The organism is Vreelandella maris (assembly GCF_013371085.1).
In the GTDB taxonomy this organism is placed as follows: domain Bacteria; phylum Pseudomonadota; class Gammaproteobacteria; order Pseudomonadales; family Halomonadaceae; genus Vreelandella; species Vreelandella maris.
Window position 1 is genome coordinate 1 of sequence record NZ_JABWCV010000026.1, and the last position, 53213, is coordinate 53213.

At 58.5% G+C, this 53213-nt stretch carries 71 protein-coding genes, 3 tRNA genes and 1 other RNA gene (1 of these 75 running past the window's edge); 61 read left to right on the top strand and 14 right to left on the bottom strand.

The annotated features are described in order from the left end of the window. Positions 1-152: 152 nt before the first annotated feature. From HUO07_RS17515 to HUO07_RS17535, 5 genes are all read left to right on the top strand, one after another. A complete protein-coding gene (locus tag HUO07_RS17515; RefSeq protein WP_246286771.1) occupies positions 153-767 on the top strand; it encodes a transporter substrate-binding domain-containing protein in 615 nt (204 codons plus the stop codon). Then, complete coding sequence (locus HUO07_RS17520) at positions 764-1708, top strand: cation efflux transmembrane domain-containing protein (protein WP_176304629.1); 945 nt, start codon at positions 764-766, stop codon at positions 1706-1708. Before HUO07_RS17515 ends, HUO07_RS17520 begins: the two co-directional genes overlap by 4 nt. Before the next feature lie 75 nt (positions 1709-1783). Continuing rightward, positions 1784-2818 (top strand): sodium:calcium antiporter, encoded by a 1035-nt coding sequence (locus HUO07_RS17525; protein ID WP_176304630.1) that lies wholly within the window; start codon positions 1784-1786, stop codon positions 2816-2818. Positions 2819-2878: 60 nt separating this feature from the next. Continuing rightward, positions 2879-3904: an ion channel gene (locus HUO07_RS17530; RefSeq protein WP_176304631.1), complete on the top strand. Its 1026-nt coding sequence runs from the start codon at positions 2879-2881 to the stop codon at positions 3902-3904. Between the two features lie 111 nt (positions 3905-4015). Then, a complete protein-coding gene (locus HUO07_RS17535) occupies positions 4016-4474 on the top strand; it encodes an META domain-containing protein (RefSeq protein ID WP_176304632.1) in 459 nt (152 codons plus the stop codon). Positions 4475-4763: 289 nt separating this feature from the next. Here HUO07_RS17535 and HUO07_RS17540 read toward each other — a convergent pair whose 3' ends face one another. Next, a complete protein-coding gene (locus HUO07_RS17540; RefSeq protein ID WP_176304633.1) occupies positions 4764-5012 on the bottom strand; it encodes a hypothetical protein in 249 nt (82 codons plus the stop codon). A 10-nt stretch (positions 5013-5022) separates the two neighbouring features. Further along, a complete protein-coding gene (locus HUO07_RS17545) occupies positions 5023-5697 on the bottom strand; it encodes a LexA family transcriptional regulator (protein WP_176304634.1) in 675 nt (224 codons plus the stop codon). A 210-nt stretch (positions 5698-5907) separates the two neighbouring features. Here HUO07_RS17545 and HUO07_RS17550 point away from each other — a divergent pair, with 210 nt between their 5' ends. From HUO07_RS17550 to HUO07_RS17745, 40 genes are all read left to right on the top strand, one after another. Then, positions 5908-6264 carry a helix-turn-helix domain-containing protein gene (locus tag HUO07_RS17550; protein WP_176304635.1) on the top strand — a complete coding sequence of 119 codons (357 nt, stop codon included), beginning with the start codon at positions 5908-5910 and terminating at the stop codon, positions 6262-6264. Positions 6265-6266: 2 nt separating this feature from the next. After that, positions 6267-6704, top strand: a complete 438-nt coding sequence (locus tag HUO07_RS17555; protein WP_176304636.1) for a hypothetical protein — start codon at positions 6267-6269, stop codon at positions 6702-6704. Next, the gene (locus tag HUO07_RS17560) at positions 6701-8749 is read left to right on the top strand and encodes a DNA-binding protein (RefSeq protein WP_176304637.1); all 2049 of its coding nucleotides are present in this window, start codon (positions 6701-6703) and stop codon (positions 8747-8749) included. Before HUO07_RS17555 ends, HUO07_RS17560 begins: the two co-directional genes overlap by 4 nt. A gap of 38 nt (positions 8750-8787) precedes the next feature. Continuing rightward, the gene (locus HUO07_RS17565) at positions 8788-9507 is read left to right on the top strand and encodes an AAA family ATPase (RefSeq protein ID WP_176304638.1); all 720 of its coding nucleotides are present in this window, start codon (positions 8788-8790) and stop codon (positions 9505-9507) included. A 3-nt stretch (positions 9508-9510) separates the two neighbouring features. Further along, entirely contained in the window at positions 9511-10140 is a 630-nt protein-coding gene (locus tag HUO07_RS17570) for a hypothetical protein (RefSeq protein WP_176304639.1), read from the top strand. Further along, complete coding sequence (locus HUO07_RS17575; protein ID WP_176304640.1) at positions 10137-10523, top strand: hypothetical protein; 387 nt, start codon at positions 10137-10139, stop codon at positions 10521-10523. The genes HUO07_RS17570 and HUO07_RS17575 overlap by 4 nt, the downstream gene beginning before the upstream one ends. Next, on the top strand, positions 10520-11161 hold the full coding sequence (locus HUO07_RS17580) for a hypothetical protein (RefSeq protein ID WP_176304641.1): 642 nt from the start codon (positions 10520-10522) through the stop codon (positions 11159-11161). The genes HUO07_RS17575 and HUO07_RS17580 overlap by 4 nt, the downstream gene beginning before the upstream one ends. Beyond that, positions 11158-11565: a hypothetical protein gene (locus tag HUO07_RS17585; RefSeq protein WP_176304642.1), complete on the top strand. Its 408-nt coding sequence runs from the start codon at positions 11158-11160 to the stop codon at positions 11563-11565. Before HUO07_RS17580 ends, HUO07_RS17585 begins: the two co-directional genes overlap by 4 nt. Further along, entirely contained in the window at positions 11565-11906 is a 342-nt protein-coding gene (locus HUO07_RS17590) for a hypothetical protein (protein WP_176304643.1), read from the top strand. Before HUO07_RS17585 ends, HUO07_RS17590 begins: the two co-directional genes overlap by 1 nt. Continuing rightward, complete coding sequence (locus HUO07_RS17595) at positions 11903-12535, top strand: DUF3164 family protein (protein ID WP_176304644.1); 633 nt, start codon at positions 11903-11905, stop codon at positions 12533-12535. Before HUO07_RS17590 ends, HUO07_RS17595 begins: the two co-directional genes overlap by 4 nt. Before the next feature lies 1 nt (position 12536). Beyond that, the gene (locus HUO07_RS17600) at positions 12537-12779 is read left to right on the top strand and encodes a hypothetical protein (protein WP_176304645.1); all 243 of its coding nucleotides are present in this window, start codon (positions 12537-12539) and stop codon (positions 12777-12779) included. Then, positions 12776-13012: a hypothetical protein gene (locus tag HUO07_RS17605; protein ID WP_176304646.1), complete on the top strand. Its 237-nt coding sequence runs from the start codon at positions 12776-12778 to the stop codon at positions 13010-13012. Before HUO07_RS17600 ends, HUO07_RS17605 begins: the two co-directional genes overlap by 4 nt. Further along, positions 13009-13248, top strand: coding sequence for a hypothetical protein (locus tag HUO07_RS17610; protein WP_176304647.1), 240 nt, complete (start codon positions 13009-13011; stop codon positions 13246-13248). The genes HUO07_RS17605 and HUO07_RS17610 overlap by 4 nt, the downstream gene beginning before the upstream one ends. Before the next feature lie 5 nt (positions 13249-13253). Continuing rightward, an RNA gene (locus HUO07_RS17615) (hammerhead ribozyme type II) lies at positions 13254-13323 on the top strand. Positions 13324-13331: 8 nt separating this feature from the next. Beyond that, positions 13332-14030: a DUF2786 domain-containing protein gene (locus HUO07_RS17620; protein WP_176304648.1), complete on the top strand. Its 699-nt coding sequence runs from the start codon at positions 13332-13334 to the stop codon at positions 14028-14030. Beyond that, a complete protein-coding gene (locus HUO07_RS17625; protein ID WP_176304649.1) occupies positions 14027-14434 on the top strand; it encodes a hypothetical protein in 408 nt (135 codons plus the stop codon). Before HUO07_RS17620 ends, HUO07_RS17625 begins: the two co-directional genes overlap by 4 nt. Then, entirely contained in the window at positions 14431-14853 is a 423-nt protein-coding gene (locus HUO07_RS17630; protein ID WP_176304650.1) for a gp16 family protein, read from the top strand. Before HUO07_RS17625 ends, HUO07_RS17630 begins: the two co-directional genes overlap by 4 nt. Beyond that, positions 14840-15271 (top strand): Mor transcription activator family protein, encoded by a 432-nt coding sequence (locus tag HUO07_RS17635; protein WP_176304651.1) that lies wholly within the window; start codon positions 14840-14842, stop codon positions 15269-15271. The genes HUO07_RS17630 and HUO07_RS17635 overlap by 14 nt, the downstream gene beginning before the upstream one ends. 34 nt (positions 15272-15305) lie before the next feature. Then, positions 15306-15773 (top strand): hypothetical protein, encoded by a 468-nt coding sequence (locus tag HUO07_RS17640; protein ID WP_176304652.1) that lies wholly within the window; start codon positions 15306-15308, stop codon positions 15771-15773. 109 nt (positions 15774-15882) lie between these two features. Then, positions 15883-16245, top strand: a complete 363-nt coding sequence (locus HUO07_RS17645) for a D-Ala-D-Ala carboxypeptidase family metallohydrolase (protein ID WP_092829161.1) — start codon at positions 15883-15885, stop codon at positions 16243-16245. Positions 16246-16248: 3 nt separating this feature from the next. Continuing rightward, positions 16249-16842, top strand: coding sequence for a 3TM-type holin (locus tag HUO07_RS17650; RefSeq protein WP_176304653.1), 594 nt, complete (start codon positions 16249-16251; stop codon positions 16840-16842). A gap of 18 nt (positions 16843-16860) precedes the next feature. Beyond that, positions 16861-17202 carry a DUF2730 family protein gene (locus HUO07_RS17655; protein WP_092828295.1) on the top strand — a complete coding sequence of 114 codons (342 nt, stop codon included), beginning with the start codon at positions 16861-16863 and terminating at the stop codon, positions 17200-17202. Further along, positions 17203-17502: a VpaChn25_0724 family phage protein gene (locus tag HUO07_RS17660; RefSeq protein WP_092829167.1), complete on the top strand. Its 300-nt coding sequence runs from the start codon at positions 17203-17205 to the stop codon at positions 17500-17502. Between the two features lie 2 nt (positions 17503-17504). Then, the gene (locus HUO07_RS17665; RefSeq protein ID WP_176304654.1) at positions 17505-18053 is read left to right on the top strand and encodes a DUF3486 family protein; all 549 of its coding nucleotides are present in this window, start codon (positions 17505-17507) and stop codon (positions 18051-18053) included. A 97-nt stretch (positions 18054-18150) separates the two neighbouring features. Beyond that, the gene (locus tag HUO07_RS17670; RefSeq protein ID WP_176304655.1) at positions 18151-19689 is read left to right on the top strand and encodes a terminase large subunit domain-containing protein; all 1539 of its coding nucleotides are present in this window, start codon (positions 18151-18153) and stop codon (positions 19687-19689) included. Beyond that, the gene (locus HUO07_RS17675) at positions 19683-21266 is read left to right on the top strand and encodes a DUF935 domain-containing protein (protein ID WP_176304656.1); all 1584 of its coding nucleotides are present in this window, start codon (positions 19683-19685) and stop codon (positions 21264-21266) included. The genes HUO07_RS17670 and HUO07_RS17675 overlap by 7 nt, the downstream gene beginning before the upstream one ends. After that, the gene (locus HUO07_RS17680; RefSeq protein ID WP_176304657.1) at positions 21266-22495 is read left to right on the top strand and encodes a PBECR2 nuclease fold domain-containing protein; all 1230 of its coding nucleotides are present in this window, start codon (positions 21266-21268) and stop codon (positions 22493-22495) included. Before HUO07_RS17675 ends, HUO07_RS17680 begins: the two co-directional genes overlap by 1 nt. Further along, positions 22495-22941 (top strand): phage virion morphogenesis protein, encoded by a 447-nt coding sequence (locus HUO07_RS17685; protein ID WP_176304658.1) that lies wholly within the window; start codon positions 22495-22497, stop codon positions 22939-22941. The genes HUO07_RS17680 and HUO07_RS17685 overlap by 1 nt, the downstream gene beginning before the upstream one ends. Before the next feature lie 175 nt (positions 22942-23116). Then, the gene (locus HUO07_RS17690; protein WP_176304659.1) at positions 23117-24145 is read left to right on the top strand and encodes a hypothetical protein; all 1029 of its coding nucleotides are present in this window, start codon (positions 23117-23119) and stop codon (positions 24143-24145) included. Between the two features lie 73 nt (positions 24146-24218). Beyond that, the gene (locus HUO07_RS17695; protein WP_176304660.1) at positions 24219-25334 is read left to right on the top strand and encodes a phage protease; all 1116 of its coding nucleotides are present in this window, start codon (positions 24219-24221) and stop codon (positions 25332-25334) included. Positions 25335-25374: 40 nt separating this feature from the next. Further along, entirely contained in the window at positions 25375-25812 is a 438-nt protein-coding gene (locus HUO07_RS17700) for a hypothetical protein (protein WP_092826003.1), read from the top strand. A gap of 14 nt (positions 25813-25826) precedes the next feature. Continuing rightward, entirely contained in the window at positions 25827-26729 is a 903-nt protein-coding gene (locus tag HUO07_RS17705) for a Mu-like prophage major head subunit gpT family protein (RefSeq protein ID WP_092826005.1), read from the top strand. A 64-nt stretch (positions 26730-26793) separates the two neighbouring features. Continuing rightward, positions 26794-27351 carry a hypothetical protein gene (locus HUO07_RS17710; RefSeq protein WP_176304661.1) on the top strand — a complete coding sequence of 186 codons (558 nt, stop codon included), beginning with the start codon at positions 26794-26796 and terminating at the stop codon, positions 27349-27351. 3 nt (positions 27352-27354) lie between these two features. Beyond that, on the top strand, positions 27355-27768 hold the full coding sequence (locus HUO07_RS17715; protein ID WP_176304662.1) for a gp436 family protein: 414 nt from the start codon (positions 27355-27357) through the stop codon (positions 27766-27768). Continuing rightward, on the top strand, positions 27768-28331 hold the full coding sequence (locus HUO07_RS17720) for a phage protein Gp37 (RefSeq protein ID WP_176304663.1): 564 nt from the start codon (positions 27768-27770) through the stop codon (positions 28329-28331). The genes HUO07_RS17715 and HUO07_RS17720 overlap by 1 nt, the downstream gene beginning before the upstream one ends. Positions 28332-28333: 2 nt before the next feature. Next, positions 28334-28588 carry a DUF2635 domain-containing protein gene (locus HUO07_RS17725; protein WP_176304664.1) on the top strand — a complete coding sequence of 85 codons (255 nt, stop codon included), beginning with the start codon at positions 28334-28336 and terminating at the stop codon, positions 28586-28588. Positions 28589-28591: 3 nt separating this feature from the next. Continuing rightward, entirely contained in the window at positions 28592-30076 is a 1485-nt protein-coding gene (locus HUO07_RS17730) for a phage tail sheath subtilisin-like domain-containing protein (protein WP_176304665.1), read from the top strand. Between the two features lie 39 nt (positions 30077-30115). Further along, a complete protein-coding gene (locus HUO07_RS17735) occupies positions 30116-30463 on the top strand; it encodes a phage tail tube protein (RefSeq protein WP_176304666.1) in 348 nt (115 codons plus the stop codon). Beyond that, a complete protein-coding gene (locus HUO07_RS17740) occupies positions 30463-30903 on the top strand; it encodes a phage tail assembly protein (protein WP_176304667.1) in 441 nt (146 codons plus the stop codon). The genes HUO07_RS17735 and HUO07_RS17740 overlap by 1 nt, the downstream gene beginning before the upstream one ends. A 65-nt stretch (positions 30904-30968) precedes the next feature. Next, positions 30969-32834: a phage tail tape measure protein gene (locus tag HUO07_RS17745; RefSeq protein WP_176304668.1), complete on the top strand. Its 1866-nt coding sequence runs from the start codon at positions 30969-30971 to the stop codon at positions 32832-32834. Between the two features lie 2 nt (positions 32835-32836). Here HUO07_RS17745 and HUO07_RS17750 read toward each other — a convergent pair whose 3' ends face one another. Beyond that, entirely contained in the window at positions 32837-33307 is a 471-nt protein-coding gene (locus HUO07_RS17750) for a hypothetical protein (RefSeq protein ID WP_176304669.1), read from the bottom strand. A gap of 35 nt (positions 33308-33342) precedes the next feature. On the opposite strand from HUO07_RS17750, the gene HUO07_RS17755 reads away from it, so the two are divergent. From HUO07_RS17755 to HUO07_RS17805, 11 genes are all read left to right on the top strand, one after another. Further along, positions 33343-34506, top strand: a complete 1164-nt coding sequence (locus HUO07_RS17755) for a DNA circularization protein (RefSeq protein WP_176304670.1) — start codon at positions 33343-33345, stop codon at positions 34504-34506. Continuing rightward, positions 34499-35551: a phage baseplate assembly protein gene (locus HUO07_RS17760; protein WP_176304671.1), complete on the top strand. Its 1053-nt coding sequence runs from the start codon at positions 34499-34501 to the stop codon at positions 35549-35551. Before HUO07_RS17755 ends, HUO07_RS17760 begins: the two co-directional genes overlap by 8 nt. Continuing rightward, entirely contained in the window at positions 35545-36135 is a 591-nt protein-coding gene (locus HUO07_RS17765; RefSeq protein ID WP_176304672.1) for a phage baseplate assembly protein V, read from the top strand. The genes HUO07_RS17760 and HUO07_RS17765 overlap by 7 nt, the downstream gene beginning before the upstream one ends. Further along, positions 36135-36572, top strand: coding sequence for a phage GP46 family protein (locus HUO07_RS17770; RefSeq protein WP_176304673.1), 438 nt, complete (start codon positions 36135-36137; stop codon positions 36570-36572). Before HUO07_RS17765 ends, HUO07_RS17770 begins: the two co-directional genes overlap by 1 nt. Before the next feature lies 1 nt (position 36573). Further along, positions 36574-37632, top strand: coding sequence for a baseplate J/gp47 family protein (locus tag HUO07_RS17775; RefSeq protein WP_176304674.1), 1059 nt, complete (start codon positions 36574-36576; stop codon positions 37630-37632). Then, on the top strand, positions 37623-38216 hold the full coding sequence (locus HUO07_RS17780) for a YmfQ family protein (RefSeq protein WP_176304675.1): 594 nt from the start codon (positions 37623-37625) through the stop codon (positions 38214-38216). The genes HUO07_RS17775 and HUO07_RS17780 overlap by 10 nt, the downstream gene beginning before the upstream one ends. Then, positions 38210-39070 carry a tail fiber protein gene (locus HUO07_RS17785; RefSeq protein WP_176304676.1) on the top strand — a complete coding sequence of 287 codons (861 nt, stop codon included), beginning with the start codon at positions 38210-38212 and terminating at the stop codon, positions 39068-39070. Before HUO07_RS17780 ends, HUO07_RS17785 begins: the two co-directional genes overlap by 7 nt. 9 nt (positions 39071-39079) lie before the next feature. Next, on the top strand, positions 39080-39742 hold the full coding sequence (locus HUO07_RS17790) for a DUF4376 domain-containing protein (protein WP_176304677.1): 663 nt from the start codon (positions 39080-39082) through the stop codon (positions 39740-39742). A gap of 151 nt (positions 39743-39893) precedes the next feature. Continuing rightward, the gene (locus HUO07_RS22285; protein ID WP_176304678.1) at positions 39894-40046 is read left to right on the top strand and encodes a Com family DNA-binding transcriptional regulator; all 153 of its coding nucleotides are present in this window, start codon (positions 39894-39896) and stop codon (positions 40044-40046) included. Then, complete coding sequence (locus HUO07_RS17800; RefSeq protein ID WP_176304679.1) at positions 40039-40830, top strand: DNA adenine methylase; 792 nt, start codon at positions 40039-40041, stop codon at positions 40828-40830. The genes HUO07_RS22285 and HUO07_RS17800 overlap by 8 nt, the downstream gene beginning before the upstream one ends. Positions 40831-40846: 16 nt before the next feature. Then, positions 40847-41311 carry a hypothetical protein gene (locus HUO07_RS17805; protein WP_176304680.1) on the top strand — a complete coding sequence of 155 codons (465 nt, stop codon included), beginning with the start codon at positions 40847-40849 and terminating at the stop codon, positions 41309-41311. Positions 41312-41590: 279 nt separating this feature from the next. On the opposite strand, the gene HUO07_RS17810 is transcribed toward HUO07_RS17805, so the two are convergent. The 7 genes from HUO07_RS17810 to HUO07_RS17840 form a co-directional block, all read right to left on the bottom strand. After that, positions 41591-41666 (bottom strand) — tRNA-Thr (locus HUO07_RS17810). A gap of 72 nt (positions 41667-41738) precedes the next feature. Further along, positions 41739-41813, bottom strand: a tRNA-Gln gene (locus HUO07_RS17815). Positions 41814-41819: 6 nt separating this feature from the next. Next, a tRNA-Phe gene (locus HUO07_RS17820) sits at positions 41820-41895 on the bottom strand. Between the two features lie 216 nt (positions 41896-42111). After that, positions 42112-42387, bottom strand: coding sequence for an oxidative damage protection protein (locus HUO07_RS17825; protein WP_008957624.1), 276 nt, complete (start codon positions 42385-42387; stop codon positions 42112-42114). Positions 42388-42435: 48 nt separating this feature from the next. Then, positions 42436-43530: an A/G-specific adenine glycosylase gene (gene mutY / locus HUO07_RS17830; RefSeq protein WP_176304681.1), complete on the bottom strand. Its 1095-nt coding sequence runs from the start codon at positions 43528-43530 to the stop codon at positions 42436-42438. A gap of 95 nt (positions 43531-43625) precedes the next feature. Next, positions 43626-45965: an AsmA family protein gene (locus HUO07_RS17835; protein WP_176304682.1), complete on the bottom strand. Its 2340-nt coding sequence runs from the start codon at positions 45963-45965 to the stop codon at positions 43626-43628. Beyond that, positions 45966-46448 (bottom strand): GNAT family N-acetyltransferase, encoded by a 483-nt coding sequence (locus HUO07_RS17840; protein WP_008957627.1) that lies wholly within the window; start codon positions 46446-46448, stop codon positions 45966-45968. Between the two features lie 229 nt (positions 46449-46677). Here HUO07_RS17840 and hisB point away from each other — a divergent pair, with 229 nt between their 5' ends. The 4 genes from hisB (at position 46678) to hisF (ending at position 49505) form a co-directional block, all read left to right on the top strand. Beyond that, complete coding sequence (gene hisB / locus HUO07_RS17845) at positions 46678-47271, top strand: imidazoleglycerol-phosphate dehydratase HisB (protein ID WP_176304683.1); 594 nt, start codon at positions 46678-46680, stop codon at positions 47269-47271. Positions 47272-47335: 64 nt separating this feature from the next. Beyond that, positions 47336-47977, top strand: coding sequence for an imidazole glycerol phosphate synthase subunit HisH (gene hisH / locus HUO07_RS17850; RefSeq protein WP_176304684.1), 642 nt, complete (start codon positions 47336-47338; stop codon positions 47975-47977). Between the two features lie 11 nt (positions 47978-47988). Continuing rightward, a complete protein-coding gene (hisA, locus tag HUO07_RS17855; protein WP_176304685.1) occupies positions 47989-48735 on the top strand; it encodes a 1-(5-phosphoribosyl)-5-[(5-phosphoribosylamino)methylideneamino]imidazole-4-carboxamide isomerase in 747 nt (248 codons plus the stop codon). Beyond that, positions 48732-49505 (top strand): imidazole glycerol phosphate synthase subunit HisF, encoded by a 774-nt coding sequence (gene hisF / locus HUO07_RS17860; protein WP_176304686.1) that lies wholly within the window; start codon positions 48732-48734, stop codon positions 49503-49505. Before hisA ends, hisF begins: the two co-directional genes overlap by 4 nt. 28 nt (positions 49506-49533) lie before the next feature. Here hisF and HUO07_RS17865 read toward each other — a convergent pair whose 3' ends face one another. Continuing rightward, entirely contained in the window at positions 49534-50136 is a 603-nt protein-coding gene (locus HUO07_RS17865; protein WP_176304691.1) for a YjaG family protein, read from the bottom strand. Between the two features lie 123 nt (positions 50137-50259). Between HUO07_RS17865 and HUO07_RS17870 the strand changes: the two genes are divergently transcribed. Next, entirely contained in the window at positions 50260-50949 is a 690-nt protein-coding gene (locus tag HUO07_RS17870) for a type 1 glutamine amidotransferase (RefSeq protein WP_176304687.1), read from the top strand. Positions 50950-50967: 18 nt separating this feature from the next. Here the strand turns inward: HUO07_RS17870 and mnmH are convergent, their stop codons facing one another. The 3 genes in view from mnmH to radA are tightly spaced (at most 56 nt apart) and all read right to left on the bottom strand, a layout consistent with a single transcriptional unit that may run on beyond the window. Next, positions 50968-52056 (bottom strand): tRNA 2-selenouridine(34) synthase MnmH, encoded by a 1089-nt coding sequence (gene mnmH, locus HUO07_RS17875; RefSeq protein WP_176304688.1) that lies wholly within the window; start codon positions 52054-52056, stop codon positions 50968-50970. Next, positions 52053-53090: a selenide, water dikinase SelD gene (selD, locus tag HUO07_RS17880; RefSeq protein WP_176304689.1), complete on the bottom strand. Its 1038-nt coding sequence runs from the start codon at positions 53088-53090 to the stop codon at positions 52053-52055. Before selD ends, mnmH begins: the two co-directional genes overlap by 4 nt. Before the next feature lie 56 nt (positions 53091-53146). Continuing rightward, positions 53147-53213 carry the 3' end of a DNA repair protein RadA gene (gene radA / locus HUO07_RS17885; RefSeq protein ID WP_176304692.1) on the bottom strand. The gene runs 1304 nt beyond the window's last position, so only the last 67 of its 1371 coding nucleotides appear in the window; its start codon lies beyond the right edge, outside the window; it ends in the stop codon at positions 53147-53149.

A 53213-nucleotide genomic window follows, 5' to 3' on the forward strand; every position in this document is an offset into this window, starting at 1 on the left:
TGTGTCTGAACGCCGGAAAGTGGTTAAAAAGTAGCCGATGTAAGTCGAGCCAGTAGGTGTTTAGCGGTGTTACAGCCTGAGTGCGGTACTGGCTGAGGTACTATGAGAAATCCAGGCTAGGATGCCGCTATCCTAGCGATATAGAACATACGATGGAAAGAATTCAACATGGTGTGCTGGAAGTAGGACTAACTGAGAATTCGCCTTGGGTGATACGTACCAACGATGGCCCTGCTGGACTCGAACCGGAAATTATCCGCTCACTGGCTGAACAGTTGAATTCGGAAATCCGCTGGCACTGGGATAGTGAAGATGATTTGCTAGCCGCTCTGCAGCATCACCAACTTGACTTGGTGATAGGAGGATTAACTAATCGCTCTCGCCTGAGCCAACAGGCGGCGCTGACACGCCCTTATTATCAAAGCCGCTATACTGTCGGCTTTCCCTCGGGGGTGCCTTTGCCCAGTTCTTTAAATGGGTTGGAAGTCGCCATTCCTCCCGTAAATCACATGCATGCAGCGCTCAAAGAAAAAAATGCCAAACCGGTCAAAGTTACCGATGTTACTCGTACTGAAAGCCCCATCGCCGCGCCTACATGGTGGTTATCGGCCCATGGGTTGATTGCCGGTCCTTGGGAGATAATTATCGATAAGCATGTGATGGCGCTGCCCAAAGGTGAGAACGCTTGGATGCTGGCATTGCAACGCCACCTTAATGGCTACTCCAACATTGAGCAGCAACTGCAACAACTGGAGGCGGCGCAATGAAAATAAGGCAAGTGTATCAACTGCCCCCTGATAAACAGAAAGACCTTGATTACCTGGTACGGCTTGAATGGTGGAACCTGGGGTTTCGCATTTCAATCGTCGGCGTATTGGCATTAGTGTTGGGTAGTAGTCAGGCCATGAGAGTGGCTTGGTTTGAAGATATGCTCTCTTTAATCCCTCCTATCGCCTTTCTGATCGCAATGCGTTATCGCAACCGAGCCCCTAATGCGATCTTTCCATATGGATATCAACGTGCCACGAGTATCGCCTTCCTCTGTGCAGCTACCGCCCTGGCGCTACTCGGCGGCATTCTGTTGCTTGATTCGCTACTAAAGCTCGCCAAGATGGAACATCCCAGCATTGGCGCCGTCGAGCTCTTCGGCACCACTTTCTGGATGGGGTGGTTAATGATTGGTGCGCTGATTTATAGCGTCATACCTCCCGTCATTATCGGTCATCTACAGATGAAAGCCGCCAAAAAAGTGCATGAAAAAACGGTGTTTGTTGATGGCAAGATGAGCAAGGCGGACTGGATGACTGGGCTTGCCGCTATCGCCGGAATCGTCGGCGTTGGCGCTGGCCTATGGTGGGCGGACGCGTTGGCGGGCGCGCTTATCGCGCTTGATGTCACCAAGGATGGCGTGACTAATGTGAAGGAGGCGGTGGGTGACCTTCTCGACCGAAGACCCCGTTTTACTTCTAAAGCGGAGCCGGAACACCTTGCTGAAGAACTGGAAGAACAATTATGTGCCATGGGGTGGGTCGCCAGTGCCGCCGTGCGCTTACGTGAGGAAGGGCACATTTTTAGCGGAGAAGCGTTTGTGGTGCCCCATAGCGATGAGAATTTGGCACAACACTTACGCGACGCTGCTCAGTTTTTAAACCATTACGATTGGCGTATTTATGAAGTAGTGGTGACGGCTTGGCCCAGCGAAAACTGAATCGAATCGCCGATATTGTAAAGCTTTTCACCATTAACGAAATCCCGAGACGAGATACCCTGACCGGGTTCATTTATGCTCACATTACTTAGTGATATGCCGCTAACCGCCGCTTTTGCACTGTTCAGCGTTTGCGCAGTCGTTATTGGCATCATTGGCACCCGGCTTGCGCGGATTGTCGACGACCTCGCTGATCGTACCGGATTAGGTGAGGCGATAGCTGGTGCTGTCTTACTTGGGATGGCTACCTCACTCTCTGGCATTGTGGTATCAGTCTCTTCCGCCTGGACCGATAAACCAGAACTGGCAATGAGTAATGCGCTGGGCGGTATCGCTGTTCAAACGCTATTTTTAACGATCGCTGACATGGTATATCGGCGCGCTAATCTCGAACACGCCGCGGCCTCCCTTGGCAATCTGATTCAGGGCGCCCTATTGCTGTGCTTACTCAGCTTATTGCTGTTAGGTCGCTTTACGCCCGAATGGACTTTCTGGCAAGTACACCCCATCACACCGCTTCTATTTATTGCTTACCTGTTTGGGCTAAAGCTGGTTAAAAATGCCCAAACCCGCCCGATGTGGTCCCCGACTCGTACGCATGAGACGCGTGAAGACCAGCCTGATGAGTCGCCTGGAAAGCTAACGCTGGTGCGGTTATGGCTGTTATTTGTGGGTCTCGCGCTTACGATCGGCATTACCGGCTGGTTACTGGAACGCAGCGCTACGGTGATTGCGGCAGAAACCGGCCTTAGCCAAGCGGCTGTCGGCGTTCTGCTGACCTCAATAGTGACATCACTACCTGAGCTGGTAACAACGGTTGCAGCGGTGCGCCGTGGGGCGCTCACACTCGCGGTGGCAGGCATTATTGGCGGCAATGCGTTTGATACCCTGTTTGCCGCTGCATCAGATGTGGCTTACCGAGGCGGCTCGATTTACCACGTCATTCCCGATCAGGTAATGTTATGGGTTGCTCTCGCGGTGTTAATGACAGGGGTTTTAATGCTTGGCCTGCTGCATCGCCAAGAGCAAGGGCCAGGCCGTATTGGCTTTGAAAGCATGGTCATTATCGGCCTCTACTTGGCGGGAATAGCGATATTAATGGTGAACTAGATTAATGGGAAACTAGCCACCTCAAGGTAGCGGCACATTAACACCAAAGGAGCATTGTTAGTGATTGGAAGCACGTTAATAGGGGTCATAGGCACCTTACTTATTTTACTGGTGGTTTACGACGCTATTCGCACCACTTTATCGGTATCTAGTTCAGGTCCGCTGACTAACCGGTTGGTCAGTGGGCTATGGTTTATGCTGCTAGGTATTCATCAGCGGCGAAAGAGCCATACCATGTTGTCCTCTACGGGCCCATGGATAACGATGACGTTACTGCTGACATGGTTTCTAGTCGCTTGGCTGGGTTGGTTTTTACTATTTTGTAGTTCACCTCAGGCCGTGGTGCTGTCTTCTTCAAACGCCACCGCTAGCTTAGTTGAGCGCGCCTACTATACGGGCTACACACTCACGACGTTGGGCTATGGTGACTTTGTTGCCGGTAATGATAATTGGCGTCTTCCACCTGTCTTGGCTGCGGCTAACGGTTTTTTCCTTTTTACGATATCGATTACTTATATTTTGAATATCATCACCAATGTTATTCAAAAGCGCCAAACATCCCTCACCATCAGTGCGCTGGGCGAAAATCCACAGCAAATACTCGCGTCTACGAACGGCGACGGAAAATTTGCAACACTGATCAGCCAACTTCAGCCGTTACAACAATCCATCAGTACCTTAGGCCAGCAGCATTTAGCCTATCCAATCCTGCACTATTATCACAGTGAGAGCAGCAGCAAAGCGCTTTCGCTAGCCATAGCACGCTTATACCAAGCTATTGCCATTGCCTGCTTTGCCAGCACCAGGCTAGATCCCACTTCGCGTGAGCAGTTATTGATCACACGAAAAGCAATTGAGCAATTTCTGGATACGCTCGGTAGTGCTTTCATTCATCCTAGCCAACATATCCCTGATATTCCTGCGTTTAATTGCTATGCCGACTTACCAGGCGTTGAGACATCGAACACCGAGATTCAGGACTATTTAGCCTCACTGCCCTACCAGAAAATCTTGGTGGCATTCGTTCATAAGGACGGCTGGCAGTGGCAGGATGTATGGCAAACAGAGAATGGAAGGGGTGCTTAGCGCATGCAGCGACTGAAATGAAATCGATGATTCATAGGGTGGACAGCCCAATAGGTTATCAACCTAATCAAGCGACACCCAAATACATCCACCTGAATAAGGAGTAATGCGTTGATTCGGCAGCTAACACTTTACGTATTGATCAGTATTCTCTTTGTAGCCGCTGGCTGCTCATCAAGGACGATTGGCAACCACGAGACAATGGAGCAGCCGGATGAATCGTTAATCAATACGTATTGGAAGCTGATGAAACTTGATGGCGCGCCGGTCATCGCCAAAGAGAACTTTCGAGAAGCGCACATGGTGCTACACCAAGATGCTTCGCGCTTAGCAGGTGCCACCGGCTGTAATACACTAATGGGCAGCTATCAAGTAGAGAACGAACACATCACGTTCAACCAAGTCGCCACCACCAAAAGAGCCTGCCCGGCGCCCCAAATGGAAACTGAACGCAATTTTCTAGCCGCCCTCAAACAGGCAAACGCGTGGCGTGTAGAGGGCGCAAGGCTTGTACTATCGGGTGATAACAATGAACCGTTGGCTAGCTTTGAAGCGGTGCATCTTTATTAAATTAATGAACGGTAAGTCGAGTGTTATTTTTAAAGTTATAAATCGCACGACTGCTAAGTGTGGGTTAGCAGGAGATATGGCACAACGGTCTAATGTGGGACTATAAACAGCAAAGCGGGATAAACAGGGATGAGCGGCGAAATTTAGCGCCCTAGATTCAGAAGGTTACGAACACGAAGCCAGTATATAGCGCCAGCAGATTAGACACCAACAGTGCCAAAGCCGCGCAAATCGAAGAAAAGGCCGTTCCTAGGTGGAGCGGCCTTTTTTGCTGGATATTTGGCATAGCCTAAGTCTGGAGTAATCGGCTCGCCATTTGGCGTGAGCAATCAGTGCCTTCTATGGAGACATCCATCATCTCTTCTTGGGTGACGTTATATAGCTCAAAGCCACCATCCTGGTGAAGATCGCCCTGCATAACATCGCCAATCTCAATATCACATCCGCCAATGAATTCGGCCACCGTAATGCTGCCGTCTTCGACCTGTATAGCGCCCATGCCATTTCTAGGATTGTACGCGATCACCTTGCCTCTCATTCATTACTCCTTACAACCACCCCGCCGACCACACGGCCCGCCCGATGATATCCAGTTCGTGCAGCTGATCCTGGGGTACCAGCACTTTGTCATACTCCTTGTTCGCGCTGATGATCGAGACACCGTTGAACTGGCGCTGTAGGCGCTTCGCGTAGAGGTGTCCATCCAAGCGGAGGATATAGATACCCTCACCCTCAATCGTGGTGCGCGTGTGGTCGATCAGCACGGTGTCACCGCTGTGCAGTATCGGCTCCATGCTGTCGCCATCAATGCGGATCGCTGAAAGGTGCTCCGGCGTCAGGCCCTGCTTGCGCAGTGAGTAGCGCGTAAAGCTGATATGGGTGAGCACTCGGCAGTTCTCGTTCCAGGCTCCATCGCCTGCGCTGCACTGCGCGTCATACAGCGGCACAAAGGCGTAATCCTCCATGCCTGTCACTTCGCCAGCCTCTTGTGTAGCAGGCTGGCTGGTTGTGCCTTCCCCACCTTTGCCAGTGGCCAACCAGTCCAATGAAACTCCAGCAGCTTCAGCAATAATGACCGCCTTTTCCAGCCCTGGCGCTGAAGCCCCTGACAAATACTTCCTGATCAAACTTTCCGAGAATCCGCACTTTTTGGCGAAACCGTATGATGATTCGCCTTTTATGGCGATTTTCAAGCGCTCACTAAATCCGTCAAAGTTCGTCATATTAACTTTTGCGCTCTCTTATAAATTAAAGCCACTACGCAAAACTTTTATAAGTGACTGATATACAAAAACAAAAAATCAAAAAGCATCACTTGGATCACTATCGCTACTTTTGCCGATCAAATTTGGCTTGAAAGCAAAACTATTTGGCGATATGTTTATGGGGAAAGACAGGTTAGACACCCCAAAAAACGCCACCGAGGTGACGCCATGAACCAACAAATTCCTTCTAATCCTACCCAGCGCTGGGAGTGGTTGAAGTACCAACTCCGCAGCCAGGGTTCCAGCTTGCGCAAACTAAGCGATGAGCTGGGCGTCACCGGTAATGCAGTGCAAATGGTGAAGTACACACCCTACCCACGCATGGAACGCGCTATCGCCAAAAAGCTTGGGCTTAGTCCCCATGCTGTTTGGCCAGAGCGCTGGAACCACGACGGCACCCCTTGCCGTGAACGCCCCAATCGTGCTGAGAAACTCACTACTGCAAAAACGCAAAAACAGTATTGTGTAAACAATACTAGCGTTTCTAACGCGTCTACGCATCGTCAAATGGTGCGGGAGGCTTAGTCATGAGGCGCGTCAAAGATACCCAAACGCTAGACATCTTCGAAGTGCCTGCCCCCGTGGTGCCTTTGCCGGGCAGTGGCAACTACGCCAGCCAAGTCAGCGAGCTGGTTGGCGTAGTGCTTAAAGACTGCCCCGTGGACCGGTACGAAGTCGCCGCGCAAATGAGCCGCCTGTCTGGTGACGACGTCTCCAAGCACATGCTGGATGCGTGGAGCTCGCCTGGGCGTAGCGACCACAACATCCCTTTCTACCGCATTCCGCTGCTGGAAGAGGTCTGCCAGAGCCACGCCTTTACCGACTGGATCGTTCACCTGCGTGGCGGCCGCGTGGCGTATGGCCGTGAAGCGCTGGCAGCCGAGTACGGCAAACGCCAGCAGATGCTCGAAAAGCTCAAAGGCGACATGAAGGAACTCAAGCGGCTAATGGGGGATGACCAATGAACTGGTACTCCGCTAAAGAGCTGGCAGGGCTGCCTGGCATGCCTCAATCCGTCAGCGGTGTTATCCGTAAGGCCACCTCGCAAGGTTGGGAAGCACAAAAACGTATGGGTCGCGGTGGCGGTTACGAATACGCCTTTGCCGTGCTGCCTACCGAAACCCAGAACGCGCTGCTTTTGGCACAGGCGGATAACGCCGAGCCCGCCCCCGCCAGCACCGTGGCTTCAACACCTGAAGACCCGCGCCCAGGGCAGCAGCAGCTGACCGATGCCCAGCGCCAGGTGATGAGCGCCCGCGTGGCGTTCGTTCGCGAGATCGAACGCATGAGCCGGATGGTCAGCCAGCAGCGCGCTATCGAAACGTTAGTTGCCCACGCGAAGGAAGACGATCTAACGCCGTACCTTAAAGAGCGCGTGGTGCTGGCCAACGACCGTAAAACGGAGACACGCACACTTAGCGAGCGCACCCTCAAGCGCTGGATGAGCGACTTTAAAAAGCACGGCGAGCGTGGCCTAGCCCCCAAGCGCCGCCAGGCAGACATGAGCATGCCGCCCTGGGCTGGTGATTTTCTCAAGCGTTACCAACGCCCTCAGAAGCCCAGCGTGGAAGCGGCCTACCAACTGCTGGTCGAACAGACGCCACCGCCGCACCCCTCTATCCATCAGGTGCGCCGCTGGCTTGCCAAGCTCAGCCCGGAAGCCCGCGAGCGTGGCCGCATGGGCGCGCATGAAATCAAGGCGCTCCAACCGTTCAAACGCCGTAGCAGCAAAGACCTTTGGCCCAACGATGTGTGGGTCGCGGATGGCCATACCTTCGACGCCGAGGTCATCAACCCGCTCACCGGCCAAGCGTTCCGCCCAGAAGTCACGCTGATCATCGACTGGGCGACGCGTCGCATCGTCGGCTTTGCCTTGAACCTTGCCGAATCCACCCTGGCCACGCTGGATGCGCTACGCGATGCCGTCAGCCGCGCGGGCATGTTCAATCTGTTTTACGTCGATAACGGCTCAGGCTTCGATAACGCCACAGTGTATGAAGTGGTCGATCGTCTGGGCGGCACCATCACCCACTCGCTGCCGTACAACTCCCAGGCACGCGGCGTGATCGAGCGCGCCCACCAAAGCACCCTGGTCAAGCTCGCCAAGACCATGAGCAGCTACATCGGCGCGGACATGGATAAAGAAGCGTCGACCAGGGCGCACAAGCTCAGCCGCCGCGACATCAAGCAAGGCCTCAAGCCCGCGCTGATTCCCACGTTCCAGGAGTTTTTCGACCGGCTCAACGACGCCCTGGACGTCTATAACCACCGCCCGCACTCGGGCCTTAGCAAAATCCGTGACCTGGACAGCGGCAGGCTACGCCACCAAAGCCCGATGGAAGCCTGGAAGAACGCCGAGACAGAAGGCTTTGAAGCGCTGACCGCACCGACTGATGTAGTCGCCTCGCTCATGCGCCCGCAAGAGGTACGCAAAACCAATCGCGGCGAAGTACGCATCAACGGCGGCACCTACTTTATGGACGCCCTGCGCGACTTCCACGGCGAAGAGATCCGCGTGGCGTGGGACTACCGCGACACCGGCAGCGTCGGCGTCTACACCCTGGACGGTGAACACCTGGGCGATGCCCAGCTAGACGGCAACGCCACCCCCGCAATGCCCGCCAGCATGATCCAGCGCGCAGCCGAGAAACGCGAGAAGGGTCAGCTCAACCGCTTGGCGCAGAAAGCCAAAACCATCACCGGCAGCGACGTCGAGATCCGCGCGATTACACCCGCCGCCAGCTATTCAGACGAAAAGCAGGCAGCCGCAGGCCGCGCCTACGCCAAGCAATTAGCGGATGAAGGCACTCGCTTTCAGATACCCCAGAACAAGGTCGAGCGTTATCGGCTTTGGCAAAAGCTGGATGCCCAGCTTCAGCAGAATGAAGACGTACCAGAACAAGCACGCCAGTGGCACGAAAGCTACCAGAAGCACAACGATTTTCGCGCTATTCAGCGCGTAATGGATGCGGACGGGCTACCACCCGCCCGCAACCGCCGGGCCGTCTGAACCACGGCCCACGACACCCTAGCAATTAAGGAACTGATATGAGCGTCAACACCATTGTACCACTCACTAACGTCGGCTTACTCGCGGCAGCGGTCGAAAGCGCCGCGAACCGCCCGCCCGAGCTGCCGGGCCTGGTCGTTATGTACGGCCCCAGCGGCTACGGCAAAAGCCTGGCAGCGGCCTATGCGGCCAACATGCACCGCGCCTACTACGTCGAGTGTCGCGAAAGCTGGACCAAGAAAGCCTTTGTGGTCGCCGTGCTGCGCGAGATGGGCATCATCCCCATGAAGACGCTTAGCGAGATGGTCGATCAGATCGCCGAGCAGCTCTCACGCTCGGGTCGCCCGCTGATCATTGATGACGTCCAGTACGTGATCGACAAAGCCGCCGCCAACGTCCTCACAGACATCTATAACGCCAGCCAAGGAACGCTAATCCTGATTGGTGAAGAGCGCGTGCCCGCGTCAATGGCGCGTCTGGAGCGCCTGCACAACCGCGTACTTGAATGGGTACCCGCCCAAGCCGCCAGCCTGGAAGACGTGCGCGCCCTGGCTGACAAAAGCTACCCCGATATCGAGATCGAAGACGACCTGCTGGAAACCGTCAACGACCGCGTTAAAGGGTGCCTGCGCCGTGTCGCCGTCAACCTGTATCAGATCAACTCTGAGGCTACCGCCAACGGCTGGACGATGGTCGGCCTGCGGGAATGGGGCGAGCGTGAGATCCACACCGGCCAGCCACCGGCGCGGAGGGGCTAAGGCATGGCAAAACGTAAACCCCAACTCAACGCCCAAGGGCCACGCATCGACCGCCAGGCCATTTGGGAAGCCCTACGCGATATGCACGCCAAAGGGTTGACCATTACCACGGTCGACGTATCGCTACTGATGCCGGATGCCGTCAGCCAGGGCCGCGTGCGTGACTACCTGAACGGCCTCGAAAAAGGCGGCTACCTCGCCCGTCTCGATGTGCCCCGCAAAAGCGGCGAGCCGGTGCAGTTCAAGCTGGTGAAAGACGTCGGCGTGGAAGCCCCACGCGTGCGCAAAGACGGCTCCACACCTACCGGTGGCCTTGGCCGTGAACAGATGTGGCGCACGCTCAAGATCGTCGGCGACTGCACCGCCCGCGAACTGGCAGACGCCGCCACGACGCCCAAAGTCGAGATCGCCGAGGCAACAGCCAACGAATACCTGCGCTTTCTGGCGGCTGCCGAGTACGTCGCCGTCGTTCGCCCTGGCTCCCCCGGCGTGCTGACCCGCTACCGGCTGGTCAGCACGCGCTGGACAGGCCCGCGTGCGCCGATGATCCAGCGCACCAAGCAACTCTATGACCCCAACACCGGTGAAGTGGTGTACGTCCGCGTCACCAAAACCGAAGGGGGTGAACCATGAAAGACGTCATCCGCCGTACCCGCACCGTCGACATCTCCAACTGGGGTGACGACGTGCCGCGCTGGATCGTACTACTCGCCGACGAAGTGCGCGCCACAAACCGCAAGATCACCGCCGAGCGCATTGGCGTCTCGCGTAGCGCGGTGTCTTTGGCACTGGCCAACCGCTACCCCAGCCCTTCCACCGCGAGTATCGAAAAGAAGGTGCTGGAAGCGCTGGACGGCCTCGACTGTCCGGCGCTGGCCATCACTATCAGCGCCGAGCAGTGCCGCGACTACCGCGCCCGCCCCGCGCCGACCCACAACCCCATGGCCATGCGGATGTGGAAGCACTGTCAGCGCTGCCCCCACAACCCCGACAACCAGGACGGAGGCGACCAATGACCCTCAAAGCCACCTGCCCCGAGTGCGGCATGACGGCCGACATGGCCGCCTTCGTCACCCAGGGCGAACACAACCAGGCGTTAGCGGCGGCGCTGGATATGCCTGCGCTGCTGAGTAGCCGCATCGTGCGCTACCTCGGCTTTTTCCGGCCTGCCAGCCGAGCGCTGGCAAGCGCCAAAAGCGCCCGCCTGCTGACCGAGCTGAAAGACACGATCACCAGCGGCGTGATCGAGCGCAAAGGCATCACCCGAGAGGCACCGCTCAAGGTGTGGGTGATGGCCCTCGACCAGATGCTGGAAAGCCCGCCCAGCGGTTTGCCGCTAAGCGGCCACGGCTACCTCTATGAAGTGGTTGCCCGCTGTGCCGACCGCCACGCCGGTGAGCAGGAAAAGCAGCAGGAAGAAGCCAAGCGCAGCGGTGCCAAACCACCTGCAAATCGCGCACCCGTTGCCGCGTTTCAAGAGCGCTCGACCGATGACGTGCTGGCCGAACACCGCCGCATGGCCGAGCGCCAATCCACGGTGGCCACAACCCCAAAAGGCCAGCGCAAAAACGCGAAAGCGACTGAGCAAGCCAATGCCCCCAAGCGCCTATCGGAGTTGTTGAAAGGTGCCGCCAGCAAGGGAGACGACCAATGACCACCTACAGCGATGAAACCCTGGAGCAATACGCCGACCGCTTCGTGCAGCTGCGCCTGTCCCGCCACGGCGTCAACCTGGCGCAGTACCTGGCCAACCCCGTGCAGTTTGAACGCCTGGCGTTGGAGCCGGAACCGCTACTACCCGCACAGCAAGCTGCCGTTTTGCGTATCTGGCAGCGCTGGGATACCGGCCTAGCCGAGCAGCCAGCCGCTGCACAGGAAAGCTCGGTACCGGACTGGGACTGGCGCGACCAGCTCGACCGCTGGCGTTGTGAAACTGAACAGGCCGAGCGAGCGGTGGCGCGTATGCAGCAGCGCAACGGGGCGTATGTCGAGCCGCTGCACCACCACCGGCACAACGCCCGTAACCGCAGTGCCAACTTTGCTAAGCGAGGTGCCTGATGAGCCACATGGTCCTATCCCATTTACAGGCCAACGACGGTGCCACGCTTGATGAGCTATGCACCGCCACCGGCCTGAACGCCGACGCGGTTCGCCACATTCTCACCGGCCTGGTGAATAGCCGCTTTGTGATCGGCGTCGCGCGCTACAACCGCGCGCCGAAGTTTTACGCCGTCACCAGCCAAGGCCATTGCGAGTGGTGCGGCCTCTACGAGCATCGCCGCGTTGCCGCCATGTGCCCTCGCTGCATCGACAAAAGCAGCGGCCTGGAGCCGTTGACCGAAACGCCCGTTGCCGCGCTACCGGCAGGCCTGAACACACCCGAAAGGAGCCAAGCATGAACGCCCAAGCGAATGAAACACAGCAAGTACCCGAAGGCTTCCGCATAGACGCCAAAAGCCGACTGGTGCCCGAGGAACAGATCAAAGAGATCGACAAGCTACGCGATGAGCTAGTGCTCTCGATTATTGACCGCGCGTGTGAGCTGCGCGACCAGCTTCGCGACTTCAAAAGCGACGTGTTCAGCGAGATCGAAGCCTTTGTGCAGACCTCCGCCCAGGAGTACGACGTCCAGATCGGTGGCAAGAAAGGCAACATCCAGTTGGTCAGCTTCTGTGGCAAATACAAGGTGCTGCGCGCCATCTCCGAAAACATCACCTTCGATGAGCGCCTCCAGGCTGCCAAAGGGCTGATTGAAGAGTGCCTACGGGACTGGACAACCGACGCCCGCCCAGAGGTGGCCACCATCGTGCAAGACGCCTTCCGCGTCGACCAGGCGGGCAACATCCGTACCGGCCAAGTGCTGGGGCTACGCCGCCTGAACATTCAGGACAAACGCTGGCTGCGCGCCATGGATGCCATTAGTGACGCCATTCAGGTCACCGGCTCCAAGAGCTACATCCGCATCTATGAGCGGGTCGGCAGCACCGACCAGTACAAACCCATCAGCCTAGATATCGCGGGGGTGTGAGATGGCGACCGAAAAGCGCGATCAGCTCATAGACCGTCTGGATCGGTCATTCCATGCCATGCCCCGCTGGGCGCAAGGCGCATGCCTGCACGCCATGGCGGTGCCGACCATCAACCCGGCGACGCTGGCCCCCTTCGCCACCTTCCGGGAAATGCTCGAAAGCGCGCCAGACGAGAACCTGGAGATTCTGGCGGATGACTTCGAGGGGAATGGCGACCTGCTGCCAGCCGAGGAGGTTTCATGACCGCTATCACTAACGCTTCATCCATCCGCGTCAGCCCCGCCATGGGCGGGTTTGTTGCCATTCTGCGCGGCCAGCGCGCCACGGGCACCACCCACCGCGATGCAGCGCTCGCTGTCGCGCGGCGGGTCTACGGACCGCGCGTCAACGTCCGCGCCGATTACCTGCGCGACTCTGACCCCATGGCGGGCATCCAGTACCGCTACCACATCACGCATATCCGAGGTGCCGCATGAAAGAGCCAGTCATCATCCGCGTGCGCGATGCCGGATACCAAGGCTATATCGCCACTGGAGGAGGCAAGCGAGCCAGCTGTTCATATTCCTACGAGCAGGCGCTTTTTAACTGTGCCGAAAAACTGTTTGGGCCAGGGAGCTTGTTCCAGTTCGAGCAATTAGAAGTATCGGAAGCTGATGCCAAGCGAAGCGTTATTAAGCGAGTCGAAGTTTTTCCTTACGAAGAGTCTGCATAGCAGCGAAGCGAAACGCCCTGCCAATGGCGGGGCGTCTGCTGGGCGTGGTGGCCCAGCACTGATGAGCAGCCAAGGGGAGAGAAATGGACAGCAAAGCGTTAGACAAAATCAAGAAGTGCCTACGGCTTGCCAAGTCGAGCAATGCCAATGAAGCCGCTGCCGCGCTGCGCCAGGCGCAAAAGCTAATGGCCATGCACGGCGTCACCACTGACGACGTGGCCATCAGCGATGTGGGCAGCCATACCGCTAAAACAGGCGCAGGTAAAACGCCACCTGCTTACGTCACCATGCTGGCCAATATGGTAGCCGGAGCCTTTGGCGCTGAGACGGTCTACCAGCAGATTTACGATGGTGAGCGGTGGGCGCTGAACGTTGAGTTTTACGGCTTAAATGGCGCCGCCGAAGTAGCGGGCTATGCCTTTGAAGTGCTGTGTCGGCAGCTAAAGCGAGACCGCACAGCCTACCTAGCAACCCTCAACAAGCGCCTGAAAAGAACTACCAAGGTACGTCGTGGCGACCTCTACGCTCAGGCCTGGATTAACGCCGTCGCCAAGCAGGTAACGCGCCAACAACGCACCGAGGCCGAGACTGCCATCGTGGAAGCCTACAAGGCGAAGCGCTGGGAAGATCTGGACACCATGAAGCCTCGCGATAACACCAAGGGCATGCGCAGCCATGACCAAGGAGCCATTCACCAGGGCTACCAGGACGGCAAGAAAGTCAGCTTCCACCAGGGCGTGAACGGCAACCGCTACGCACAGATCGGTGAGGTGTCGTCATGAACAAATGGCAGCAACTAGAAGAGAAGCTGTCGGGCGTTTTTGGCAACGCCACCGTGCTTGCTGGCGGCCATGAGGTGACGTTTCAAAAGCGCCTTGACGGCGAAAAGCTAGTGATCCAGGTCGGTGTCGACGGTTGGATAAAGGGAGAGTGGTGGAAGGTCGACGAACAAGGACAGCCAGTCCACTCCGAGGGCCGCTTTTGGTGCCCGCTGCGCTCACGCGTTTGGCCGCTAAAGGAATACAAGTCTCTGAAAAAGGTATTCGGCAAGCGCAAGGCCGACGATATGACGGCATTAAAAACCGTCGCCGTTACTCCGTGCTGGGGCAGCCCGCGCAGGCTGATCAGCCACCTGAAAAAGAACTTCCCAGACCTTGAGATCAATGATGATGAGGTGGCGTCATGATCAGCAAAGGCAAACTGGCCCAGATCCACATCGCCAAGGCCCAACTGGGATTAAGTGATGACGACTACCGCGCCATCCTCGCCCGCACTGCAGGCGTGAGTAGTGCCAAAGAACTCACAAATCGCACCGTTGGCGGTGTGATGCACGAGTTCCGGCGGCTGGGCTTTGAGCCGAAGCCCGCCAAGAAAGCGGGCCGGAAGGCACCGCGCCCGCCGCGTTCACGCCAGGCGGAAATCAACAAGGTCGAAGCCCTGCTGGCTGACGCGGGTCGCGCCTGGGCCTACGCCGATGGCATGGCCAAGAACATGTTCAAAGTGGACCGCGTGGACTTTCTCGACGATAACCAACTGCACAAGCTGCTCCAGGCGTTGATCATCGACGCCAAGCGGCAAGGACGGTACCCCGATGACCTCGCATAAGTATGAGGACAACCTCGACCTGGGCTTCGGCATCCCCAACGATGCACTGGACTACCTCGACCCCGAGATCCTCAAGAAGTGGCCACAGGGTCTCTCGGACATGCTGACCGTGGTCGAGAACGCCCATGTCCGAGCCGGGGATGAACCCAAGATAGCCCGCCGCCGCGCCTTTGCCGCCGTGCGGGCGATCTCCAGCTTTGCCGGTGGGCGCAGTCTCTACGTGCCACAGGGCCGCCAGCTCGACCGCGCACTGCGGGATCGTGAGATCTGGGAGCGTCACCGTGGCGACAACATCCCCCAGCTGGTCGAAGACTACGAACTGACCGAGGCGCAAATCTACAGCATCCTCGCCGAGCAGCGTAAGCTCGCCCGCTCACGCTTGCAGTCGGATCTGTTCGCCGATCACGAGAAAGGCTAAGCTGGCTTTAAACGAGCGATCAGGCAATGACACCATGATTGATATCCAAGCACTCACCGGTCTTGCATCCTCCGCATTCGTTGGCCTCATTGGCGCGTGGGCAGGCGTATGGTTTTCTTTGAAACGCTATCGGAATGAGAAATGGTGGGAGAAAAAGACCAGTGCCTATGAAAGCATCATTGAAGCTTTACATAAAATCAAAAGGCTCCGAACTCATCACTTGGAAGCCGCTGAAACTTACCGTGAGGTCCCTGAGGAAACCGCGCGCAGACTTAGACTGGAATCAAATCTAGCACTTGAAGAAATACAAAGATCAATAGATATAGGAGCTTTACGCGTCTCAACTGAGGCAGTGCAAAGGCTTAAACAGTTTCAGAGCGATTTAGTCAAAGAGAATGGCGCTAGAGACTGGTATTCACACTTGGAGATAGGCTATGAAGCGGCAGAATCTTGCATCAAGGATCTGATAAGCATTGCCAAGAAAGACCTTAAAATCGATTGACCCTTCCCAAAACTCCTAAACCGCTTGATTCCCGCCGCCTAGTCCAATCCCTCTAGCCTGAACCTCACTGCAACGTGCTTTCGCCACCCATGCAATGAGGCTCACTCCAATGCCCCGCAACGATCTGTCCAACCATTTTCAGCGCCGCGAGTTCGCGTGTAAATGCGGCTGCGGCTTCGATACCGTCGACCTAGAAACCCTGGTGCTGCTGGAAGACATCCGCACCCATTTTGACGTACCCGTCACCATCAACAGCGGCTGCCGCTGTGAAGCCTACAACCGCAAGGTAGGTGGTGCCGCCGCCAGCCAGCACCTGCTAGGCCGCGCGGCGGATATCCGCGTCCAGGGCGTTGACCCCGCCGAGGTCGCCGAATACATCGAAACCCAGCACCCTGACGCCAGTGTTGGCCGGTACAACACCTTCACCCACGTGGATACACGCACAAGCGGCCCTGCCCGCTGGGGCGGGTGAGCAATGAGCCTGAAAGGTCTACTCGGCAATATCGACACCGAAGCGCTAAGTGGCGCGGTCTCCAAGGGTGCGCCATTGCTTGGTTCGTTGATCGGTACCCCGGCCACTGGAGCCGCCATCGGCATGATTGCTAAAGCGCTAGGCACCGATGCCAATCCCGAATCGATTACCCAGATGCTCGAAAGCGATCCCGAGGCTAACGCCAAGCTTCAGAAGCTGGAAAACGAACACCAGCAAACGCTCACCCGCATGGTGCTGGAAGCGGAAAGCGTGCGCCTGAGCGAAGTGAACAAAACCATGCGTGCCGAAGCGGCCAGCAACGATGCCTATGTGCGACGTTGGCGGCCGACGTTTGGCTACCTCACCGCGCTTGCCTGGGTGGTGCAGTGCATGGCCATTGCCTGGTCGATTGTCGCCACCCCTGGTCAGGCTGGCGACGTCGCCCAGGCCGTCACCGCGTTAACGCCAATGTGGGGCATTGCGCTGGCCATGCTTGGGGTGAACGTTTCTTGCCGAAGCCGCGATAAACAAGTGGCGGCAGGCCAAGCGCCCAAGGCGGGCTTTATGGATGCCATCGTCAAGCGCGTTGGCGGGTAACCAACCAAAGGGAACGTCATGGAGTTAATCAACTGGGCGGCCGCCAAGCTGTTCTTCGACATTGCCCAGGCAGTCTTAATGGGCGGTGTCGCGGTATATGTGTGGTGGACCAATCGAACACGCGCCACTGGCACTGCCATTACGCAGGTCAACAAGCGGATTGATGAAGTGGACAAACACGTCTCAAGCCTGGAGCAAACGCTGGAAAACCGACCTGGCTACACCGAGATCGAAGCACTGCGCAGCGAACTGGCCGAGATGAACAGAGGCATGGCCCAGATTAGCGCCCAGATGCAGAGCACCACGGCACTGCTCAACCGCCTGCATGAGTACCTGCTGACGGAAAAAGGGAAACGATAAATGAGCTACCACGACTTTGAAACAGAGGGCCGTCGCTTGACGATCCTGCGCATTCTGGCCCGCCGCAACCAGTTCACAACTAACGAGTATTCGCTCAACGATGAGCTCAAAGGCGCGTATGCGCACATCGTCAGCCGCGACAAATTGCACGGCGACCTGGCCTGGCTGGAAGAACAAGACCTGGTGATTGTTCAACAACCCCGCGCCGGTTGGCTGATCACCCTGACCGGTCGCGGTGCCGACTGCGCTGAAGGCCTGGCCAACGTACCCGGCGTCGCCAAACCGCGCCCAGGGGTTTAATCATGCCGCCTCGCAATAAGGTGTTTGACCTACCGCCCGAAGTGCGTGAAGCGCTAAACGAAAAGCTAGTGAGCAGCGGCTTCCAGGGCTATGAGTCGTTAGCCGGGTGGCTCAGCGAGCGCGGTTATAACGTTTCCAAAAGCTCCGTGCATCGGTATGGCAAGGATCTCCAGGAGGAGTTTGAAGAGGCCATGGGCGACGTGCGTAAAACCACCGAGCTAGCACGCGCTATGGCCAGCGAAGGCGAAGACGAAAGTGGCCATCTTATCGACGCCACTGCCAGGATCGTGCAAGACCAGCTACTGCGCATTTCTATCGCCATGCGTAAAGCCGAGCATGAACCCGACGTAGCGGCCAAGCACCTGAGCAGCGTGACCAAGGCGCTGGCTGATATTGGCCGCGTTTCCTTGAGCCAAAAGAAATGGGCTAAAGAGCTGCGTGTGGAAGTGGCTAAAGAGGCAGCGGAGAAGGCCGAGACTAGCATGGCCACGCAGGGCATGAGCCGCGACGCCATCGACGCTATCAAGCGCGACATACTGGGGATTGCCTAATGGAAGAACTTACCATTGCAGAAGCCATTGTGAATGCTGGTGATAGCCTCGGCTGGGCGATTGTTGTGGCCGCTTTAGTTCGGGGGCTCTTAAGCAAATGACCACCGCACCTTCAACAGCGCCCGCAACCGCGCTACCTGAATCCGTCCTACTGCCCTACCAGCAAGCCTGGATCGAAGACGAATCCGACCTAAAACTAGGCGAGAAGAGTCGCCGTACCGGCTTGACCTGGGCTGAAGCGGCGGACGCCGTGCTAACGGCCAGTCGGTCCAAGGTCGCCGGTGGCACCAATCACTTCTACGTGGGCTCTAACAAGGACATGGCCATCGAGTTTATCGATGCCTGTGCCATGTGGGCCAAGGCGTTCAACCGCGCCGCCTCGCACATCCAGGAAGAACTTTACGAAGATGAGGATAAAAACATCCTCACCTTTACTATCCACTTTTCCAGCGGCTTCAAGATCCAAGCGCTCAGCTCACGCCCCAGCAACATGCGGGGCCGCCAGGGCAACGTCACCATTGACGAAGCCGCCCACCACGATCAGTTGGCAGAGGTACTCAAAGCTGCGCTCGCCCTCACCATGTGGGGCTCAAAGGTGCGTCTGATCAGCACGCACAACGGCGTCGAGAACCTGTTCAATGAGCTGATTCAGGACAGTCGCGCCGGTAAGAAGCGCTATAGCATTCACCGCATCACCCTGGATGACGCTTGCGAGCAAGGGCTGTACCAGCGTATTTGCCAAGTGCGTGGCAAGCCCTGGAGCCTGGAAGCCGAAGAGCAGTGGAAAGCTAACCTGCTGGCCGATACGGCCACACGGGAAGACGCGCTGGAAGAGTACTACTGCGTACCCAAAGCGGGCGGCGGAGCTTACCTTTCTCGCGCAATGATCGAAGCGCGCATGGTTGAGGCCCCCGTGGTTCGCTTTGAAGGCAGTGCCGAGTTCAACGCGGTACCGGAGCACTACCGCGCCCTAGAGATCAACGCCTGGTGCATTGAACACCTGCTACCACTACTGGAAAAACTCGACCCTAAGTTGGCTCATTGCTTTGGTGAAGACTTTGGCCGCAGCGGGGATTTAACCGTGATTGCCCCGATGGCCATCACCCAGCAGTTGTTGCGCCAGGTGCCGTTCCTGGTCGAACTACGCAACGTCCCGTACAAGCAGCAAGAGCAAGTGTTGTTCTTTATTGCTGATCGCCTGCCACGGCTGCAAGGCGGTGCGTTGGATGGGCGTGGCAACGGTAACTACTTGGCCGAGCAAGCAGCGGAGCGCTACGGCAGCATCGTCGACGTCGTGATGCTTTCCCAGAGCTGGTACCTGAACAACATGCCCCCGTTCAAAGCCGCGTTTGAAGATGAGCTGATCAGCCTTCCCCGCGACAGCAACGTGGTCGATGACCTTCGCGCCCTTCAAGTTATCAAGGGCGTGCCCAAGCTGCCCGATGCCAAAACCGGCGATAGCAAAGACCGTCACGGCGACGCCGCTATTGCCTTGGTATTGGCGTACTACGCCAGCCTGATGGACGTGACCCCCATCGACTTCACCCCCGCGCCCCTGCCTGGTGTTTCCCGCCAGGATGACGACAGCGACGACATTGAACACACCGGATTCGGTATAGGAGGCGGCGCATGGTAAGCCCCAAAGCACTCATCAAAAAACTGTTTGGGAATGAAAGCAGTCAGGCGCTGGAAGAGGAACAGACCCAGGATGCCCGCGTTGGACAGCTCAAGCGCGAATTTGCCGAGCACCCCACCAAGGGGCTAAACCCGCACAAGCTCTACCAGATACTGGAAAGCGCCGAGCAAGGCGACCTGAAAGCGCAGTCTGAACTCTTCGACGACATGGAGGAGAAAGACCCGCAGATAGGAGCCGACCTCGGTAAGCGCCGCCAGTTAAGTGCAGAGCGTGAATGGCAGATCGTCCCGCCGGACGGCGCGGATGCACGCGAGAAGAAAGCCGCCGAGCAAGCGGCGGAAGTGTTCAGCGGTATCGAGGTGGAAGACCTCATCCTGGACCTAGGCACCGGCATCGGCCACGGCTGGGCGAACCTGGAGCTTGCCTGGGGTCGCGATGGCGCGATGCGCTACATCGAGCAGCCTACGCTGCGCCCGCATTCATGGTTCCGCCTGCACCCGGATGACCAGAACTGCATTACCCTGCGGGACATGAGCGCCACCGGGGCCGAGCTATGGCCACTGGGCTGGATTCAGCACCGTCACCGCGCCAAGGCGGGATATGTGGCGCGCATGGGCTTACACCGCATGCTGGCCTGGCCGTACCTGTTTCAAAACTACGCCCTGGGCGACCTGGCGCAACTGCTCGAAATCTACGGCATGCCCGCCCGCATCGGTAAGTACCCGAAGAACGCCACCGATAAAGAGAAAGCCACACTGCTGCGGGCCGTCGTTAGTTTGGGTCAAAACGCGGCGGGCATCATCCCAGACGGTATGTCGCTCGATTTCCTGGAGGCCGCTAGCGGCCGCGCCGATGTGTACAAAGCCATGATGGACTGGTGCGAGCGCGCCAAAGCCAAGGCGATCCTGGGCGGTACGCTTACCAGCGGCACCGGCGAAGGTACCAACACCAACGCCCTGGGCAACGTGCATGAGCGCGGGCAAATGAGCCTGATTCGCTCCGATGCCCGCCAGTACGCAGGCAGCATCGGCAAGAATATCCTATGGCCCATGGCGGCGCTGAACTTCGGTATCGAGAAGCCCAGCCGCGCTCCGCGCTTCTACCTCGACACCGGCGAGACCGAAGACCTGGAACGCCTCTCCAAGAGCCTGCCGACCATCGTCGATATGGGCGCGCGCATTCCAATGTGGTGGTTCCACGAGAAATCCGGCATACCGAAAGCGGCCGAGGGTGAAGAGGTGTTAATGCCAAAGGCATCGCCAAGCCCCTTTGGTGCGCTGCGTTTGGCACAGCCTCAAGCTAACAGGATTGCGGCCCTTCGCCTGGGCGATAGCAATGAGCCAGACGCCGCTGATCTCCAACTGGAGCGCCTACAGCGAGAAGGCGACGCCGCACTCGAACCCTGGGTAGAGCGTATCCGCGCGTTAGTCGATGAAGTCGAAAGCCTGGAAGAACTGCGCGACCGCCTGCTCGAGTTGGCCCCCGACCTGCCGGTTGAAGACTTCGCCGAAGTGATGACCGAAGCGCTGGCCGCTGCCCAAGTCGCAGGGCGCTACGACATTATCGAGGGGGTCTAATGCCCGCTGCTGAGTTTGGCTCGCTGCCGTTTGCCGAACAGATCGAGGCCATGCGCGAAAAGGTGGCCATCCCCACCAACACCTGGTCGGATGTGTACGGCGCAGAGAATGACCAGGCGTTCATGGTCGCCGGTGCCAGCCGCCAGGCCATCGTTGAGGACTTTCAGCGCTCCATTCAAACGATGATTGAGGAAGGCAAGACGCTGGCCGACTTCCGTAAGGACTTCGACCAGATCGTCGAGCGCCACGGCTGGGCCTACAAGGGCAGCCGTAGTTGGCGCACCCGCGTCATCTACGACACCAACCTGCGCCAGAGCTACGCCGCCGGGCGTGAACGCCAGATGGAAGACCCGGAGCTGCGCCGTCTTCGCCCCTTTGGGCTGTACCGCCATGGCGGCAGCGAGAACCCGCGCTCCGCCCACCTGGCCAATGATGGCCGCGTGGTACCGCTGGATGATCCCTGGTGGGATCGCTGGACACCACAGAATGGCTACGGCTGCAGCTGCAAAAAGTACATGATCAGCCGCCGCCAGGCTGAGCGCGAGGGCTATACGGTCTCGGAGCAAGGCCCCGAGATCGAGTACGTCGAGCGCACCATCGGCGAGAACGGCCCCAACCCGCGTACCGTACGCGTACCCAAAGGCATCGACCCCGGCTTTGATCACCGCCCCGGAAGCGGGCGCGCAAGGGGTATTACCCCACACCCCAATCAACCCGGCGCACGTTCCGGTACAACAATGCCTAACCGCCAGGCGCAAGACGCCATGCCCGACTACCCCGAGGAGGCAGAGGAACTGCTGGAAGCCAACCAGCCAGAAGAGCGCTACGTGGATGCGTTCCTGGCACGCTTTGGCACACAGCGCGGCGGCGAAGTGAGGCGCTTTACAGATGCAACCGGAGAGTCGCTACCCATCAGTGAGGATCTGTTCCGCGACGGTCGCGGCGGCTGGTCACTGCCGAGGGATGGCCAGCACCTGGGCGCGTTGGCCCGCACCCTGCGCGAGCCGGACGAAATCTGGACGGCCCTGGAAACCATCGAAGGCGAACGCCCGCGCCTGCGGCGTCGTTACCTGGCGCGCTTCGCGCTCGAGGGAGGCGAGGAAGGTCTGTTCATGGTCGACTGGGGCCGCGACGGCTGGTCCGGCCAACGCCTGGAAAGCGCCAGTGAGCTGGAAGCCTGGCGTCGTGGCGTTCGTCTATATCGTCGTGGTGATCAGGAGCCAGAATAATGGCAGGTATCAAACTCGACTTCCGCATTGACGATGACAAGGTCATGCGCGCCCTCGGCGAACTCAACAAACGCGGCCTTGACGCCCAGCCCGCCATGGCTGCCATTGGCGAAGATCTGGACCGAGCTACCCGAGAACGCTTTGATGAGCAGGTCTCGCCCAGCGGTGACCCGTGGGAGCCACTTTCCGACGCGTACCGTAAGCGCAAGCCTCAACGCCAGGATGAGATCCTGGTACTCAACGGCTACCTGCGCGACACCAATCGCTATGACGCCGGGCCGGACTATCTCGAATACGGCACCGACCGCATCTACGGTGCCAGCATGCATTTCGGTGATGAGGAACGCGGCATACCCGAGCGCAACTGGCTAGGCTTCTCAAGCGACGATGAAGAGAACGCGATAGAGACCCTGCTGGACTACCTGGGCGAGCCACTGGGCGAATAATCAACGCGGCCCTGTGAGCGCCGCTAAGCCCTTACCCGCTACGTTGCCCGACTTTTCCCCGCAAGGCGCGTTAGACCCGCGTTAGATTTTGATTAAGCGAGCTTAACGGCAGGGATTTGGGGCGCTATAGTGACCTCCTGCTAAAAAATAATGGGCCAGGGACGCAGGGGGCGGAGTGACAAACCAAAATGAAATCGTTATTCGATCAGAGCAAGATGCTTATGATGCGCTTGAATTAGCAAGCCAAGGCGGACTACCAGACCATGTAAGCGTCCATTTCGACGGATGGCCAAATCTGGAAATTATCGTCAAGGGAGAGGGTTACCAAGGAACAATAACTCCAAGCATTATGAAGGGGTTTATTGAATTCCAAACGGCCATTTACCGGACCTACGCGTTGGCCAATTACAATACTGTCAACGTCAACAAGCTGACCAGAGAGGAACGCGAAGCTCTCGAACTCTATATCAGCGTTGATGAAGGCAGTTCACGCTTCAATGTCGATGTTCAAGCACTATTGGAAAATTTCGTTGCACGAGTGGGTGACAAAGTGACACCTCAAAGCTTGGTCAAAATCGCTCTGATAGTTTCTGTGGCTTACTTCGGGAACAGTTTCACCAAAAACTACTTCGAAGATCGTAGACAAACACGAATTGCCGAGCTTCAGTCCGAAGAGCGCATCGCTGAGCTTGAGAGTCGACAATACGCCGATGAGCTTGATGTAAGGCGTATGGAGATCCTGGCGGAGGCGACACGTGACGAACCCAGAGCGTCAAATATTCGAGAATATGCTGATGATGCACAGCGAAGTCTTGTTAAGTCTGTGCGCCATGTTGATGAATCCTCAATAGGCGGTCTCACAATAGAAGGTGAGACGGCACAGGAGCTGACCAAAAACGCTCGACGTGAAGCAAAAGAAATCAGGCTTGATGGCCTGTACCGTGTTCGTGTTGTCGACGCGTCTCAAATTGATGTATTCAGAATCCGTATCAGCAATGAAGCCAACGGTGATGAGTTCATTGCCACCGTGCAAGATGAAACGCTGGATAATCGTCATAGAGAAGCCATCCGTGAAGCGGAGTGGGCCAAGCAACCGGTCAGGCTCTCCATTAACGCACGCGTGTTAGGTGATGAGATTCGCAGAGCTACAGTCATCAGTGCTGAACCTGTTGATCCAAACCAGCTTCCTGCACGTAACGAATAACGCTACTCAGCACCCAAAAACTCCTAAAGCGCTTTAAATCCACGCCCCGCCCTAAGCCCCCGATCATGGGGGCATGACAACACGAAGCCCTCACACTCAGACCAAAGTCGCCGTTTGCGCCTTACGCGTGCAAACCTCCGGCGACAAAACGCGCCTGATGCCTGCTGGCAACTTCCACGCACCGCGTGGGGCTGCTGAGGGCACTGGCCCCTGGTACTTATCTGCCGAGCAAGCCCAGGCGATTATCCGCCTGGCAGCTGCGCGCAGTACCGATATCGTCATCGACTACGAACACCAAACCCTTTACGCCGAAAAGAACGGCCAGGGCGCGCCCGCTGCTGGCTGGGTCGACCCGCGCTCGCTTGAATGGCGGGACGATGGCTTATACGGCGCGGTTTCTTGGACGGCTCGTGCCAGCGCTGCCATTGCTGAAGGCCCGAATGGTGAGCCACCCGAATACCGCTACCTCTCCCCTGTTTTCCCGTACGACGCCAACGGTGTGCCGCTCGACCTGTTGCACCTGGCGTTAACCAACACCCCCGCCATCGACGAAGGTGCCGCGCAGCTTGCCGCTGCGCGCATGTCGGTAACGCACGAACCCTCCGAGGAGACTGACACCGTGGACCGTGAACAACTGATTGCCGCACTCGGCCTGGCGAAGGACGCCACCGACGAACAGATCGACAGCGCCATCGCCGCGCTGAAATCCGCCGCCGACGATGCCACCGCATTCCGCAAGGCTCTGGGTGCCAAAGACGACGCAAAACCGGATGAGGCAGTGGCCGCACTCAAGGCAAAAAGCGGTACTGCCCCGCCGGACATGACCCAGTACGTGCCCATTGCGGTGTTCAAAGAGACCACCGACCAGCTGGCCGCACTGAAAGCCAACAGCAACTCCGCCGAGCTGGACGCGCTGATCAAGGAAGGCCTCGACGACGGGCGAATTCCCGGCAAAGCCACCGCCGATTGGCTGCGCGAGCAAGGCATTGCCGCGTGCAAAGCCCACCTTGAAGGCGCGCCCAGCATCGCCGCGCTAAAAACCGGCCAGACCCAAACCCAGGGCAAGCAGCCCGACGGTGGCAAGGGCGGCGATGACGACAAGCTCGACGAATCAGAGCTGGCCGTCTGCAAAGCCATGGGCCTGACGCCTGAACAGTACCGCGCCGCCAATCCCGCGCCCGCTGAATAAGCAGGCTCAGCACTAACCCAATAGGCAAGAGGATCACCCCGTGACCGCTGCAACCAAGAACCGAAACACACCGCATCGCCTGGGCTTGTCACGCGGACTGTTAGTCGCCGCTGCTGCCGAGTGCTTTGCGGGCACCATCGCCGTCATCAATGCCACTGGTTTTACAGAGCCAGGTAAGACGGCCACCGGCCTTGTTGCTGCTGGTGTTTTTGAACACTACCAGGACAACACCGACGGTGCGGATGGTGACGAAGTCGTGGAAGTGAAACGCGGCAACTTCCACCTGGCCAACTCCGCCGGTGCCGATGAAATCACCGCCGCTGATATCGGCAAGGTCTGCTACATCGTCGATGACCAGACGGTCGCCAAAACCTCCGACACCGATACCCGCTCCCCCGCTGGCATTGTCGACGACGTCGACGATGCGGGCGTGTGGGTCAACATCGACCCGACTAACGGCGTTGCCGCTAGCGTGTAATTGAGGACACTCGCATGGATCTGACAAGCGCAAATTTACAAGCCCTGTTCAAGGGTTACCGCACGAACTTCCAACAAGGCCAGAGCTCGCTGGGGCCAGAAGCGTCGCTGTACGAAACCTTCTGTACCGTGGTGCCTTCCACCACTGCTGTTGAAGTCTACCCGTGGCTCAAGAGCCTACCCCGTATGCGCGAATGGTTGGGCGACCGCGTTATTCACGGGCTAGAGGGTAGCGACTTCTCGATTCGTAACCGCAAGTTCGAGCTAACTGCTGGCGTACCCCGAGACAATATCGAAGATGACACCTACGGCCTGTGGGCTCCCGTCTTCGAGGAGTTCGGGCGCAGTTCGCGCGAGCACCCCAATGAGTTGGCAGTCGAGATGATCGAAGCCAATCCTGAGTGTTTTGACGGACAGCCGTTGTTTGATACCGACCACCCCATGCTGGATAAGGATGGCAAGGAAGTGTCTGTAAGCAACGACATGGGTGGCAGCGGTGATGCTTGGTACGTGATGGACTGCTCAAGGGCAATCCAGCCGGTAGTGTTTCAACGCCGCCGAGATTACAACTTTCGCGCCCTCACCGACCTCATGGACTCCAAGATATTCATGACCGATGAGTTCATGTTCGGTACCGATGCGCGAGTCAATGCAGGTCCTGGCCTTTGGATGCTCGCGGTTCGCTCCAACCAGGAATTCAATGCCGCCAACTACAAGGCAGCCCGTGAGCAGTTGCAGAAGTTCAAGGGCGATTACGGCAAACCTTTAGGGCTACGCCATACGCACACCATGGTGCCCACCAGCATGGAAGGCGCGGCCCGCAAGGTGCTGCAAAACACCTTGGCCAGCGGCGGTGAGACCAACGAATGGGCCAATACCTCGACGCTTGTTCTCAACCCCTGGTTAGCCAGCGCCTAACGGCCGTTAACCGGTGATGACTCGCAGTGCCTGCCCCGGCGGGCACTGCGCAACGGAGATCCCCATGGCAACACGTAAAACCACCGCGACAAAGGCAAAGCAGGCCACCCAGGCGAAACCGACCGAGGCGAAAGCCGAGCCGGTAGCGGAAACGACAGCCGAAGCCAGCGCGCCGGAGACCAACCAGGAAGCCTCTGCAACGAGCACTGATGCGGCGTCTCAGCAACCCACGCCGGAAGCGAACGCGGCAGCAGTCCAGCCGGTGCCTGAAACACAAACACTGGCGGATTCCGGAGCGGCCAGCGCTGACCAGGAAGCCCAGGCGAACGCAGACGCGGCAACGGCAGCACCTCAGCCTACCGAGATCCAGGGCGATACCGTCACGGGCGACGGCCCTGGCAACGCGCTGCCGCCGGTTCAGGAACTGCCTGGCGTATTCGTGCGCACCAAGCGCCGCGTCAAAAGCCGCCGTCGGGCGGGCTTTCGCTTCAACCGCGAGGGTGTCGGCATTGCGCTGGAGCTGCTGAGTGAAGAGCAGCTGGAGCAGCTGCGCGAAGACCCGGCCCTGGAAGTGACCGACTGCACCTTCCCGGTTGATGACGCCACCACCTCGGAGGCCTAACCCATGCCCTACTGCACTCAGGCGGACCTCATCGAGCGCTTTGGCGAGAACGAGCTGCTTGACCTCGCTTCCGACGATACCGGCCTGGCCATTGATACCCCTGTGTTGGATGGCGCTATTGCCGACGCCAGCGGCGAGATCGACGGCTACGTGAGTGCAGCGGGCTACACCGTGCCGCTTTCCAATGTGCCGCGCATCATCACCGCCTACGCCTGTGATATCGCCCGTTACCGGCTATCCGATGACCGCGCCACCGAGCAGGTCACCAAGCGATACAACGACGCGGTGAAGTTCCTACGCAGCGTCGCAAAGGGCGAAGTGCGGCTTGGTATCGCCTCATCGGAAAGCGCAGCGGGAAGCGCCGGTAACGTGATGATGGAAACCGGCCGCCGCGTGTTTGGCGGGGGTGGCTTCTAATGCTGGCCAAGATTGAAGACGCCATTATCGAGCGCTGCAAACGTGTGCTCGACGATCACGTCAAGACGGTGGAAGACCTGCCGGGCAAGTGGAATAAGAACACCCTCAAGGCCGCGCTGCGCAAAGTGCCTGGCGTGTTTGTCGCCTGGGGCGGTGCGCGGGGCGACGGCGACCTCGTCCAGCCCACCACACAGAACCGCTACGTGGTGTACGTGGTGACTAGCCACGCCAGCGGGGAGCGCGAACGCCGCCGTGGCAACGCTCGCCAAGTGGGTGCCTACGAGCTGCTCGAATGCGTGGTGCCCGCCGTGCATGCGCTCACTGTGCCTGATGTGGGCAGCCTGACGCTTGAGAGCATCGACAACCTCTACGCCGATCACTTCGACAAGGAAGGCGTGGTGGTTTACGCCGCCGCATTCCGGCTGAAGGTGCTATGGCCAGCAGCGTTTGACGTTAACGACCTCAACCCTTTCGAGCTTTACACCGGCACTCACCACATCGGCGGCGAAGACGATCCCGACACCGAAAGCCGCGTCGAGCTACCCCAACCCGAGGAGGACTAACCGTGCCATCCATTTACGTTAAACCGCGCCTGCGCGATGCCAAGAAGCCCGACCAGGGCGTGCTGCTGGTGCGCCGCGAAAGCGACGGTAAGCCGATCCCCGCTGAGGGCGCGCACGTTGAGCTAACGCCGTACATCCGCCGCCGTCTGCGCGATGGCGACCTGAAGAAAGCCTCGGCCCCGGCAAAGCCCAGCCGTGCCAAAGCCACCGCAAAACCCACCGCTAAAACCGCCGATGCTGGCGAGCAGGAGTCGTAACCCATGGCTGATATCACCGCCGGTGTCTTCAACGACATCCCCTCAGCGCTGCGCATTCCGGGCGTGTTTATCGAGTTTGACGCGCGCCTGGCCAACTCGGGCGTGTGGCAAACCCGCCTGCTGGTCATGGGCCAGCGCTTCAACTCAGGCGAGAAAGACGCCCTGAGCCTTGACCGCGTGACCAGTGGCGAGCAGGCCGACCGCTACTACGGGCGTGGCTCGATGATCGCCGAGATGCTGCGCGCCGCTTTAGAGATCGACCCCTACATGGAAACCTACGGCCTCGCCCTTGACGACGCGGCAGCAGGCACCAAAGCCAATGGCTCCATCAGCGTCGCCGGTACCGCCCTGCGCGGCGGCACCGTGGCGCTGTACATCGGCGGCTACCGTGTACGCGCCGGTGTTGAAGCCAGCGATAGCGCCGAGACGATTGCCGAGGCCCTGGTCGAAGCCATCAACGACGAAGGCCGAGTGCCCGTAACGGCCACTATCGACGGCACCGATGCCACCAAGATCAACTTGGACTGCAAATGGGCAGGCGAAACCGGCAACGATATTCACCTGGTGTTTAACGCCAAAGGTGAGCGCGGCCTCGACGGCGTGACGTTCGAGATCAGCCAGCTCAACGGTGGCGACGGCAACCCGGACATTGGCGATGCCATCGCGGCCATGGGTGATGAGTGGTACCACTACATCGCCTGCCCTTATACCGACACCGCCAACCTGGATGAGCTGAATACCGAGCTTACTCGTCGTTTCGGCCCGATGGTGCAGATGGGCAGCCGCGCATTCGGTGCTTACCGGGGAACGCTCTCTGAGACCGGCGACTTCGGCAGCGCTTTAAATGGCGAGCATTTGTCAGTGATGGGCACAGGCAAATCGGTTAGCCCTACCTACCTCTGGGCAGTCACCTACGCGATGGTCGCCGCCGGTTCGCTAACCAATGACCCGGCCCGCCCGCTGCAATACCTGGCGCTGCCCGGCCTCATCGGCCCACGCAAGGAAGACCAGTGGACCAAGGCCGAGCGCAACCTGCTGCTGTTTGATGGCATTGCGACGTTTACCGTCGCCGACGACGGCACGGTGCAGATCAACCGCGAGATCACTACTTACCAGGTTAACGAAGCCGGTATCGAGTCGGACGCCTACCTGGACATCCAGACGCCGGAAACCCTGGAGCGCATCCGTTACGAACAGATCTCGCGGATTCTCTCAAAGTACCCGCGCCACAAATTGGCCACCGACGCCGACGCCGCACTCTACGGCGCTGGCCAGCCGATCATGACGCCCAACGTCTGCAAGGCTGAGCTGCTCGACCTCTATCTAGACTTTATTGAGAAGGGTTGGGTGCAGGATTACGAGGGTTACGCCGAGAGCCTGAGCGCCAACATCGACCCCGACAACCCGGCGCGCCTCAACGTGATCGACTCGCCGAAGCTGGTCGGACAGTACCGCATCCACGCGATGCAGACCCAATTCCGCCGCTAATGGCGCGTTATTAACCGCCATTTAAGGAGTGCATACACCATGAAACTGACAGGCAAAGCCACTGTGAAAGTCGACGGCTCGGAGATGCTCACCGACGTCGACTCAACGCTGAACCTCGGTGGGTCAAGTCGGGAGTTCATCAACGGCCCGCGCGGGCCGCAGGGCTACCGCGAAACGCCCGAGGCTCCCTCGCTGACGTCCACAGTGCGCCACACCGCCGATACCGACTTGATCGCCCTGGGTCGTATCACCAATGCCACGGTGATCTTCACCACCGACACCAACGACGCCTACATGCTGCGCCGTGCCGCAGTGACTGACACCGTCGAGTTAACCGGCGGCAACATCCGCCTTAACTGGGGCGGCATGGGCGTGGAGAGACTCTAATGGCAGGCACAAAAATAAGCGTTCCCCTGATCCACGGCCTCAAGATTGGCGAGGCCGTTTGTAAAGACGCGGTGCTGCGCGAAGCATCCGCTGGCGACGTACTCGAAGCACAGGAAGCCGCCGAGAAGTTGATGATGGTACCCAACGCTGAGGGTGGCTTCGAACCGATGCTGGTGGTTAGCCCATCCCGCGTCGGCGTTGAAGTACTGCGCCGCCAGATCGTCAGCATCGGCGACGTTTCCGGCCCGTTGGATCTCAAGCTGATGCACCGGCTCGACCCTGAAGACCTCAACCTGCTGCTGGCCAAGAGCGAGCAGCTCGACGGTGCCGCTGTGGCCCAGACACAGGAGGGTGCGACGCAGCGGGGGCGAGGCGATAGCGATCGCCCAGCATCTGACCAAGCTGATGTGGGTGATCGCGACACGAACGGGATGGAGTGAGGCCGATCAGCGCGGCATGACGCTGCGCCGGCTACTCGGCTATATGAACCAGGCCAGGAGTTGAAATGAGCGAATTACGCGCTTCGGTGGTGATGGATCTGCGCGGCAACCTTGAGCGGCAGTCACGCCGCTACGAGGGGGCCATGCGCCAGATGGCCAACAACGGTCAACGCCACATGACACGCTTGCAGCGCGTAACCGGCGCTGTCGGACGCCAGCTCGACCGCGTTGGCAACCGCTGGGTGGCGCTGGCAACCGGCGCGGCAGGCTTTGGCGCGGTGCGCAACTTGGTCAACCTGGAGGAGCGCTTCACCCGCCTGGGTATCCAGTCCCAAAAAAGCGCGGAGGAAATGGAAGAGCTTCGCCGCCAGATCTTCGAGACCGCCCGCGAGCCGGATATTCGCGTTGACCCCTCACAAATCACCGGTGCCATCGAAGCCATCGTAGAGAAAACCGGCGACCTGGAATTCGCCAGAGATAACATCCGTAACATCGCGGCCGCTATCTCTGCCACTGGTGCTGAGGGGACCAACATCGGCCAGATTATGGCCGAGTTCCAAAAAATGGATATCCGTGCGCCTGAGCAGGTGTTGGGTGTGATTGACACGCTCAATCAGCAAGGTAAGCAAGGTGCCTTCACACTGCAAAACCTCGCATCGTTGGGTCCGCGTGTTGTGACCGCCTATACCGCATTAGGAAGAACTGGCCCCGAAGCAATTCGAGAGATGGGCGCGGCGCTTCAGGTCATCATGCAGGGCGCTGGAGATCCGCAAAGTGCGGCTAGCTCCTTTGAGGCACTACTTCGTACTTTCCAGAACGCGGAAAAGGCGTCTGAGATCACAAGGTTGAGTGGTGTCCAGATATTTGACCCAGAGTCGCTCAAGGAAGGCCGTGAGGTATTGCGGCCCATTAATGAGCTAATGGTAGAGCTTGTTGAAGCTTCGGAGGGAAAGGCATCAAGGATGTCGGAGGCGTTTCCTGATAGTGAAGCCCTTAAAGCTTTCAATGCAATCATGTCTGAGTACAACCTAACAGGCTCCGTCGATTCGATTGAGCGATTTTTACAGGTCCAAGGCGACGGCACTACCACCATGGGCGACTCAGCCCGTGCCGCCGACACCGCTGCGGGGTCAATGCGTAACTTGTCCAGCGCCTGGCAAGACTTCGCGGACACCAACCTGAGTGAGTACATCCAGGACGCTGCCGATGCGCTGAACAGCCTGGACCAGGAGACCGTCGACCGCTGGCTCAAGATTGCCGGTATCACCGCAGGTGGCGTGGCAGGCCTTTATGCGCTGCGCTCGCTGGGCCGTTTGGGCGTAGACCTGGGCCGTGGAGCCGGTTCGCTTATGGGCCGTTCCACCACTGGCGGCGTCGCCGGTGGGCTAGGCGCCGCCAGCAGCATGGCCCCGGTGCCCGTATTCGTGACCAACATGGGTGCCCTGGGCGGCGGTGGTTCGCCAGGCCGAACGGGCGGTACCCGCAAAGGCGGGGGCTACACCCCGCCGACTACGCGCACAGGTGGCACAACCTCAGCACCAACCACATCCCAAAAGCCCAGGCTCTCCAGCCAGGCGCTTAGCGCCGCCTCAAGAGTTGGTAACAGCTCCACCGTCGCGGTTGGTCGCGCGCTTCCGGCCATCAGCACCGTGCTGGCGGCTCAGGGGATTGGCGGGCTGATCGAGGACGCTGTCGAGCGCACCGAAACCGGCGGCAAGATCGGCAACTACGTAGAGCTGGCCAGGGAGTCGGCCAAGCAAGCCGTCATGGAGTACGGGCGTAACTCAGTGGACACCTTCCGCGATGCGGGCGAAAGCGTGCTGCGCATCTTCGTTGACCAGGACGGCCGAGTTAAAGACGCCCGCGCTGAGCGAGGTCAGGGCGGGCCGGAGATCGATGTGGATCTGGGTAACTGGAGGACGTGGCAGTGAGATTAGCTTTTATCAAAACCCACGTAGGTTTCTTTCATATGCTCTGGTTGCTTCCCGCAAAACTCAGCTCCTTGTGCTTTTTGCACAACCCATCCGTCGGTCCAGATGTAATAGTCCAGGGTATGGCCGCTGGCAGTTCGACCATCGTTATCCACGACGAACTGGAGATGAACCTCCCAAGTCCAGCCATATCTATCCTCGCGGTAGTGCATCGAGTCGATAAGCCTAACTTCAGGCTCGGTTATTCGGCTTTTAAAGACGCCATCAACATGAGGACAGGAGTCGATAAAGTTCTTCAGTGCATTCTTGGCACCTTGGCGCTGTTCCTCGGTTGCATCGCTCGCATACTGCATATCAATCACAAAATTGTCGCTGTCATTCCCTTCACTGAGGGAATCACCGACCACGCCACCCGCAAACTGCAAGCCAACAGCGGCTGCAAAACCGGCACCAATCAACATCGATTTATTCATTCTTCTTCCTCCCTGCGTCAACGGAGTGTAGCCCAATGAGCTGGCGTGATCGAATCGGCGACGGCACGGCCATGTTTCGCGGCGTCACCCTGTACCTTGAGCGCGGCTCGATCAGCCCCGGCCGCCGGGTGCAGGTGCATGAATACCCGCTGCGCGATGAGCCCTACGTCGAAGACCTCGGCCGCAAGACGCGTGAGTGGCAGGTCACCGGCTATTTGCTGGGCGAAGAATATGACATCCAGCGCAACCAGCTAGCCGAAGCCCTGGAGCTACCCGGCGCGTTCGAGATGCGCCACAGCTACTACGGCACCCATCGCGTGGTGATCACCGGCGACCCGCGCATCACGGAAAGCACCCGCGAAGGCGGCATGGCGCGTGTGAGCCTAACCGTTGTACGCGCCGACGACGCCCCGCGCTACCCGCTGGCCGTGGCGGATACCCAGCAAGTAGTTGGCACAGCGGCCGAGTCATCACGCCTGGCGATTCTGGATGAATTCGTCGCCGCTTTCGAGATCGTCGAGCTGGCCGCCGACCGCGTCGCGGCCGTGGAAGCCACCATCCTGGGCGCGATCAGTGAGATCGAAGGCGTCATCGGTGGTATCACCGGCACGATCAGTCGATTGATCCGCACCCCCACCGAGCTGGGCGCGGCGATCCTTTCCAGCATTGGCCAGATCAAGAACATGTTCGGCGAGCCGGGGCGAGCCCTGGGCGTTTATAGCGCGATGTTTGGCACTGATAACGGCGAGGTGGCCAGCGTGCCGCCGAGCGCACCGCTACCCCAAGCCACCCAGATCCGCGCCCAGAATGCCGCCGTCGCCCTGGTGCGCCGCGCGGCAGCGGTCGAGCTGGCCGAGGCCAGTGCCGAGTGGAGCTACCCCACGCGCGACGCCGCCAGCGAAACGCTCGACGCGGTGCATCGGGGCATAACCGAGCAGATCAGCGGCAGCGTGCCGCCGCTGCCGCAAACCACCCAACGCCTGGTGTCGCTTCGCGCCGCCGCCGTGCAGGATCTGCGCCGTCGCGGTACGGCATTGCCTTCGCTACGGCACTACACACCTGGGGCGCGCCTGCCTGCCTTGGTGCTGGCTCATCGCCTCTACGGCGACGCCAAACGCGACGGTGACATCATCAGCCGCAACCGCGTGCGCCACCCTGGTGATGTCCCGGCTGAACGCCTGGAGGTGCTGAGTGAGTGAACTCGCGCTGATCGTCGACGGCACCCGCCACCTCGGCTGGAAGGAAATCCAGATTCGCCGCTCATTGGATGAGATGGCAGATAGCTTCGAGCTGGTGCTCTCCGAGAAGTGGGCCAAGAGCGACGGCTCAACGGTAGCGCCGCGCCGCCTGCGCACCGGTTCGCCCGTCGTCGTAGAGATCGACGGCGAGCCGGTGATCACTGGCTTTATTAATGACGTGCTGCCCAGCTACGACGCCAAATCGCACGTCCTGGTCGTCTCTGGCCGCTCTAAAACCGCCGACCTGGTCGATTCATCCAGCACCGCCCAGCCCTGGGAAACCGGCCAAACCGTGCTCCAGGTGGCTCAGCGCGTGGCCAAGCCGTTTGATATTGAAGTGATAGCCGAAGTCGACGTCGGCGCACCGCTGCGGGCACTTGAAGTCGAGCCGGGTCAAACCTTCGGCGAGGCACTGGGCCAGATCGCCAGCTACCGCGCCTTACTATTAGTGGCTGACGAACAAGGCCGCCTGGTCCTGACCCGCCCGCCGCGCGCCACGCTTAAGACCGAACTGGCCCTGGGCGAGAACATCCGTGTGGCCCGTGGCCGATTTTCTGACCGTGACCGCTTCGGCGAGGTGATCGTCCAGGGCCAAGGCGCGACCGATGACACCTGGTTTGGTGCCCAGGCTAGCGGGGCTTCTGGCCGCGCGAAAGATGAAGGCATCAAGCGCTACCGCCCGACCCTGGTGCTCTGCGATACCAGTACCGACTCAGCCAGTTGCCGCCAACGCGCCGAATGGGAAGTGCGCCGCCGTTGGGGCCAGTCGCGCGGCATCACTTACACAGTGGCGGGCTGGCGTCATCAAGATGGCCTATGGCGACCCGGTGACCTTGTGCCGATCCGCGACCCCTGGATGTTCGACGAACCCGTCGAGTGGCTGATCACCGAAGTGCAGCTGCTGCTCGATGAGCGCGGCGAGCGTGCAGAGATCCGCGTCGCCCCGCTGAGTAGCTACGACATTGAAGCCGCACCAGAGCCGGAACGGGAGAGCGACGTATGGTAGGCCGCGAGACAACCAAGCTGCTCGGTCCGGTGTGGCGTCGATTGCGCCTTTTGATCAGCCGCGCCGTGGTCACCCGCACCGACAGTGCCAAAGGGCTGCAAATTCTCCAGCTCGACCTGCTGCGCGATGAAACCCGCGAAGTGGAACACATGGAGCCCTATGGCTTCACCGCTCGCCCGCTGCAAGGGGCCGAAGCCGTTGCTGCTGCTGTGGGCGGTGCCCGTGGCCACCTGGTCGCACTAGTGGCCACCGACCGTCGCTACCGCAAGCGGAACCTAGCCAAGGGTGAAGTAGCGCTCTACACGGATGAAGGCGATGAACTGGTGTTTAACCGGGGCCGCATCGTGCGTTTAAACGCCGGTTCAGCGGTCGAGGTCACCGCTCCCCTGGTGACGATCACCGCTAGCACCTCGATCACCCTGGATACGCCCGATGTGTTTGCCACCGGCAACATCAAAGCAAACGGCCAGGTCAGCGATGGCACCGGCAGCATGCAGGGTATGCGCGATACCTATAACGGCCACGATCACGATGAAAACGACAGCGGTGGCCCGACCGAAGCGCCCAACCAGGAGATGAGCTAATGGATATCACCCTGGATTGGCTGGACCAGGCGCTGGACGTCGCACTCATCGACGGCGACCTGGCCACCGACGACGGCCTGCGTACCGCCGTGGCGCTCTCGCTGCTCTGCGACCGGCGCGCCGAGCCAGACGACATCATTCCCGACGGCACCGACAACCGCCGTGGCTGGTGGGCCGATGCCATCGCCGATGAAGACGGCGACCGTTGGGGTAGTCGACTTTGGCTGCTAGGCCGCGAAAAAGAACTGCCGGAAGTGCGCCGCCGTGCCGAGGCCTACGCCCGCGAGGCACTCGACTGGCTGCTGGAGGATGGCGTGGCAACCGAGATCGACGTCACCGCCGAGACCCTTGACCGCGACGTGCTCTGGCTAAAAGTGATCATCAAGCGCGGCGATGGCAGCCGCCTAGCCGACCGTTACCAGTACGTGTGGAGTTAATATGCCCTGGCAATCCCCAACGCTAAATGAGCTGGCCGAACAGATCCGCGCCGACATGCGCGGGCGGCTCTCCGACGCCAACCCGGCGCTACGCCGCGCCATGCTGCGCGTGATTGCAGATGTAGACGCAGGGGCCGTTCACGGCCTTTACGGCTACCTGTCGTGGCTGGCCAAGCAGCTGATAATCGACACCGCCGAGGCCGAATGGCTGGAACGCTGGGCGAGCATCTGGCGCATCTACCGCCAGGGCGAAGTCGCGGCCACCGGCCCGATATTGCTCACCGGTAACCCAGAGGCGCAGTTGCTGGCAGGTGAGGAATTCGAGCAAGACGGCATCCGTTACACGCTTGATGACACCGTCACCCTGGACGCCAACGGCGAGGCCACCGGCAACGTAACGGCCGTTGAAGCGGGCGATGAAGGCAATCTGGACGCCGGTGAAACCCTACGCCTGGTGCGTGCCATCAGCGGCATCGACGGCGAAGCCACCGTGGGTGATGACGGCCTGACCGGCGGTGCCGAGCGAGAGAGCGACGAACGCTTGCGCGAACGGCTGCTTGAGCGCATACAGCGCCAGCCCCACGGCGGCAATGCCGACGACTACATCATGTGGGTACGCGAAGCCCACCCAGACATCACCCGCGTGTGGGTATACCGTCATAAGCCCGACATCGGCGAAGTGACCGTGCGCTTCGTGTGCGACGACCTGGACGACATCATCCCTACACCCGCCGTGGTACAGGCGGTGGATGAGTATGTCGACGACGTTCGCCCCGTGACCGCACGCGGGTTCTATGCCGTTGCCCCGGAGGCCGAGCCGTTAAACCTGGCCATTCGTCTCACACCGGACACTGCAGAAGCCCGCAGCCGTGTGCAGGCCGCGCTAGATGACTTCCTCGGCCAGACCGCTGAACCCGGCGGCACGCTCTACCGTGAGCAGCTCTCCGGCGTTATCTACGTCGCCGCTGGCGACAGCCGCCACGAGCTGGACTCGCCAAGCGGCAACGTCACCCACGGCGTTAACAAGATCCCCGTGCGCGGAGCTATCACATGGCTCTAAATCGCAATGACTACGCCAACCAGCTCAACGCCCTAGCACCACCAGGACGGGCGCTGCCCCGCGAGTCGGGTAGCCAGTGGCAGCGGCTCACTCAGGCGCGGGCGGGTGCGTTTTCGCGCGTTGACGGGCGGGCGGCGTCTCTGCATGAGGAAGCTGACCCACGCACCACATCGGAGCTGTTGCCTGATTGGGAGCGCGTCACAGCAATGCCCGATCCCTGCGTCACCGGCGAGCAAACCGTCAGCGAGCGGCAAGATGCCGTGGTGCGCGTTCTCACCGGCACCGGTGGTGCTAGCCGCCCTTATTTCATCGGCCTCGCTGCTGATCTCGGCTACGACATCGAGGTCGAGGACTACACCGCCCACACCGTAGGCAGTGACGTCAGCGAGCCGATACGCGGTATCGACTGGCGCTGGGCCTGGACCGTCCGCGCCGCCGAAGAAACCGTGCGCCAGCTGACCGTCAACAGCGGCGTCAACGAAGCCCTGGCCACTTGGGGCAATGAGCGCCTTGAATGCGTATTCGAGCGCCTCGCCCCCGCCCATTCCATCCTGATCTTCGCCTATGGAGAAACCTCATGGTAGATCGTGTCTACGAACGCAACGCCTCAGACTCGGCCCCCCAGCCACCGGCTGACCCGAGCAGCGGCTACCCCACCGCCGGTAACCCCGCCCAGGGCGTCCCAGCCACCCAGCCGGGGCCGTACTGGTACCACATGATCACCGAAAGCCTACGGCGAGTCGTCGTAGAAGCGGGTTTGACACCGGATCATGAGGATCTGGATCAACTTCTTGGCGCTATTAAATCAAGCGGCCAGTTCGCCGACTATAGCGAGAGCCGCACCTACGAAACCGGCGAAACCTGCAGAGGCTCCGACGGCGTCTTATACGAGTTCTACGACCGCGACCAGGACGGCACAGTCCAGGGCGTTGACCCCACCGACAACGCCAATAGACCCCACATCTGGATGCGCTGGGACGGCGTCAAACCCGGAACCACCATAGCGTGGCGCAGTGAAGATTTACCAGAGGGCTATCTACCCAACGACGGATGGCAAAGCGCTCCGCGCCAAGACTACCGCCGTATTTTCGCGGCATTCGGCACTACATGGGGCGAGGGCGACGGCGCTACCACGTTCGGCATGCCCGGCGATGAAAACGAGTTCCTGCGTGGCTGGGACCCGAACGGCAGTCGCGGATTAGCTGAACATCAAGCCGACATGCTGAAAGCGCATGCGCATCCTCAGTCGGTTCAAAGATCTAAAGGCGGGACTAGCAGCTCAATGCCAACTGTTAACGGGGGGAATAATGGTCTCCCATTCAACGTAAACGGATCAAGTGCGGCTTACGACATTATCAGCGGCGAAAGTACGTCTGCTGTGGGTGGGTCTGAAAACCGCCCTAGTAACAACGCCGCGCGTTGGCTCACCAAAATTTAAGGAGGCGTCATGCTGATTTACGACATCAACCAGTCCGACGGCACAGTCATTAACACCGCTGGCCGCGACGCACCCGCCGACCCGATGCGCCAAACACCCCGCATCCCCGCAGGCGCGACCGACATCGCTCCACCCTCAACCGGAGAGCACGAAGCTGCCCGCTGGGCCGGTGACGATTGGGAAGTGGTGCCCGACTACCGAGGCCACGTCTACTACACCGACGACGGCGAACGCCACGAAATCACCGAGCTAGGCATCGAGCCACCCGTTGACGCTCTCGACGAAGCCCCGCCCGAATCACTCGCCGACGTCGCTGCAAAGAAAAAGCGCGAGATCGAAAGCGCCCGCGATGCTGCTATCGACGATGGGTTTACCCACACGTTCGGCGATACTGACGACGTCGTGCAGACTCGCCAACGCGACCGCGAAAACCTCACCGGCCTAGCGGTATCCGCCCAGCGGCACCCGGATAAAACCTTCCAGTTCCGGGCAAAAAGCAACGCCACGTATGAGCTAACCGCCGACGATATGCTAGCCCTCGCCGACGCTGCGCAAGACCACGTCAGCGAACAGTATGGCAAAAGCTGGCAGCTAAAAGCGCAGGTCGACTCAGCGTTGGAGGCCGAGGATCGGGAAGGCTTGGAAGCCATCGAATGGAGCAATGCGGAATAAAGCGTAGAAGGGAGTGACCACCGGCGGTGCGGACACACCACCGGTAGCCACCAACAAGCAGCACACACCTGCAAGTCGGCCAAGACTCCCCCGCCTCGCGAGGCGTTAGAGAGTCTAAGCCAAACGTTAGATTCGTTATAGGCTTGACAGAGTGTTAACTGAAATCCGTTGTAAACAGTGCAGCCGCAAGCTGGCCACCGCCAGCGACTATCAATTCATCGAAATAAAGTGCCCGCGTTGTAAGCACTTAAATCAGCAGAGAGCCACGAGCTCCGAACCACCAAAGGAGAAGCCTCGTGGCTAACCCAATCATTCCCTGGATGGGCGGCAAGCGCCGCCTTGCGGACAAAATCTTTGCGCTGATGCCGCCACACCAATGCTATGTAGAGCCCTTTGCAGGCGGTGCAGCGCTCTATTTCCTGCGGCCAACGCCCGCCGAGGTCGAGGTGCTCAACGACGTCAACGGCGACCTGGTTAACCTGTATCGCGTGGTGCAGAACCACCTTGAAGAATTCGTTCGGCAGTTCAAGTGGGCGCTCACCAGCCGACAGGTGTTCGAGTGGGCTAAGATGACGCGGCCCGAGACGCTTACTGACATCCAGCGGGCGGCCCGCTTCTACTACCTACAGCAAAACGCCTTCGGTGCCCGTATTGAAGGCCAAAGCTTTGGCACCGCTACCACCACGACGCCAGGCTTAAACCTGCTACGGCTGGAAGAATCGCTATCCGCCGCGCACCTACGATTATCCAGTACCTATATAGAGCACCTAAGCTGGCAGGACTGCATTGAACGCTACGACCGTCCCCACACCCTCTTTTATATGGACCCGCCCTACTGGCAGACAGAAGGATATGGGGTACCCTTTGGCATAGAACAGTACGAGGAAATGGCGCGCATGCTGGCCAAGCTCAAAGGCAAGGCCATCATCAGCCTAAACGACCACCCAGACATCCGCCGGATCTTCAAGGACTACCACATCGAAACCACCGACATCCGTTACACCGTCGGCGGCGGCAAAGGCTCAGACGCCAAAGAGGTGTTGATCTTCAGCTGGGATGTGGATGAAGAGCCAGCGGGGTTGTTTTAACAATTAAGGGGACAGTATGGAGATCGGAGCAGCAGTAACAGCAGTTAAGGGAGCGCTTGACCTAGCACGTAATGCCAAAGACGTGAATGACCGTGCTCAGCTCAATGCAGCAATGAGCGACATCATGGGCAAGCTGACAACAGCGCAATCCGATCTCCTCGACCTACTCACAGAGCATCACCGGCTAATTGACGAAAATAGGGAGCTTAAAAGCAAGCTAAGCAAAGAAGAGCGTTTCGATCAGTATCGTCTTTGCAAGACTCCAGTAGGGCACTACATATACGAGCTCAAGGAAGAGTATGTGAACGAAGATAAGCCAGCGCATGCCATCTGCGTCAAATGCCGTGAAGAGGGTCTACGATCTACTCTTCAGGAAGGTGATTATAGTTATTACTGCCCGACTTGCAGGACGGTAGCAGACTTCCAGAGGCACCCCGGTTTTGCGATGAGTTCAGGGCCTACCTACAACGATCCGTGGTGATCAGTTGGGTATGCCAAAGATACCGCAAAGGAAGGCTTTAATAGCCGATTACGCTGATGCCAAAGTAAGCGCGAGGCTGTGCCAAATCTATCGCGCGGTTACACTAAGGCACAGACCCTGACAGAAATACACCGCTGTACAGCCTTTTATCCACACCCTGATAAAAACAGAGGGTGTGGGTAACCTAGCGTAGCCACTTTGTAGGCACATACGAAAAAGCCGCCCTTTCGGACGGCTTAATCTAATTCTCTAACGCTTAACTTTTAACCACTTTTTTAGTGGTGCCGACACCAGGAGTCGAACCCGGGACCTACTGATTACAAGTCAGTTGCTCTACCAACTGAGCTATGTCGGCGCTTCACGTTTTCTTGAGAACATGATTGCTTCGCTGTTAGGCTTTGCAATCAACAAGAAATCTTGTTGGCAATGGCTGGGGTACCAGGATTCGAACCTGGGAATGCCGCTACCAAAAAGCGGTGCCTTACCACTTGGCGATACCCCAGCAGTGTGGTGGCCAGAGACGGAATCGAACCGCCGACACGGGGATTTTCAATCCCCTGCTCTACCAACTGAGCTATCTGGCCGCTGCCAACGGTGCGTATTAAACTAAAAACGCCGCTTTTCGTCAACACCTTTGTGAAACTTTCTTGCGATACGGATGCTTAGGGGTGTTCTGTTCTACACTCGGCGCGGTGAGAAGCATACGCTACGGGCCTTTCGCACCTAGGCCTGGCCCTACTCATTACAAGTCAGTTGTCCTGCTTTTCACATGGCAGAAAAGCGACAGCCAACCTTCAAAGTCATGCCTGAGTGGGCGGTACATACCCTTCGGCCTGGTCGGTTTCCTGATTGTCCAGGAAGCGCTGCATCTGCTCCATTAAGTACGCACGGGATTCAGGGTCGAGCATGTTGAGGTGTTTCTCATTGATCAAACGAGTTTGCAGCGACTGCCAGGCTTCCCAGGCGGGCTTGGAAACAGTCGCCTGAATCTCCTGGCCCTGCTTGCCCGGCAAGGGCGGGAATGGCAGCGCTTCAAGCTCTTTCTGGTACTTGCGGCAAAAAACCGTGTTACTCATAACGTACTCCTCTTGCAGTGACTGGCTACTTATAGCCCCAGATAACGCTTAGGCGTGGCCTGGGGTGGGATTGAGGGTAAATGGCGTTAGCTGGCTGAGCAGCGCTTTAACCGGGGCTGCCAAGCCCAGCGCGGGCGGATGGTTGATGTCGTACCATACGCCACTTTCGCGTACACCACCCAGCCTATCGCAGGTCACGGGCTGCGGGGTAATTTCCAGGCGAAAATGGCTGAACGTATGGTGAAAACTGGGCGCCGCACGTTCGCGCGCGGGGTTAACGACATGAGCTTCCAACCAGTCGTTGAGTTCGCTGTGCTTGTCAAACTGCGGCAGGCCCCATAACCCACCCCATAAACCGCTAGGAGGGCGCTTTTCCAGCCATACCCGGCCTTCCGGATCGCGCAGCATCAGCATGATGGTCTGCCGGGTGGGCAGCGCCTTTTTCGGTTTGGATTCCGGATAGCGCTGGGGCTCACCCCGCGCATAGGCCAAACAGACATCGTTAAACGGGCAGCTTGGGCAATCCGGCTTGCTGCGTTTGCATAGCGTGGCGCCAAAATCCATGATCGCTTGGGTATAATCCGCCAGCCGCGCTGTTGGCGTATAGTACTCGGCCAGCGCCCAAAGCTGCCGTTCAACTGCAGGCTTACCCGGCCAGCCGGGCAGCGCATGCAGCCGGGTGAGCGAGCGCTTTACGTTGCCATCCAGGATCGCGGCCCGTTCCCCTGTACTTTGCGCAATGACAGCGCCTGCGGTGGAACGGCCAATGCCGGGCAGTGCCACCAATTCGTCAATACTGTCTGTTGGCAGTTCGCCATCATGCTCCGCCAACGCAACTTGGGCGGCTTGATGCAAGTTGCGCGCACGGGCGTAGTAGCCAAGCCCTGTCCAGAGATGCAGCACTTCATCCTGCGGCGCAGTAGCGAGTGCCTCCAGAGTGGGAAAGCGCGCCATAAAACGCTCGAAGTAAGGAATGACGGTGGTGACTTGGGTCTGCTGCAGCATGATTTCCGACACCCAGACGCGATAGGCGCTGCGCGGCGACTGCCACGGCAGGTCGTGACGGCCATAACGGTCGAACCAAGCCAGTAGGCGTTGTTGAAATTCGTCTGCCGCCAGCCGCGGTTTGGGCATATCTGCCATGCACGCTCCTTAAACAGAAAGGGGTATCAAAGGGACTAATAAAAAAGCGCCGGCGGTTAGGCCGGCGCAGCACTTATCGGCTCAGGTGAGAATGCTCAGTTAAACAGGCCGCGCAGCCCGTCACGCAGCTCCTTTCCAGCGCCTTCACCTAACCGCTCATCCAACTGGTCCAATGTATCGCCTAAACGCTCCTCCAGCTCTTCATTGACGCGCTCGCCAGCTTCGTTGCGCAGCAGGTCGACTACCGCCGCCTGGAATGTTTCACGATCAAAACGGCACCACTCAGTGCGCTCACCGCCTAAATGTCCTTCACAGCGAACGGGCAGCGGCAGTTGTTCCAAGCGGGGATTCACCTCACAAGCCGCGTCGGCGGTGTCTACTAAGCGGGCATTCGCCTGGGTGTTGAAATTCATACTGGTAAGATTGAGTTCGCCTTCTCCCTGAACATCAATACCGGGCAGAGTGATCAGTAGATCGTCGCTCTCGACTAAACCATTGCTGATTTGGAAGGTGGCATCGAAACGCTCAAAGCGGGTATCAGTGTGCCATTCGCGCAGCGTGCCCTCACCTTCTAACTGGGCTACCAGTTCACACATTTGCTGGGAAATGTTGGTATTTAAAATAGCCCCATCGTTCAGGCGAGCCGTCAACTCCCCATTAAGATTGCTGATGAGCGCTTCGCGGCTATTGCCTTGACTCGTAAGGCCGCCAGATAAATTAAAGCGACCGCGCAGTGGTGACGGCTCCTCTCCTTCGCTGATGGCTTCTATCAACGGTGCCACCTGAACGCTGTTAATGGTTGGCGAAAGCGCCCATTCCAGAATAGAGCCCGTGGCATTGACTTGACCGGTAGCGCTGAGTTCACCTTCGTAGAAGCCCGACTCAAATGCCGTTAGCCGGTGAATGCCGTCGTCACCACGCAGTTGTAAGCTAGGATTATTGAACGTTAATCCTGCCAAGACGAGGTTATCGACGCTTAAATCACCCTCAAGTGACAACCGAGTAAGAAGCGATTGCGGCACTAATGTGCTGGAATCCTGGGCAAAGGCTTTACGCAGCAAGCTACGGCTAGCCTGCTCGGCGGTAGCGGCACCGGGTAGATAGCGATCCAGATCCAATTGATCACCGGCTAAATCGAACGCCAGCCGCGAGCCATCCAAAGCGGCGGTCAGCTCGCCAGTAAAGGTGCTGTCATCGACCACCAACGAGAGGCTCGGCAAAGAGAGTTGCTCAACATCGCCTTCAATAGGGCTGGTCATGGCCACATCGCTAAGTGCGGCCTCGCCCGCTGTGGTGAGCGTAACGCCAGCGCGAGCCAGCCAGGGGCGCAGCGTAAACGGGGCCGCGGTTAACTGGCCGCGATAGCGTGGGGCATCACGCAGTTGCTCAACATTGAGGTGACCACTAACTTTTAGGCCATCCGGCCCGGTGAGCTGCAGGTCTTTTAACTGCGCCGTTTGTGCTTGCCAATCACTCTCCAGGCCAAAGGCAAGTGCCAGCGCCAGGCTACCTTGCCAGTTATCCGCGTTGCGCAGGCCTGCTTCAAGCACCCCTTCTGTGATCGAAAGCTGTTGCTCCCCCATGCGGGCGACCAGTTCAGCCGCTTTTAAGCTGAGCTGTTGTGGTTCGCTCTCTGCGCCTTGCGTCGTTCGCGTGGTTAGCGCCATATTTTCCAGCACGAAAAGCTCATCGGCCAAACCAAGCCGCACGCGGGTTTCGAGATTGATCTCGCTGCTCAGGTCAGGGGTACGCTCCAGCACTTCGGCATCCAGCCGGTTATGCTTGGTCAGCGTAAACATGGCCTTAAGCGGGAAGGGCCGCACTGGGTTGACGTTACTGCCGGAGATATTTAGTTGCTGCATGCGCCATAAGGCTTCGGTTTGTGCGTCCCGGAAGCGAATGTCAGCGTTCTTCACTTCGACACTAGCAATGCTTAGCACCACCGCCAAGCTACCGGCATCGGCGTTGGGTCCCGCACTGGCAGGCGCCAGCACCGTTTCTGCGGTGCCGTCGTTATGTTCGGAGAGGCGCTCCAGCAAGGGTTCCCAGTTGCCTTCGCCTTGAGCGTCGCGCTCTAAATTAAGGCGCATACCGTCCAGCGTTAGACCGTCTACAGCGATTTCGCCACGCAGTAGCGGACCGAATGCCACGCTGACTTCGGCACGATCAATGGCGGCGAAGGCGGCGCTCTCTTCAGCTTGCTCGGGCAGCCAAGCACGGGCCTGTTCTACACTCACACCGATACGAGGGTAGAATGACCACGTGATGGGACCTTCCAGTGCAAGATTGAGCCCGGTTTGCTCTTCCACGACAGCCGTTAAACGCGGTTTGAAATCTTCGGGATCCAGGAAAGTGGTGACATACACCACGGCGGCGACGGCGACGATGGCAAGAATACCGACCGCTGCTAGCAAAATACGTAATAGCTGTTTCATTTACCCTTTCCCTTGTGGGTCTAACTCAACAAAATCGCTGGTGGCGGGCATTCCCGGCACTGGCGTTTCTGGATTGGTCATAGGCCGGTAGCCTAATTTGGAAAGCAGCACGCGGTCAGCCAATGGCAAGGTGGAAGTTTCTATCCGCAACACACGGCCTTCCTGTTTGGCTTGCTCGCCAAGCAGCGCCATTAAGCGCGAACCGACGCCACGGCGGCGCGTGGTTTTGCGCACGCAGAGCTCAGATAGCCACCACGCCCGGTCTTCGCCTTCTTGCACGGCGACAGCCCCCAGCAGCCGATCATTGAAATGGGCGCAGGCAAAAAAATGCTGACCTTTAAAATGTTGTTCAATAAATGGCTCAACCGTTGGGGTGGGCATGCGCTCTTGGGGCGCATCCTCATAAATGCGCATTAGGTCAAGGCGCACTTGCTCATCGGCTTCCCAACGGGCCTGGTCGACGTGGTGCAGTGTCACCGGCATGGTGAAATCCTCTTCGCCAAAGCAGCCTGGCTGCTATTTCTGCCGCAATTGATTGCAGCTACATTTCGCGCATTGTAGCGGATGAGGGCGCCAATTCACTATAATGGTCGTTTCGCCACAGGTTATGCCCTGATCCACAGTGGTAAGTTGATACAAAGCCACCGGCCATTTCACAGGATCGTTCCTCAGGGTAATCCCCCAGAGTGCGCCTTAGCGCAGGAGATGCAACATGTCAGCGCGTATTGCCACGGTTAGCCGTGACACCAACGAAACCCAGATCAAGGTCAGCGTCAATCTCGACGGCGAAGGCCGTCTTAGCTGCCAAACCGGCGTTCCGTTTTTGGATCATATGCTTGATCAAGTTGCCCGCCATGGGATGATCGATCTCGACATCAATGCCACTGGCGACCTGCATATTGACGACCACCATACCGTAGAAGACCTGGGTATTACGCTAGGCCAAGCTTTTTTTGAAGCCATTGGCGATAAGCGCGGCATTTACCGCTATGGTCACGCCTACGTACCCCTTGATGAAGCACTCTCTCGGGTGGTGATCGACTTTTCCGGCCGGCCGGGGCTTTACATGAATGTTGAGTTCACCCGCGATACCATCGGTAGCTTGGACACTCAGCTGTTCTGGGAGTTTTTCCAGGGCTTCGTCAATCACGCTCGCGTGTCGCTGCATATCGACAACCTCAAAGGCTTTAATGCTCACCATCAAGCGGAAACAATTTTTAAAGCATTCGGCCGAGCGCTACGTATGGCCGTGGCGGAAGACCCGCGTATGGCAGGCCAAATGCCTTCCACCAAAGGGAGCCTGTGATGCTGCGCTATGCGACGAGCGATGCCTCTAGCAACTTTCCTTCTATCTCCACAAGGAGCGCTTCATGACCATTGCTGTGATCGACTATGGAATGGGCAACCTGCATTCCGTGGCCAAGGCGCTGGAGCATGTGACGCATGAGAATGTAGTCATCACCCGCGACCCTCGACGTATTCTTGGCGCGACGCGCTTGGTGCTACCTGGTCAGGGAGCTATTCGTGACTGCGTTGGCGAACTTGAGCGCACCGAGTTACGCGGGCTGGTAGACGATATTTTAACCCGCCAGGCTAAGCCACTGCTGGGTATCTGCGTGGGTCAGCAGATGTTGCTGGAGCGCAGTGAAGAGAATGGCGGCGTTGAGTGCCTGGGCTTTTTTAAAGGCAGCGTGGACCGTTTCCCTGGTGATATGCGCGACGCCCACGAGCAGCGTTTGAAAGTACCGCACATGGGCTGGAATGTGGTCGAGCAGCATCACGAACACCCTCTGTGGGCAGGTATTGATAATCGTGAACACTTCTACTTCGTGCACAGCTATTACGTGAATGCGGATGACGACGCCCAGGTGTTTGGTACGACCCAATACGGCAAGGTAAGCGCCCATGTCACGATTGGTCGTGACTCGACCTTCGCGGTGCAGTTTCACCCGGAAAAAAGCTCCCGTGCGGGCCTTCGCCTGCTTGAAAACTTTGTCACCTGGACGCCCTGAGAGGATTTTGTATGTTGGTAATTCCCGCTATTGATCTCAAAGACGGCCAGTGTGTCCGGTTGAAGCAGGGTCGCATGGAAGATGCGACCTCCTACGGCGATGATCCAGTGGCGATGGCCGCACGCTGGGTGGAAGCTGGCGCCCGCCGGCTTCACTTAGTTGATTTGAACGGTGCTTTTGAAGGCAAGCCGGTGAACGGTGACGCCGTGACCGCTATTGCCCGGGCCTACCCGAATCTGCCGATTCAAATTGGAGGCGGCATTCGCAGTGCGGAAACCATCGAGCACTATTTAAGTGCCGGTGTCTCCTACGTGATCATCGGTACCAAGGCAGTAAAAGAGCCCGACTTCGTGGGTGAAATGTGTCGCGCCTTCCCCGGCCATGTGATTGTTGGGCTTGATGCCAAAGATGGCTATGTCGCCACCGACGGCTGGGCAGAGGTCTCCACGATCAAAGCCACCGAACTGGCCAAGCGTTTTGCCAACGATGGTGTCTCCAGTATCGTCTACACCGACATTGCCCGCGACGGCATGATGCAAGGCGTTAACGTAGAGGCCACCGCGGCCCTAGCGCGCGAAGGCGGCTTACCGGTGATTGCGTCAGGTGGTGTGACCAATCTGGGCGACATCAAAGCACTCTGCGCAGTTGCCGATAGCGGCATTCTGGGCGCGATTACTGGCCGGGCAATTTACGAAGGCAGCCTGGATGTCGCCGAAGCACAGCGGTTAAGCGACCAACTGACGGGAGGCGGTTCATGAGCCTTACCAAACGCATTATCCCCTGCCTGGATGTAGACGCCGGACGCGTGGTCAAAGGCGTTAACTTTGTCGGCATTCGCGATGCCGGTGACCCGGTAGAGATTGCCCAGCGCTATAACCAGCAGGGCGCCGACGAGATTACCTTTCTCGATATTACCGCTAGCCACGAAGACCGCGATACGACGGTAGAGATGGTTGAACGCATTGCGGGCGAAGTGTTTATTCCGCTGACCGTCGGCGGCGGCATTCGCAGCTGTGACGACATTCGCACCATGCTGAACGCTGGAGCGGATAAAGTCTCCATCAACACCGCCGCGGTCACCAACCCTGAGTTTGTGCGCGAAGCTGCTGAGCGTTTCGGTAGCCAGTGCATTGTGGTGGCGATCGATGCCAAGCGCGTCTCTAAAGAGGGTGAAACGCCCCGCTGGGAGATTTTCACCCACGGTGGTCGCCGCCCAACGGGCCTCGACGCCGTTGAGTGGGCGAAGAAGATGGTGGAATTCGGAGCGGGCGAACTGCTGCTCACCAGCATGGATCGCGACGGCACCAAGATTGGCTTTGACCTGGGCGTGACCCACGCGATTTCAGAAGCGGTGAGCGTGCCGGTGATTGCCTCTGGCGGTGTAGGCAACCTGAATCACCTGGTGGATGGCGTGCTGAAAGGTGGTGCCGACGCCGTGCTGGCCGCCAGTATTTTCCACTTTGGCGAATACACCATCCCTGAAGCAAAGCGCTACATGGCCGAACGCGGGATCGAGATGCGCTTATAAATTTCTAATACGTAAGCCTGCCGGGGCCTTAAGCCCCGGTATCTTCAAGCGATAAGCCAAGATTACTGATCCCACCGTTGCGCCCTAATTCACGCACCTCTTTTAGTGCCGCTTTATCCAACGGTTCGCTGACCATTTCCAATACCGCATCCTGAAAGTCGTTCTCGTCGGCCATCAACGGGTGGTCGCGAATAATTAGCGCCAGTTTCTGTGCGTCAACTTCGCCTTCAGTGAGCTCTATAAAAGCGCGCACGCCCGCTCGGGATGTGCGGCTAACATCCAGCACGGCCTCTGGGGAGTCGCCTTGCAGGGTGTCCAGCAGTGCCGAGACCGATACCACAGCATCCAGCGCACGCCGAGCACCAAAGCTGTCATCCTCTTCGGAAGGCTCACATTCGGCGAGCTTCTCCGCCTGGCGAGCAAAGTCGATACTGGCGTTGGGCACATTAAGCCGTTCCCACACCAAACTCACCACGGTACGCAGCGTATGGCTATCGCCCTGTCCTGTGGTTTGCTCATACAGCACATAGTTAGGCAGCAAACGCTCACACAGCGCCGCCATAAAGGCTTGCTGGGCCGGTAGTGGGAGTTCTTGCAGCCGTAAATAAAAGCCCTGAGGTTTCGGCACCATACTGATTTCCTGGATCGCTTTACGTGGGATATTGGTGAAATGTGGCGGGTACGTTATCGTCTCTCTGCGCTTGGGGCGATCCCCTAACGCTTTGATGATTGTACGGCCGGCGAGGAGATTACCATGCATATTCATCTGCTACAGCACGGCCCTGACCATGGCCCCGCCCGTTTAACCGACTGGCTAACCAGTATGGGCCATAGTTACACCATTTTTCATCTCTATGCTGGCGAGTTAACGCCCCGCCCAAACGAGTCTGATGCATTGATTGTACTTGATGGGCCTGAGACGCTACTCAGCCAACCACCAGCGTGGTTTAAAGCTGAAGATAAACTGATCAACCGCTACCTGGATGGCCAAAAACCATTATTGGGGATTGGCATTGGCGCTCACTGGATAGCGCAAGCACTCGGCGCAGTGGTAGCCCCCGGCACTTACGCTGAAACAGGCTGGCATACGGTCAACCTGGCACCGGAAAGCTCACTGGATTTGCCCGAGTCGTTCAGCGCCTTTATGTGGCATCGTTATGTCTTCAGCTTGCCCGATGATGCCTTTTCCCTGGGGGGCAGTGAAGCAGCACCGCTGCAGGGGTTTACCTGGGATGGAGGCCGCGTCGTCAGCCTGCTATGCCATTTGGAAGCCACGCCTGCCAGCGTTAACCACCTGCTGAGCAAGACCGAGCGGCCCAGCGCCTCCCCTGCAGCCGCCCGCTATGTTCAGGACGATGCGGAAATTCTTGAGGATGCCAATCGCTTTATTCATCTAGCACCGCTGCTTGACCGCGTGATGACCCAGTGGTTAAGAACGGACTAACAGCAGCGCATGCAGCGATTATCGGTTCCACTGCCTGGCAACGGCCAGGCAGCTCTCCCAATCACCGACATGGATTTCTGGTGGTGTGGTCTCGCGCTGCTTGTCTAAGTGATAGCGGTAGAGCGGGTCGTAATACTCGGTCAGCAGTGGCGCGAGCCACGCTTCATGGGCCTGGGGGTTGCCGTGGGCATGTTCGTTAAACGCCAGTGCCTGAAGCCGCTGCAAACGCTGCAGCCGTGCATTACCCAAGCGCTTGCCCAGACGGATCAGCGCATTACTTAACTGCGCCTGCATCAATTGCCAGCCCTGATAGGCACCATAGCGAGCAGCATAGGCCTGCTCTAAATCGATAATGTAATCCTGCTGAATTTGAGCAAGGCGCCAATCCAGCGGCATTTCGATACGCACACGAGGCGCTTGCTGCAATGCTCGCCAGAAGCTCAAGGGAATATTTGCACTACCAATCTGGCGGGACTCGTCTTCGATAACCAGCCCTTCAGTTAAGCTGATTAATCGTTTAGCCAGCGCATGCTCAAAATTGATTTGTGTGGCAGGCTCTTCGGGCCTGCGTCCGAAGGCGGAGCCTTTATGGTGCGCGAAGGCTTCCAGATCAACGCCGTTATCGAGCTGATTAATCAGCGTGGTTTTTGCACACCCAGTCAGCCCTGCGACCACCAACATCGGCTGCAGCGCGGCGCTCTCAATACGCTCACATAGCGCTTGGCGCATGGCTTTCCAACCACCCTCCACGCGTGGTCTTGAGATGCCTGCCTCTTCTAACCACTGCTGAGCAATTTGTGAGCGCAGCCCACCACGAAAGCAATAAATCAATGCATCTGGATGCTCGGCTAAATAAGCCTGCCACGCTGCAATTCGAGCTTGCTTGACCTCACCGCTGACTAAGCGTTCGCCTAACGCAATCGCCGCGGCTTGGCCCTGCCGTTTATAGGCGATACCTACCTGATGACGCTCATCATCAATCATTAACGGCAGATTGACGGCCCCCGGCAGCCCACCCTGGGCAAACTCGACCGGGGCGCGCACATCAATAAGCGGCCGCTCCTCTTTGAGTAAATTTAATACTGCCGGTGTGGTCGCCAGTGTCACCCGACCACCTCAATAGAGGCTTTACCTTGGCGCGCTGTCATTACCCCGAATGACTGTAACGACAGGCCGAATTCACGGCCAATGCGCTCAACGTCATCTTCCCAGGCAGGATCGACACTAATTAGCAGTCCGCCAGAGGTTTGTGGATCACACAGCCACTGCCAGTGGGCTTCATCCATGGCGGGCAAGCTCTCTCCTAGCGCATCACGGTTGCGTAGCGTACCGCCTGGCACCGCGCCTTGGCGTCGGTAGGACTCTGCCTCGGCTAAGCGCGGCAGCTTACGAAAATCAATCTGGGCCATCACATTACTGGCCTGGCACATTTCCGCAAGATGGCCGGCCAAGCCAAAACCGGTCACATCAGTCATGGCGTTTACCCCTTTCACATCGGCAAGTTTCACGCCAATGCTGTTGGGCTTGAGCATGGTTTCGCGGGCAAGGCCATGGTGGCCCATTTCCAGTAAGCCGCGCTTTTCTGCGGTGGTTAACATACCGATACCCAGCGGCTTGGTTAAGAACAGCAGATCACCAGGTTTGGCGGTGCTATTAAGCTTGAGCTTGTCTAGATCGACCAAGCCGTTAACGGCCAACCCGAAAATGGGCTCTGGGGCATCAATAGAGTGACCACCGGCCAGGGCAACGCCTAATTCGCGGCATACCGCCTGGGCTCCGGCCATGACATCACCAGCCACTTCAGCGCTAAGCTTATCCAGCGGCCAGCCTAGAATGCCTAACGCCATTACCGGCGTACCGCCCATGGCGTAAACATCGCTGATCGCATTGGTCGCCGCGATACGCCCAAAATCAAAGGGATCATCAACAATCGGCATGAAGAAATCCGTGGTGGCAATCATGCCGCGGCCATCGCCCAGATCATACACGGCAGCATCTTCGCGTCCTTGATTGCCGACAATAAGCTGCTTATGGCCCGCAGCTGGCCCCGCTTTGGCTAGAATCCCATCCAGCACGTCCGGGGCAATTTTGCAGCCGCAGCCGGCGCCGTGGCTATACTGGGTCAAGCGAATCGAACTCATCGTGTCTCTCCTTGGCACTTAGGGGATATCTTCAGTTTAACGCAGTATGGCACATGCTACAGTGCTTCCAGCGCATCGCTGAGCTTATCCACGGCGATCACTTCCATGCCTTTTGGCGCCTGC

What these genes read in the sequence shown, in the direction of transcription:
- HUO07_RS17775 (WP_176304674.1), top strand. Translation starts at nt 36,574, where the DNA reads ATGCCCTGGCAATCCCCAACGCTAAATGAGCTGGCCGAACAGATCCGC.
- HUO07_RS17550 (WP_176304635.1), top strand. Translation starts at nt 5,908, where the DNA reads ATGAACCAACAAATTCCTTCTAATCCTACCCAGCGCTGGGAGTGGTTG.
- hisF (WP_176304686.1), top strand. Translation starts at nt 48,732, where the DNA reads ATGAGCCTTACCAAACGCATTATCCCCTGCCTGGATGTAGACGCCGGA.
- hisH (WP_176304684.1), top strand. Translation starts at nt 47,336, where the DNA reads ATGACCATTGCTGTGATCGACTATGGAATGGGCAACCTGCATTCCGTG.
- HUO07_RS17870 (WP_176304687.1), top strand. Translation starts at nt 50,260, where the DNA reads ATGCATATTCATCTGCTACAGCACGGCCCTGACCATGGCCCCGCCCGT.
- hisA (WP_176304685.1), top strand. Translation starts at nt 47,989, where the DNA reads ATGTTGGTAATTCCCGCTATTGATCTCAAAGACGGCCAGTGTGTCCGG.
- HUO07_RS17780 (WP_176304675.1), top strand. Translation starts at nt 37,623, where the DNA reads ATGGCTCTAAATCGCAATGACTACGCCAACCAGCTCAACGCCCTAGCA.
- HUO07_RS17650 (WP_176304653.1), top strand. Translation starts at nt 16,249, where the DNA reads ATGAGCCTGAAAGGTCTACTCGGCAATATCGACACCGAAGCGCTAAGT.
- HUO07_RS17790 (WP_176304677.1), top strand. Translation starts at nt 39,080, where the DNA reads ATGCTGATTTACGACATCAACCAGTCCGACGGCACAGTCATTAACACC.
- HUO07_RS17590 (WP_176304643.1), top strand. Translation starts at nt 11,565, where the DNA reads ATGAGCCACATGGTCCTATCCCATTTACAGGCCAACGACGGTGCCACG.
- HUO07_RS17610 (WP_176304647.1), top strand. Translation starts at nt 13,009, where the DNA reads ATGAAAGAGCCAGTCATCATCCGCGTGCGCGATGCCGGATACCAAGGC.
- HUO07_RS17540 (WP_176304633.1), bottom strand. Translation starts at nt 5,012, where the DNA reads ATGAGAGGCAAGGTGATCGCGTACAATCCTAGAAATGGCATGGGCGCT.
- HUO07_RS17665 (WP_176304654.1), top strand. Translation starts at nt 17,505, where the DNA reads ATGCCGCCTCGCAATAAGGTGTTTGACCTACCGCCCGAAGTGCGTGAA.
- HUO07_RS17685 (WP_176304658.1), top strand. Translation starts at nt 22,495, where the DNA reads ATGGCAGGTATCAAACTCGACTTCCGCATTGACGATGACAAGGTCATG.
- HUO07_RS17785 (WP_176304676.1), top strand. Translation starts at nt 38,210, where the DNA reads ATGGTAGATCGTGTCTACGAACGCAACGCCTCAGACTCGGCCCCCCAG.
- HUO07_RS17825 (WP_008957624.1), bottom strand. Translation starts at nt 42,387, where the DNA reads ATGAGTAACACGGTTTTTTGCCGCAAGTACCAGAAAGAGCTTGAAGCG.
- HUO07_RS17630 (WP_176304650.1), top strand. Translation starts at nt 14,431, where the DNA reads ATGATCAGCAAAGGCAAACTGGCCCAGATCCACATCGCCAAGGCCCAA.
- mutY (WP_176304681.1), bottom strand. Translation starts at nt 43,530, where the DNA reads ATGGCAGATATGCCCAAACCGCGGCTGGCGGCAGACGAATTTCAACAA.
- HUO07_RS17735 (WP_176304666.1), top strand. Translation starts at nt 30,116, where the DNA reads ATGAAACTGACAGGCAAAGCCACTGTGAAAGTCGACGGCTCGGAGATG.
- HUO07_RS17620 (WP_176304648.1), top strand. Translation starts at nt 13,332, where the DNA reads ATGGACAGCAAAGCGTTAGACAAAATCAAGAAGTGCCTACGGCTTGCC.
- HUO07_RS17680 (WP_176304657.1), top strand. Translation starts at nt 21,266, where the DNA reads ATGCCCGCTGCTGAGTTTGGCTCGCTGCCGTTTGCCGAACAGATCGAG.
- HUO07_RS17580 (WP_176304641.1), top strand. Translation starts at nt 10,520, where the DNA reads ATGACCCTCAAAGCCACCTGCCCCGAGTGCGGCATGACGGCCGACATG.
- HUO07_RS17730 (WP_176304665.1), top strand. Translation starts at nt 28,592, where the DNA reads ATGGCTGATATCACCGCCGGTGTCTTCAACGACATCCCCTCAGCGCTG.
- HUO07_RS17865 (WP_176304691.1), bottom strand. Translation starts at nt 50,136, where the DNA reads ATGGTGCCGAAACCTCAGGGCTTTTATTTACGGCTGCAAGAACTCCCA.
- HUO07_RS17575 (WP_176304640.1), top strand. Translation starts at nt 10,137, where the DNA reads ATGAAAGACGTCATCCGCCGTACCCGCACCGTCGACATCTCCAACTGG.
- HUO07_RS17640 (WP_176304652.1), top strand. Translation starts at nt 15,306, where the DNA reads ATGATTGATATCCAAGCACTCACCGGTCTTGCATCCTCCGCATTCGTT.
- HUO07_RS17750 (WP_176304669.1), bottom strand. Translation starts at nt 33,307, where the DNA reads ATGAATAAATCGATGTTGATTGGTGCCGGTTTTGCAGCCGCTGTTGGC.
- HUO07_RS17645 (WP_092829161.1), top strand. Translation starts at nt 15,883, where the DNA reads ATGCCCCGCAACGATCTGTCCAACCATTTTCAGCGCCGCGAGTTCGCG.
- HUO07_RS17555 (WP_176304636.1), top strand. Translation starts at nt 6,267, where the DNA reads ATGAGGCGCGTCAAAGATACCCAAACGCTAGACATCTTCGAAGTGCCT.
- HUO07_RS17745 (WP_176304668.1), top strand. Translation starts at nt 30,969, where the DNA reads ATGAGCGAATTACGCGCTTCGGTGGTGATGGATCTGCGCGGCAACCTT.
- HUO07_RS17695 (WP_176304660.1), top strand. Translation starts at nt 24,219, where the DNA reads ATGACAACACGAAGCCCTCACACTCAGACCAAAGTCGCCGTTTGCGCC.
- HUO07_RS17840 (WP_008957627.1), bottom strand. Translation starts at nt 46,448, where the DNA reads ATGCCGGTGACACTGCACCACGTCGACCAGGCCCGTTGGGAAGCCGAT.
- HUO07_RS17655 (WP_092828295.1), top strand. Translation starts at nt 16,861, where the DNA reads ATGGAGTTAATCAACTGGGCGGCCGCCAAGCTGTTCTTCGACATTGCC.
- HUO07_RS17660 (WP_092829167.1), top strand. Translation starts at nt 17,203, where the DNA reads ATGAGCTACCACGACTTTGAAACAGAGGGCCGTCGCTTGACGATCCTG.
- HUO07_RS17570 (WP_176304639.1), top strand. Translation starts at nt 9,511, where the DNA reads ATGGCAAAACGTAAACCCCAACTCAACGCCCAAGGGCCACGCATCGAC.
- HUO07_RS17770 (WP_176304673.1), top strand. Translation starts at nt 36,135, where the DNA reads ATGGATATCACCCTGGATTGGCTGGACCAGGCGCTGGACGTCGCACTC.
- HUO07_RS17635 (WP_176304651.1), top strand. Translation starts at nt 14,840, where the DNA reads ATGACCTCGCATAAGTATGAGGACAACCTCGACCTGGGCTTCGGCATC.
- HUO07_RS17520 (WP_176304629.1), top strand. Translation starts at nt 764, where the DNA reads ATGAAAATAAGGCAAGTGTATCAACTGCCCCCTGATAAACAGAAAGAC.
- HUO07_RS17605 (WP_176304646.1), top strand. Translation starts at nt 12,776, where the DNA reads ATGACCGCTATCACTAACGCTTCATCCATCCGCGTCAGCCCCGCCATG.
- HUO07_RS17565 (WP_176304638.1), top strand. Translation starts at nt 8,788, where the DNA reads ATGAGCGTCAACACCATTGTACCACTCACTAACGTCGGCTTACTCGCG.
- HUO07_RS17515 (WP_246286771.1), top strand. Translation starts at nt 153, where the DNA reads ATGGAAAGAATTCAACATGGTGTGCTGGAAGTAGGACTAACTGAGAAT.
- HUO07_RS17525 (WP_176304630.1), top strand. Translation starts at nt 1,784, where the DNA reads ATGCTCACATTACTTAGTGATATGCCGCTAACCGCCGCTTTTGCACTG.
- HUO07_RS17755 (WP_176304670.1), top strand. Translation starts at nt 33,343, where the DNA reads ATGAGCTGGCGTGATCGAATCGGCGACGGCACGGCCATGTTTCGCGGC.
- selD (WP_176304689.1), bottom strand. Translation starts at nt 53,090, where the DNA reads ATGAGTTCGATTCGCTTGACCCAGTATAGCCACGGCGCCGGCTGCGGC.
- HUO07_RS17600 (WP_176304645.1), top strand. Translation starts at nt 12,537, where the DNA reads ATGGCGACCGAAAAGCGCGATCAGCTCATAGACCGTCTGGATCGGTCA.
- HUO07_RS17765 (WP_176304672.1), top strand. Translation starts at nt 35,545, where the DNA reads ATGGTAGGCCGCGAGACAACCAAGCTGCTCGGTCCGGTGTGGCGTCGA.
- HUO07_RS17740 (WP_176304667.1), top strand. Translation starts at nt 30,463, where the DNA reads ATGGCAGGCACAAAAATAAGCGTTCCCCTGATCCACGGCCTCAAGATT.
- HUO07_RS17805 (WP_176304680.1), top strand. Translation starts at nt 40,847, where the DNA reads ATGGAGATCGGAGCAGCAGTAACAGCAGTTAAGGGAGCGCTTGACCTA.
- HUO07_RS17705 (WP_092826005.1), top strand. Translation starts at nt 25,827, where the DNA reads ATGGATCTGACAAGCGCAAATTTACAAGCCCTGTTCAAGGGTTACCGC.
- HUO07_RS17675 (WP_176304656.1), top strand. Translation starts at nt 19,683, where the DNA reads ATGGTAAGCCCCAAAGCACTCATCAAAAAACTGTTTGGGAATGAAAGC.
- HUO07_RS17835 (WP_176304682.1), bottom strand. Translation starts at nt 45,965, where the DNA reads ATGAAACAGCTATTACGTATTTTGCTAGCAGCGGTCGGTATTCTTGCC.
- HUO07_RS17595 (WP_176304644.1), top strand. Translation starts at nt 11,903, where the DNA reads ATGAACGCCCAAGCGAATGAAACACAGCAAGTACCCGAAGGCTTCCGC.
- HUO07_RS17585 (WP_176304642.1), top strand. Translation starts at nt 11,158, where the DNA reads ATGACCACCTACAGCGATGAAACCCTGGAGCAATACGCCGACCGCTTC.
- HUO07_RS17670 (WP_176304655.1), top strand. Translation starts at nt 18,151, where the DNA reads ATGACCACCGCACCTTCAACAGCGCCCGCAACCGCGCTACCTGAATCC.
- HUO07_RS17720 (WP_176304663.1), top strand. Translation starts at nt 27,768, where the DNA reads ATGCTGGCCAAGATTGAAGACGCCATTATCGAGCGCTGCAAACGTGTG.
- HUO07_RS17560 (WP_176304637.1), top strand. Translation starts at nt 6,701, where the DNA reads ATGAACTGGTACTCCGCTAAAGAGCTGGCAGGGCTGCCTGGCATGCCT.
- hisB (WP_176304683.1), top strand. Translation starts at nt 46,678, where the DNA reads ATGTCAGCGCGTATTGCCACGGTTAGCCGTGACACCAACGAAACCCAG.
- HUO07_RS17545 (WP_176304634.1), bottom strand. Translation starts at nt 5,697, where the DNA reads ATGACGAACTTTGACGGATTTAGTGAGCGCTTGAAAATCGCCATAAAA.
- HUO07_RS17710 (WP_176304661.1), top strand. Translation starts at nt 26,794, where the DNA reads ATGGCAACACGTAAAACCACCGCGACAAAGGCAAAGCAGGCCACCCAG.
- HUO07_RS17715 (WP_176304662.1), top strand. Translation starts at nt 27,355, where the DNA reads ATGCCCTACTGCACTCAGGCGGACCTCATCGAGCGCTTTGGCGAGAAC.
- HUO07_RS17625 (WP_176304649.1), top strand. Translation starts at nt 14,027, where the DNA reads ATGAACAAATGGCAGCAACTAGAAGAGAAGCTGTCGGGCGTTTTTGGC.